The organism is Streptomyces sp. NPDC039424 (genome assembly GCF_055639495.1).
Genome location: NZ_JBVKAI010000003.1, coordinates 196,071 through 253,344 on the forward strand (window position 1 = coordinate 196,071; position 57,274 = coordinate 253,344).

Annotated in this window: 52 protein-coding genes, 1 pseudogene and 1 riboswitch (1 of these 54 running past the window's edge); of the genes and pseudogenes, 34 read left to right on the forward strand and 19 right to left on the reverse strand. The window is 71.1% G+C overall.

The genetic code is table 11. The annotated features are described in order from the left end of the window. From ACZ7L0_RS09125 to nadA, 3 genes and pseudogenes are all read right to left on the reverse strand, one after another. A pseudogene (locus ACZ7L0_RS09125) lies at positions 1–2,462 on the reverse strand (tetratricopeptide repeat protein); the annotation flags it as partial. Between the two features lie 85 nt (positions 2,463–2,547). Further along, positions 2,548–3,969 carry an alpha/beta hydrolase gene (locus tag ACZ7L0_RS09130; protein WP_471241785.1) on the reverse strand — a complete coding sequence of 474 codons (1,422 nt, stop codon included), beginning with the start codon at positions 3,967–3,969 and terminating at the stop codon, positions 2,548–2,550. A gap of 105 nt (positions 3,970–4,074) precedes the next feature. Continuing rightward, a complete protein-coding gene (nadA, locus tag ACZ7L0_RS09135; protein WP_471241786.1) occupies positions 4,075–5,259 on the reverse strand; it encodes a quinolinate synthase NadA in 1,185 nt (394 codons plus the stop codon). A 265-nt stretch (positions 5,260–5,524) separates the two neighbouring features. Between nadA and ACZ7L0_RS09140 the strand changes: the two genes are divergently transcribed. After that, entirely contained in the window at positions 5,525–5,881 is a 357-nt protein-coding gene (locus ACZ7L0_RS09140) for a HesB/IscA family protein (RefSeq protein WP_269658862.1), read from the forward strand. A gap of 111 nt (positions 5,882–5,992) precedes the next feature. Here ACZ7L0_RS09140 and ACZ7L0_RS09145 read toward each other — a convergent pair whose 3' ends face one another. Together ACZ7L0_RS09145 and ACZ7L0_RS09150 are read right to left on the reverse strand one after the other, a co-directional pair. Further along, the gene (locus tag ACZ7L0_RS09145; RefSeq protein WP_471241787.1) at positions 5,993–7,771 is read right to left on the reverse strand and encodes a hypothetical protein; all 1,779 of its coding nucleotides are present in this window, start codon (positions 7,769–7,771) and stop codon (positions 5,993–5,995) included. A gap of 116 nt (positions 7,772–7,887) precedes the next feature. Next, positions 7,888–8,097 carry a hypothetical protein gene (locus tag ACZ7L0_RS09150; RefSeq protein ID WP_471241788.1) on the reverse strand — a complete coding sequence of 70 codons (210 nt, stop codon included), beginning with the start codon at positions 8,095–8,097 and terminating at the stop codon, positions 7,888–7,890. A 128-nt stretch (positions 8,098–8,225) separates the two neighbouring features. On the opposite strand from ACZ7L0_RS09150, the gene ACZ7L0_RS09155 reads away from it, so the two are divergent. Continuing rightward, positions 8,226–9,200 carry a carbohydrate kinase family protein gene (locus ACZ7L0_RS09155; protein ID WP_471241789.1) on the forward strand — a complete coding sequence of 325 codons (975 nt, stop codon included), beginning with the start codon at positions 8,226–8,228 and terminating at the stop codon, positions 9,198–9,200. A 9-nt stretch (positions 9,201–9,209) separates the two neighbouring features. Here the strand turns inward: ACZ7L0_RS09155 and ACZ7L0_RS09160 are convergent, their stop codons facing one another. Next, entirely contained in the window at positions 9,210–10,589 is a 1,380-nt protein-coding gene (locus ACZ7L0_RS09160; protein ID WP_471241790.1) for an aminotransferase class V-fold PLP-dependent enzyme, read from the reverse strand. A gap of 289 nt (positions 10,590–10,878) precedes the next feature. Here ACZ7L0_RS09160 and ctaC point away from each other — a divergent pair, with 289 nt between their 5' ends. From ctaC to ACZ7L0_RS09180, 4 genes are all read left to right on the forward strand, one after another. Beyond that, a complete protein-coding gene (ctaC, locus tag ACZ7L0_RS09165; protein ID WP_471241791.1) occupies positions 10,879–11,838 on the forward strand; it encodes an aa3-type cytochrome oxidase subunit II in 960 nt (319 codons plus the stop codon). Next, on the forward strand, positions 11,835–13,568 hold the full coding sequence (gene ctaD / locus ACZ7L0_RS09170) for an aa3-type cytochrome oxidase subunit I (protein WP_471241792.1): 1,734 nt from the start codon (positions 11,835–11,837) through the stop codon (positions 13,566–13,568). Before ctaC ends, ctaD begins: the two co-directional genes overlap by 4 nt. Next, positions 13,565–13,963: a cytochrome c oxidase subunit 4 gene (locus ACZ7L0_RS09175; RefSeq protein ID WP_361132450.1), complete on the forward strand. Its 399-nt coding sequence runs from the start codon at positions 13,565–13,567 to the stop codon at positions 13,961–13,963. Before ctaD ends, ACZ7L0_RS09175 begins: the two co-directional genes overlap by 4 nt. Positions 13,964–14,109: 146 nt before the next feature. Continuing rightward, positions 14,110–15,369, forward strand: a complete 1,260-nt coding sequence (locus tag ACZ7L0_RS09180) for a L,D-transpeptidase (RefSeq protein ID WP_471241793.1) — start codon at positions 14,110–14,112, stop codon at positions 15,367–15,369. A 26-nt stretch (positions 15,370–15,395) separates the two neighbouring features. On the opposite strand, the gene ACZ7L0_RS09185 is transcribed toward ACZ7L0_RS09180, so the two are convergent. Continuing rightward, positions 15,396–15,797 carry a response regulator gene (locus tag ACZ7L0_RS09185; RefSeq protein WP_471241794.1) on the reverse strand — a complete coding sequence of 134 codons (402 nt, stop codon included), beginning with the start codon at positions 15,795–15,797 and terminating at the stop codon, positions 15,396–15,398. A gap of 187 nt (positions 15,798–15,984) precedes the next feature. Between ACZ7L0_RS09185 and ctaE the strand changes: the two genes are divergently transcribed. The 7 genes from ctaE (at position 15,985) to ACZ7L0_RS09220 (ending at position 25,446) form a co-directional block, all read left to right on the forward strand. Beyond that, the gene (ctaE, locus tag ACZ7L0_RS09190; RefSeq protein ID WP_471241795.1) at positions 15,985–16,605 is read left to right on the forward strand and encodes an aa3-type cytochrome oxidase subunit III; all 621 of its coding nucleotides are present in this window, start codon (positions 15,985–15,987) and stop codon (positions 16,603–16,605) included. Positions 16,606–16,667: 62 nt separating this feature from the next. Beyond that, positions 16,668–17,480, forward strand: coding sequence for a cytochrome bc1 complex diheme cytochrome c subunit (gene qcrC / locus ACZ7L0_RS09195; protein WP_471241796.1), 813 nt, complete (start codon positions 16,668–16,670; stop codon positions 17,478–17,480). After that, positions 17,477–18,535, forward strand: coding sequence for a cytochrome bc1 complex Rieske iron-sulfur subunit (qcrA, locus tag ACZ7L0_RS09200; RefSeq protein WP_471241797.1), 1,059 nt, complete (start codon positions 17,477–17,479; stop codon positions 18,533–18,535). Before qcrC ends, qcrA begins: the two co-directional genes overlap by 4 nt. After that, on the forward strand, positions 18,532–20,193 hold the full coding sequence (gene qcrB, locus ACZ7L0_RS09205) for a cytochrome bc1 complex cytochrome b subunit (RefSeq protein WP_471241798.1): 1,662 nt from the start codon (positions 18,532–18,534) through the stop codon (positions 20,191–20,193). The genes qcrA and qcrB overlap by 4 nt, the downstream gene beginning before the upstream one ends. A 121-nt stretch (positions 20,194–20,314) precedes the next feature. Further along, positions 20,315–21,379 (forward strand): anthranilate phosphoribosyltransferase, encoded by a 1,065-nt coding sequence (trpD, locus tag ACZ7L0_RS09210; RefSeq protein ID WP_471241799.1) that lies wholly within the window; start codon positions 20,315–20,317, stop codon positions 21,377–21,379. 76 nt (positions 21,380–21,455) lie between these two features. Further along, positions 21,456–21,572: riboswitch (SAM riboswitch) on the forward strand. A 181-nt stretch (positions 21,573–21,753) separates the two neighbouring features. Next, entirely contained in the window at positions 21,754–23,115 is a 1,362-nt protein-coding gene (locus tag ACZ7L0_RS09215; protein WP_471241800.1) for an aminotransferase class V-fold PLP-dependent enzyme, read from the forward strand. Positions 23,116–23,190: 75 nt separating this feature from the next. Next, positions 23,191–25,446 carry a protein kinase domain-containing protein gene (locus ACZ7L0_RS09220; RefSeq protein ID WP_471241801.1) on the forward strand — a complete coding sequence of 752 codons (2,256 nt, stop codon included), beginning with the start codon at positions 23,191–23,193 and terminating at the stop codon, positions 25,444–25,446. Positions 25,447–25,458: 12 nt separating this feature from the next. Here the strand turns inward: ACZ7L0_RS09220 and ACZ7L0_RS09225 are convergent, their stop codons facing one another. Both ACZ7L0_RS09225 and ACZ7L0_RS09230 read right to left on the reverse strand, forming a co-directional pair. After that, positions 25,459–25,740, reverse strand: a complete 282-nt coding sequence (locus ACZ7L0_RS09225) for an Lrp/AsnC family transcriptional regulator (protein ID WP_471241802.1) — start codon at positions 25,738–25,740, stop codon at positions 25,459–25,461. Beyond that, positions 25,737–26,498, reverse strand: a complete 762-nt coding sequence (locus ACZ7L0_RS09230; RefSeq protein ID WP_471241803.1) for a rhomboid family intramembrane serine protease — start codon at positions 26,496–26,498, stop codon at positions 25,737–25,739. Before ACZ7L0_RS09230 ends, ACZ7L0_RS09225 begins: the two co-directional genes overlap by 4 nt. Before the next feature lie 155 nt (positions 26,499–26,653). Here ACZ7L0_RS09230 and ACZ7L0_RS09235 point away from each other — a divergent pair, with 155 nt between their 5' ends. The 5 genes from ACZ7L0_RS09235 (at position 26,654) to ACZ7L0_RS09255 (ending at position 31,993) form a co-directional block, all read left to right on the forward strand. After that, entirely contained in the window at positions 26,654–26,893 is a 240-nt protein-coding gene (locus tag ACZ7L0_RS09235) for a hypothetical protein (RefSeq protein WP_389140449.1), read from the forward strand. Positions 26,894–26,925: 32 nt separating this feature from the next. Further along, positions 26,926–28,269, forward strand: a complete 1,344-nt coding sequence (locus ACZ7L0_RS09240; RefSeq protein WP_471241804.1) for an NYN domain-containing protein — start codon at positions 26,926–26,928, stop codon at positions 28,267–28,269. A 212-nt stretch (positions 28,270–28,481) separates the two neighbouring features. After that, the gene (locus ACZ7L0_RS09245; protein ID WP_471241805.1) at positions 28,482–29,513 is read left to right on the forward strand and encodes a C40 family peptidase; all 1,032 of its coding nucleotides are present in this window, start codon (positions 28,482–28,484) and stop codon (positions 29,511–29,513) included. 245 nt (positions 29,514–29,758) lie between these two features. Then, positions 29,759–30,772, forward strand: a complete 1,014-nt coding sequence (locus ACZ7L0_RS09250; RefSeq protein WP_471241806.1) for a C40 family peptidase — start codon at positions 29,759–29,761, stop codon at positions 30,770–30,772. A gap of 30 nt (positions 30,773–30,802) precedes the next feature. After that, a complete protein-coding gene (locus tag ACZ7L0_RS09255) occupies positions 30,803–31,993 on the forward strand; it encodes a hypothetical protein (protein WP_471241807.1) in 1,191 nt (396 codons plus the stop codon). Here ACZ7L0_RS09255 and ACZ7L0_RS09260 read toward each other — a convergent pair. Further along, positions 31,981–32,511, reverse strand: coding sequence for a PadR family transcriptional regulator (locus tag ACZ7L0_RS09260; protein WP_471241808.1), 531 nt, complete (start codon positions 32,509–32,511; stop codon positions 31,981–31,983). The genes ACZ7L0_RS09255 and ACZ7L0_RS09260 overlap by 13 nt on opposite strands. Positions 32,512–32,617: 106 nt before the next feature. On the opposite strand from ACZ7L0_RS09260, the gene ACZ7L0_RS09265 reads away from it, so the two are divergent. After that, the gene (locus ACZ7L0_RS09265) at positions 32,618–33,982 is read left to right on the forward strand and encodes an MATE family efflux transporter (RefSeq protein ID WP_471241809.1); all 1,365 of its coding nucleotides are present in this window, start codon (positions 32,618–32,620) and stop codon (positions 33,980–33,982) included. On the opposite strand, the gene ACZ7L0_RS09270 is transcribed toward ACZ7L0_RS09265, so the two are convergent. Beyond that, the gene (locus ACZ7L0_RS09270; protein ID WP_471241810.1) at positions 33,912–35,147 is read right to left on the reverse strand and encodes a glycosyltransferase 87 family protein; all 1,236 of its coding nucleotides are present in this window, start codon (positions 35,145–35,147) and stop codon (positions 33,912–33,914) included. The genes ACZ7L0_RS09265 and ACZ7L0_RS09270 overlap by 71 nt on opposite strands. Before the next feature lie 118 nt (positions 35,148–35,265). Here ACZ7L0_RS09270 and ACZ7L0_RS09275 point away from each other — a divergent pair, with 118 nt between their 5' ends. Both ACZ7L0_RS09275 and ACZ7L0_RS09280 read left to right on the forward strand, forming a co-directional pair. Beyond that, complete coding sequence (locus tag ACZ7L0_RS09275) at positions 35,266–36,408, forward strand: glycosyltransferase family 4 protein (RefSeq protein WP_471241811.1); 1,143 nt, start codon at positions 35,266–35,268, stop codon at positions 36,406–36,408. A gap of 59 nt (positions 36,409–36,467) precedes the next feature. Further along, positions 36,468–38,090 (forward strand): GMC oxidoreductase, encoded by a 1,623-nt coding sequence (locus tag ACZ7L0_RS09280; RefSeq protein WP_471242199.1) that lies wholly within the window; start codon positions 36,468–36,470, stop codon positions 38,088–38,090. Between the two features lie 34 nt (positions 38,091–38,124). Here ACZ7L0_RS09280 and ACZ7L0_RS09285 read toward each other — a convergent pair whose 3' ends face one another. After that, positions 38,125–39,921 carry an AMP-dependent synthetase/ligase gene (locus tag ACZ7L0_RS09285; RefSeq protein ID WP_471241812.1) on the reverse strand — a complete coding sequence of 599 codons (1,797 nt, stop codon included), beginning with the start codon at positions 39,919–39,921 and terminating at the stop codon, positions 38,125–38,127. A 339-nt stretch (positions 39,922–40,260) separates the two neighbouring features. Between ACZ7L0_RS09285 and ACZ7L0_RS09290 the strand changes: the two genes are divergently transcribed. The 6 genes from ACZ7L0_RS09290 (at position 40,261) to ACZ7L0_RS09315 (ending at position 45,368) form a co-directional block, all read left to right on the forward strand. Beyond that, positions 40,261–41,016, forward strand: a complete 756-nt coding sequence (locus ACZ7L0_RS09290) for a metallophosphoesterase family protein (protein WP_471242200.1) — start codon at positions 40,261–40,263, stop codon at positions 41,014–41,016. 143 nt (positions 41,017–41,159) lie between these two features. Further along, positions 41,160–41,612, forward strand: coding sequence for an SRPBCC family protein (locus ACZ7L0_RS09295; RefSeq protein WP_471241813.1), 453 nt, complete (start codon positions 41,160–41,162; stop codon positions 41,610–41,612). A gap of 75 nt (positions 41,613–41,687) precedes the next feature. After that, positions 41,688–42,857, forward strand: coding sequence for an ArsA family ATPase (locus tag ACZ7L0_RS09300; protein WP_471241814.1), 1,170 nt, complete (start codon positions 41,688–41,690; stop codon positions 42,855–42,857). A gap of 122 nt (positions 42,858–42,979) precedes the next feature. Next, positions 42,980–43,498: a DUF5304 domain-containing protein gene (locus ACZ7L0_RS09305; RefSeq protein WP_471241815.1), complete on the forward strand. Its 519-nt coding sequence runs from the start codon at positions 42,980–42,982 to the stop codon at positions 43,496–43,498. 67 nt (positions 43,499–43,565) lie between these two features. Further along, on the forward strand, positions 43,566–44,519 hold the full coding sequence (locus ACZ7L0_RS09310; RefSeq protein ID WP_471241816.1) for an ROK family glucokinase: 954 nt from the start codon (positions 43,566–43,568) through the stop codon (positions 44,517–44,519). 90 nt (positions 44,520–44,609) lie between these two features. Further along, a complete protein-coding gene (locus ACZ7L0_RS09315) occupies positions 44,610–45,368 on the forward strand; it encodes an endonuclease/exonuclease/phosphatase family protein (RefSeq protein ID WP_471241817.1) in 759 nt (252 codons plus the stop codon). 9 nt (positions 45,369–45,377) lie between these two features. Here the strand turns inward: ACZ7L0_RS09315 and ACZ7L0_RS09320 are convergent, their stop codons facing one another. Beyond that, entirely contained in the window at positions 45,378–45,953 is a 576-nt protein-coding gene (locus ACZ7L0_RS09320) for a hypothetical protein (protein WP_471241818.1), read from the reverse strand. Then, a complete protein-coding gene (locus ACZ7L0_RS09325; protein WP_471241819.1) occupies positions 45,946–46,725 on the reverse strand; it encodes an alpha/beta hydrolase in 780 nt (259 codons plus the stop codon). Before ACZ7L0_RS09325 ends, ACZ7L0_RS09320 begins: the two co-directional genes overlap by 8 nt. A 149-nt stretch (positions 46,726–46,874) precedes the next feature. Between ACZ7L0_RS09325 and ACZ7L0_RS09330 the strand changes: the two genes are divergently transcribed. The 4 genes from ACZ7L0_RS09330 to ACZ7L0_RS09345 all read left to right on the forward strand — a co-directional run bounded on the left by ACZ7L0_RS09330 (position 46,875) and on the right by ACZ7L0_RS09345 (position 50,680). After that, complete coding sequence (locus ACZ7L0_RS09330) at positions 46,875–47,609, forward strand: lysophospholipid acyltransferase family protein (RefSeq protein WP_471241820.1); 735 nt, start codon at positions 46,875–46,877, stop codon at positions 47,607–47,609. Between the two features lie 34 nt (positions 47,610–47,643). Then, positions 47,644–48,867: a MacS family sensor histidine kinase gene (gene macS / locus ACZ7L0_RS09335; RefSeq protein ID WP_471241821.1), complete on the forward strand. Its 1,224-nt coding sequence runs from the start codon at positions 47,644–47,646 to the stop codon at positions 48,865–48,867. Next, positions 48,864–49,541, forward strand: a complete 678-nt coding sequence (locus tag ACZ7L0_RS09340; RefSeq protein ID WP_471241822.1) for a response regulator — start codon at positions 48,864–48,866, stop codon at positions 49,539–49,541. Before macS ends, ACZ7L0_RS09340 begins: the two co-directional genes overlap by 4 nt. A 110-nt stretch (positions 49,542–49,651) precedes the next feature. After that, complete coding sequence (locus ACZ7L0_RS09345; RefSeq protein ID WP_471241823.1) at positions 49,652–50,680, forward strand: 6-phosphofructokinase; 1,029 nt, start codon at positions 49,652–49,654, stop codon at positions 50,678–50,680. Between the two features lie 29 nt (positions 50,681–50,709). On the opposite strand, the gene ACZ7L0_RS09350 is transcribed toward ACZ7L0_RS09345, so the two are convergent. Then, positions 50,710–52,614 carry an anthranilate synthase family protein gene (locus tag ACZ7L0_RS09350; protein WP_471241824.1) on the reverse strand — a complete coding sequence of 635 codons (1,905 nt, stop codon included), beginning with the start codon at positions 52,612–52,614 and terminating at the stop codon, positions 50,710–50,712. Between the two features lie 126 nt (positions 52,615–52,740). Beyond that, positions 52,741–52,797 (reverse strand): trp operon leader peptide, encoded by a 57-nt coding sequence (locus ACZ7L0_RS09355; protein WP_101392327.1) that lies wholly within the window; start codon positions 52,795–52,797, stop codon positions 52,741–52,743. 105 nt (positions 52,798–52,902) lie between these two features. Here ACZ7L0_RS09355 and ACZ7L0_RS09360 point away from each other — a divergent pair, with 105 nt between their 5' ends. Further along, a complete protein-coding gene (locus ACZ7L0_RS09360) occupies positions 52,903–54,255 on the forward strand; it encodes a class II 3-deoxy-7-phosphoheptulonate synthase (RefSeq protein WP_471241825.1) in 1,353 nt (450 codons plus the stop codon). 154 nt (positions 54,256–54,409) lie between these two features. Then, positions 54,410–54,643, forward strand: coding sequence for a (2Fe-2S)-binding protein (locus tag ACZ7L0_RS09365; protein ID WP_471241826.1), 234 nt, complete (start codon positions 54,410–54,412; stop codon positions 54,641–54,643). Between the two features lie 10 nt (positions 54,644–54,653). On the opposite strand, the gene bfr is transcribed toward ACZ7L0_RS09365, so the two are convergent. Further along, a complete protein-coding gene (gene bfr, locus ACZ7L0_RS09370; protein ID WP_471241827.1) occupies positions 54,654–55,133 on the reverse strand; it encodes a bacterioferritin in 480 nt (159 codons plus the stop codon). A gap of 153 nt (positions 55,134–55,286) precedes the next feature. Here bfr and ACZ7L0_RS09375 point away from each other — a divergent pair, with 153 nt between their 5' ends. After that, on the forward strand, positions 55,287–55,928 hold the full coding sequence (locus tag ACZ7L0_RS09375) for a sulfite oxidase-like oxidoreductase (RefSeq protein WP_471241828.1): 642 nt from the start codon (positions 55,287–55,289) through the stop codon (positions 55,926–55,928). 101 nt (positions 55,929–56,029) lie between these two features. Here ACZ7L0_RS09375 and ACZ7L0_RS09380 read toward each other — a convergent pair whose 3' ends face one another. Together ACZ7L0_RS09380 and pknB are read right to left on the reverse strand one after the other, a co-directional pair. After that, positions 56,030–56,932, reverse strand: a complete 903-nt coding sequence (locus ACZ7L0_RS09380; RefSeq protein ID WP_471241829.1) for a deoxyribonuclease IV — start codon at positions 56,930–56,932, stop codon at positions 56,030–56,032. Between the two features lie 45 nt (positions 56,933–56,977). Next, positions 56,978–57,274, reverse strand: partial view of a Stk1 family PASTA domain-containing Ser/Thr kinase gene (gene pknB / locus ACZ7L0_RS09385; RefSeq protein WP_471241830.1) — the end only. It continues 1,668 nt past the right edge of the window; the window shows 297 of its 1,965 coding nt (coding positions 1,669–1,965); its start codon lies beyond the right edge, outside the window — the gene reads right to left on this strand; the stop codon is at positions 56,978–56,980.

The following is a 57,274-nucleotide window of genomic DNA, read 5'->3' on the forward strand; positions in this document are numbered from 1 at the left end:
GGGTTGGCGAGGTTGTTGAGGGAGGTGGCGAGGGCGGGCAGGTAGGCGGCGGGGTTGGTGTGGGCGAGGTCGGTGTAGATGCGGACGGCTTCGTGGGCGGGTTCGAGTGCGGCTTGGCGTTCTCCGGTCTCAGCCAGGCGGACGGCGAGGTTGTTGAGCGCCATAGCGAGGTTGGGGAGGTATGCATCGGGCATGGCATCGGCCAGCCCGGAGTAGATCTCCATTGCCTCGCGTGAAGGTTCGACGGCAGCCTCCCGCTCCCCCCGCTCGGCCAGAGCGACTGCGAAGCCATAGAGCGCCTTCGCAAGATGCGGCAGAGCACTGTCCCGGTCCCAAGCCACAAGTTCACGCAGGGTGTCGATACCCGGCCCCGGCCCCCCGGTCCACACCGCATGAGTCGCCAGCCACTTCCGCACGTACGGATCGACCGCCCCCCAATCCCCGACCCGTGCCTGCCTCCTGAGCAGCCCCACGACCGCCCGCAGCACCGCCTCCCCGGCAGCGGCACCCCCGGGCCCCTCGCGCCCCCTCAGGTACGACACGAACTCCCGGTGATACAGCCGGTACACGGCCTGCGAGTTCTCGCTGTCCTCGACGATGTACCTCCCGTATGCGGACAGCACCCAGTCCACATCCCCCTCGTCATAGGTGACGCTGCCCTCGCCGGACCCGAGCGCCGAAGCCACCGCCTCCCACACCCCACCCGCAGGCATGCCCCGTCCCGCCGCCCACGCCAGGGCGGTCAGCAAATCGCGAGCCGCCCCCGGGAGTTCGGTGCCGTCCTCTCGTACGCGCGTCGGCCCCGACCGCAGATCCTCCTCGAAAGCGGCCTCCACCGAGTCCGGCAGCCGGGCGAGCAGGTCATCGCTCTCCACGACAACGTCCTCACCCTGGCTGCGAATCTCCGCGATCAGGAACCCCGTAACCAGCCGCGCGAAGAGAAACCCCCCGCCCTCCTCCCGCGCCCGGCCCGCCAGGGCCCCGGCGATCTCCGCGACCGCGTCCTCCGCTCCCAGCCCCGCCGCCTCGCACCGCCTGCGCACGTACCCGGTGATGTCCGCCCGCGTGTCCGGCTCACGCTCCAGGTCCACGGCGGTGACGCCCGCTCCGACGTGGCGAACCAGAGCGGCTGACAATGTCTCGCCCTCCGCCAGCTTGCTCCGGAAGGGCCGCTCCCGTGAGCCGACCAGCACGGGAACCATGCGACTCAGAGGGAAGACGAGCTCCTCCACCACGCCCTGCGTGTGCTCGGCCGGCACCTCGTCCAGCCCGTCCAGAACGATCACCGGAGGCGCGGTCAGCTCACGCAGCTCGGCTCGGAAGGCGTCGGCGTTCCTCGGCTCCCGCAGGCCCAGTTGCTCCGCCAGTTCGACCGCCGCCTGCGTGGCGTTGAGCCCCCGAAGATGCACGGCGGCGAACGAACGAGGCTCCCGTACCCCCGGATCCGGGTCGCCCTCCCGCAGCGAGCCCTGCCGTACGGCCTCCTCCCGCTGCACCGGGTCCGCGAGCGTCGCGATACGGCCCAGCACAGCCGACTTCCCGCAGCCGGCCGGTCCGGTCACGAGGAACAGCCCGGGGCTCCCCGCGTCCATCCACTCCACGATCCGTCCGAGCACACGCCGCCGCCCGGTGAAGAACCAGCCCTCCTCCCGGTGCCCGACCCCGCGCGCCGCGAGCACCAGGTGCTCCACGAGGGCGGGCGGGGCGCCGGGTACGGCCCTGGGATTGGGGTAGGCAGGGCGTTCGCCGCCCACTGTGACCTGCTCCGGCTGCTGACCCGGCTCGTCCCACCGCGTGCGTACGGCGGCCAGCAGGTCGACCCCGGTGACGAGTTCGTTGTGCGTGCTCCACGCCGAGAGGTACTCGCCTGTCAGCGGGCCGTCGGCCAGGACGTCGGCCACCGCCTTGAGGAGAGGGCCATAGCCCTCCGAGAGCTCCTTCTTCCGGCAACTCGCCATCGCACCGAGCCACTTCGAGCGGCCGGGCGGCAACGAGGTGCCCTCCAGGTGTTCCAGCGCGACCCGGACGCTCTGGCTCATCCCGGCGCCGGAATGGCAGGCGTCCACGAAGAGCAGGATCTGGTCGGCACCGGACGCCATGGCCGTCGTGACGAGTTGCTCGGCCGTGACGCCGTGCTCACGGAGCCGCATCGTCCGCTCGAACTGGTCTCCGGTGAGCTTCAGATCGCTCAGGACCAGACGGAGGTCCTCCCCGTCGAGCACGCCATGCCCGGACCAGAGGATCAGCGCCGGCCCGTTCCCGCCCTCACGGCGCCAGTGCTCCCGCCACTCCTCCTTCTCCCTCCTGAAGGTTGCGAGGTCGGGAGGATTGTCGGCGTCGGCCCCGATCACCCGTACCGCGAAGCCCAGTTCCCGCAGTCGCCCGGCGATCTCCGCCATCTGGGCCCGCGCTCCCTCCAGCCGGGGGAACTCGTGCTCGTCGGCGTACGACTCGCAGACCACGCACAACGCCGTCGCTCTCGGTGCGGGGCCTTCCGCCGAGCCCTCCTCGGCAGCCCCCGCAGTACCCCCAGTACCCCCAGCCACTTCAGGAGTCCCTCTCCACCACCAGGACCAGCGCTGTCACCGTCGTAGCGTCCGCGCTTCGCGTACCCACCCGCACCCGGTGCGCACCCGCCGCCAGCCCGGTCAGCACCGCCGCGTACCGTCCGCCGCCCAGGTTCCGCATGGCCCGCGTCGTACCGCCCTCCACGCACACGGTGACCGCCAGTTCCTCGTGCCCGGGCACGTCCCCCGGCACCGTGACCGCGACCTCGCACGCCTCGCCCTCGACGACCATGTCCGGAATGCTGACGCCCAGCGGGGCCGCACCGGCCGCCTCGTCCGGGCCCCGGTGCACCGGCGGCGCACCCGCGAGCCAGCCCCACAGCGCCCAGCGCACGGCTTCGTTGTTCTGCAGGGAGCCGTGCTGCTCCCACGGTGTGTACGCGGCCCCGCCCGGCCCCACATGGGCGCTGGACAGCCGGGGCACCCGCCCGTCGCCGCCCTCGTCGGCGCCGCCGATGGTGAGGAGTCCCGTCAGCACGCCCTCGCCGTCGAGGCGCGCGGTGGTCGGGGTCGGCTGCAGCACTCCGCTCACCGGCCGGAACTCCACCCCGTACGCGGCCCCGGTGAGCGACTCCCGCAGCACCGCGTGGAACAGTCCGGCATCCTTCAGCAGCGCCTCGTCGACCCCGGGAAGGCCGGTCACCTCGCGGGCGTAGCGAAGGTCGCCGTGCCCGGGGACGCCCTCCAGACAGGCGTAGTCCGGCGTCAGCTGATGCAGGGACGGCAGACTGCGCGCGAACCGGGTGAGATCGAGCCGGAACGGACCGAGACCTGGCCGCAAGCCGTTGACCAGGCACAGGAGCGCGTCGAGCGAGCCTCGGTAGGGCGTTCCCAGCGTGATGACCCGGCGCGTGACCTCCGCGCCGCCGCACCACTCGACGTAGTGCCGGGTGACGAGCCCGCCCATGGAGTGGCACACGAACACGACCTTGGCCCCCGCACGCTCCGGCGCCGAGGCGCGCCAGCGGCCCAGCTCCTCGTCCACCCGCCGGGCCAGCCGCTCGGCGTTGTAACGGCAGGACAGCCGCCAGTCGTACGCGAAGTCGACCAGGTTCACCGGAGTGGCCGGGTCCTCGCCCGGCAGTCGCCGCCGCAGCGTGAAGTTCCGCTCCAGCCAGTCCAGCAGCCCGCTGTAGCCGTCGACCAGGGATGCCACACCGGGCAGGGCGTGCAGGTCGGACATCAGCCCGACGGGACGCACCCCGTCACCCGGGTGCCCGTCGCCCACGTGCGGGGGAAGGGCGAGACGCGTGAGGGATTTCCCGAGTGTCCTGATACCGCGTAACAGGGCCCGGCCCGAGAGCCCCCACACCTCGTTCCCGTCGGCGTCCGCCAAGCGGCTCCCCATGATCCCCGGAACCACGACCACCAGGTCGCCGACCGGGCCACGCTGTGTTGCCATTCCGCCCCCGTGCGTGCGCGTGCCGTAAGGAGACCAGGCTAGTGACGCACGGTACGAAAAGATGCCCCTTCCGTACAGAAAGGGGCATCCGAGCGGCGCCGGTGCCTACGGCAGCGCCAGCATCCGCTCCAGGGCCAGCTTCGCGAAGGCTTCCGTCTCCTTGTCGACCTCGATGCGGTTGACCAGGTTGCCCTCGGCCAGGGACTCCAGGGTCCAGACCAGGTGGGGGAGGTCGATGCGGTTCATGGTCGAGCAGAAGCAGACCGTCTTGTCGAGGAAGACGATCTCCTTGCCCTCCGGCGCGAAACGGTTCGCCAGGCGGCGGACCAGGTTCAGCTCCGTGCCGATGGCCCACTTGGAGCCGGCCGGTGCGGCCTCCAGGGCCTTGATGATGTACTCCGTCGAGCCGACGTAGTCGGCCGCGGCCACCACCTCGTGCTTGCACTCGGGGTGGACCAGGACGTTCACGCCGGGGATGCGGGCGCGGACGTCGTTCACCGAGTCGAGGCTGAAGCGGCCGTGGACGGAGCAGTGGCCGCGCCACAGGATCATCTTGGCGGCGCGCAGCTCGTCCGCAGTCAGGCCGCCGTTGGGCTTGTGCGGGTTGTAGACCACGCAGTCGTCCAGGGACATGCCCATGTCGCGGACGGCGGTGTTGCGGCCGAGGTGCTGGTCGGGCAGGAACAGGACCTTGTCGCCCTGCTCGAAGGCCCAGTCCAGGGCGCGCTTGGCGTTCGACGACGTGCAGATGGTGCCGCCGTGCTTGCCGGTGAACGCCTTGATGTCCGCGGAGGAGTTCATGTACGAGACGGGGACCACCTGCTCGGCTATCCCGGCCTCGGTCAGCACGTCCCAGCACTCGGCGACCTGCTCGGCGGTGGCCATGTCGGCCATGGAGCAGCCGGCGGCGAGGTCCGGCAGGACGACCTTCTGGTCGTCGGACGTCAGGATGTCCGCCGACTCGGCCATGAAGTGCACACCGCAGAAGACGATGTACTCGGCCTCCGGGCGCGCGGCCGCGTCCCGGGCCAGCTTGAAGGAGTCGCCCGTGACGTCGGCGAACTGGATGACCTCGTCGCGCTGGTAGTGGTGGCCGAGCACGAAGACCTTGCCGCCGAGCTTCTCCTTGGCCGCGCGGGCGCGCTCGACCAGGTCGGGGTCGGAGGGCGAGGGCAGGTCGCCGGGGCACTCGACGCCGCGCTCGCTCTTCGGGTCGGCCTCACGGCCGAGGAGCAGCAGGGCGAGGGGAGTCGGCTGTACGTCGAGCTCCGGGGTCTGGGCGGTGGTCACGACACGCACCCTTTCTACTTTTCGTCGAACTGACGCTATCTATCATAGCTTGCTTCACGTCACTTTGACGATGGTCATTGCGTCGATGTGACGTGAATCCCGATGGGGCCGTCCACAGGCTGCTGTCCGCTCCGCCGGGCGTGTGCGAGCATGAAGGAAGAGGAAGAAAACGCGAAAACGCGAATGCCCGGCCCGGAATGAATCCGCGGACCCGCCGGTTGCACTCGTCGGCAAGCAGTCTCCGTACAACCCGGGAGAGATGTAGATGTCCGTATCGGACGAGACCAGCACCGTCACCGACGGCATCGTTCTGACCGACGCCGCCGCGTCGAAGGTCAGGGCACTGCTCGACCAGGAAGGCCGCGACGACCTCGCGCTGCGTGTCGCCGTCCAGCCCGGCGGCTGCTCCGGCCTGCGTTACCAGCTCTTCTTCGACGAGCGCTCGCTCGACGGCGACGTCGAGAAGGACTTCGACGGGGTCAAGGTCGTCACCGACCGCATGAGCGCCCCGTACCTGGGCGGCGCCACCATCGACTTCGTGGACACGATCGAGAAGCAGGGCTTCACGATCGACAACCCGAACGCGACGGGTTCCTGCGCCTGCGGCGACTCCTTCAGCTGACTCCGGCTGAATTCCGGCCGAGCGCCACGAAGGCGGCGGCCCCCTCCGACGGGGGCCGCCGCCTTCGCTCGTTCCCGGGCCTCGGACGGGCCTCGGACGGACCTCGGGCTCCTAGCGCGTCTGCGTGGACGACTTCGGCAGACGGGCGCCCGGGCGCTCCTTCGCGATCCTCTGGCCGTCCGAGCCGACCACCTTGCGGTCGCCGAGCGGCTCGTCGAGGTGGACGGTCCGGTGGTAGACCTTGGCGATCAGCACGCAGATCTTGTTCGTCCAGGGCGTCTCGGTCACCGTGACCGTCACCTTGCCGGAGTCCTCGGTCGCCGACGCCTTGTAGTCGGCGCACACCCCGCCCTCGAAGGCGACGGTCAGGCTGTTGCCCGCCGTGCTGTAGCCCGTCACCTCCACGGACTGCTCGGCCGGTGACGCCGACGGCGAGCTCGACGACGCCAGGTACTTCGGGTCGACGGCCGGATAGGTCACCGTGAAGTCGTCGGAGCCCGCCTCCCGCACCTGGAACAGCCAGGACGGCACCAGCGCCTGCCGGCCCCCGACGGAGTGCGCGGCCAGCCCGAACACCGCCTTCTCGATGGTGAGCGTCTCGCGCGTCGGCGCGGTGGACGCGGACGTCGACGCCGACGTGCCGCACGGCTGTTCGAGCCGGTCCTTCTTCGGTACGGGACTCGCGCAGCCGCCGATACCCATGCGGTGGTCGGTCGCGGGCGTCGCGTTCAGCAGGCCGAGCGTCTTCTGCGCGCTCAGGACGGGATACGTGTCGCCCTTCACCGGCGCCTTCAGCTCACCGTGCCCGCCGACCACCTCGCCCTGCTTGCCGACGGTGAGGCCCGTCGTCCAGCCGTACGTGGGCAGCCCGCCCACCACCGGGTCGGCGTTCACCACCCGCTGGGCACCCATGATCTGGCTCGCGTCCACCTTGGCGCCGTCCTGGCCCAGCGCCTTCAGCACCGGCGCCGCCGCCTTCTTCGCGGCGGCCTCGCTCACCCGCTCGGTGACCGGGGCGCCGGGGTCCTGCGTGCAGACGGTGATCTTCTGGCAGTTGTCGGTGCCGGGCGCGTACCGGCTGTAGCTCCAGGTCCCCGGTGCCTCCTTGTTCACCTGCAGAGTCGGCCCCGACCCGTCCTTCCCGGACCCGACCCGCCAGCTCCGCCCCTCGGCCACCGGCGTCCCGTCGATGCCGAGCGCCTTGGCCAGGCGGGCCACCTCGTCCTTGGTGACCTCACCGTCCGCCCGGTACACCGGCGCCGAGCCGGGACCGCCGGGCAGGCTGCCCTCGGCCTTGTAGGTGACGCCGTACGGGTTGGGCTCACCGGGCGCGATCCCGCCGGTGTTCGCATAACCGTCCAGCGCGAGCGGCGGGGGAGTGCCGCCACCGGACGCCGCGGGGCCCGCGCCCTCGCTCGAACCGCTGTTCGTGCTCGCCGCGAGGTACGCCCCACCGCCACCGACCAGCAGCACGGCGGCGGCCACGGACGCGATGACCGCGGGGGAGCGGCGGCGCGCCGGCCCTTCGTCCTCCGCCTCGCCACTCCGGGGGACCTCGGTGTCCTCGACGTCCGGGGTCTCGCCGGCGGCGGCGTCCGCCCGGGGAGCGTCGGCCTCGGCTTCAGCCTTGGCATCGGCTTCAGCCTCGGCCTCGGGTTCGACCTCGGGGGCCTCACCGCCGTCACCGGCGGGCTCGCTCTCGGCCGCGGTGGCCTCCACGGGCGCCGCCGCTTCGGGCGTGCTGTCCGGCTCCGCAGCGGCCTCGGGCGCGCCCTCCGGCTCCGTAGCCGCCTCGGGCGCGACCTCGGGCTCCGGAACCTCCTTCTCCGCCGAGGCTCCCCCGGCGGTGCCCGCGTCCGCGTCGTCGTTCTCGGGTCGCTCGGTGTTCACCGCATCGCTCCTTGCTGGGTCGTATCCCGCATCCCCTCCGCGGGGGACGGCGATGGGACGCGGCAGGTGAGCGAGCGGTTCCCTCGGCCGGACCGGACTCGAACGGACCGGATGAATCAGTCGCCGTAGTCGGACATCGCGTCCAGCAGCCGCGCCGAGGTCGCGGGGACGCTCACGCCGTGGATGAGCGACGGGGGCACCGGAAGGGAGGAGTCCCGGTCCGGCACCGCCCAGTGCGGAGCCATCCGGGCGCAGTCACCGCGCAGGGACGCAAGGTCGCCGTCGGTGTCGGCCGGGAGAGGGGCGTGCACCTTGAGGTTCGTCATACCGAAACCGTAAGCACGCCGACGTCGGCCGATAAAGATCTACTATCGGGTAGTTTTGCCGCTCCTGAGACCGGCACGGACCAGGTAGCGTGAACTGTCAAGCCGCCTCCCCCAGGAGAACACTCGCCGTGCGCATCGCAGTCACCGGCTCCATCGCCACCGACCACCTCATGACCTTCCCCGGCCGCTTCGCCGACCAGCTGGTCGCGGACCAGCTGCACACGGTCTCCCTGTCCTTCCTGGTCGACAACCTCGACGTACGCCGCGGCGGCGTCGGCGCGAACATCGCCTTCGGCATGGGCCAGCTCGGCACCCGGCCCGTCCTCGTCGGCGCCGCGGGCTTCGACTTCGACGAGTACCGCGCCTGGCTGGAGCGGCACGGCGTGGACACCGAGTCGGTGCGCATCTCCGAGACCCTGCACACCGCCCGCTTCGTGTGCACCACCGACACCGACCACAACCAGATCGGCTCCTTCTACACCGGCGCGATGAGCGAGGCCCGGCAGATCGAGCTGAAGACCGTCGCCGACCGCGTCGGCGGCCTCGACCTGGTGCTGATCGGCGCCGACGACCCGGAGGCGATGCTCCGCCACACCGAGGAGTGCCGCACGCGGAACATCCCGTTCGCCGCCGACTTCTCCCAGCAGATCGCCCGGATGGGGGGCGAGGAGATCCGGATACTGCTGGACGGGGCGACGTACCTCTTCTCCAACGAGTACGAGAAGGGCCTCATCGAGTCCAAGACGGGCTGGAGCGACGAGGAGATCCTCGGCAAGGTCGGCCACCGGGTCACCACCCTCGGCTCGCGCGGGGTGCGCATCGAGCGGGCCGGTGAGGACCCGATCGAGGTCGGCTGCCCGCAGGAGGAGCGCAAGGCCGAGCCCACCGGCGTCGGCGACGCCTTCCGGGCCGGCTTCCTCTCCGGCCTTGCCTGGGGCGTCTCCCTGGAGCGCGCCGCCCAGGTCGGCTGCATGCTCGCCACCCTGGTCATCGAGACGGTCGGCACCCAGGAGTACCAGCTGCGCCGCGCCCACTTCATGGACCGCTTCACCAAGGCCTACGGCGAGGAGGCCGCCGCCGAGGTCAAGCAGCACCTCGCCTGAGCCACGGAGCTACGAAACCCGGCGGACCACATACGCCGAGCCGTGGTCCGCCGGTTCCTCGCCCACGTACTCCTGACCCCGCATCTCGCACCACGCCGGGATGTCCAGGCGCGCCGCCTCGTCGTCCGCCAGGACCCGGACCGTGCCGCCCACCGGTACGTTCCCGATGACCTTCGCCAGCTCGATGACCGGGATCGGGCAGCGCTTGCCGAGCGAGTCGACGACCACCTCGTCCGGCCGCACCACCGCCGCCGCGGGCACCGGTGCGCCCAGCTTCTCCCGCACTCCCGCCACCACGTCCGGCAGCACCGACAGGAACCGCTCGACGTCCTCCTCGGCCGTCCCCGGCGGCAGCGACACCCGCACGTTGCCCTCGCTCAGCACCCCCATTGCCTTCAGCACATGGCTGGGCGTCAGTGTGCTGCTCGTGCAGGACGACCCGGACGAGACGGAGAAACCGGCCCGGTCCAGCTCGTGCAGGAGGGTCTCTCCGTCGACGTAGAGACAGGAGAAGGTGACGATCCCGGGCAGTCGCCGCTCCGGATCGCCGACCACCTCCACGTCCGGCACCGACCGCGCCACCCGCGCCCGGATCCGCTCCGTCAGCTCCCGCAGCCGTAGCGCCTCCCGGTCCGCCTCGGCCCGTACCGCCCGCAGCGAGGCCGCCGCGGCCACCATCGCCGGGATGTTCTCGAAGCCGGGCGACCGCCCCGACTCCCGCTCGTCCACCGGCCCCCGCGCCGCGAACCGCACGCCCTTGCGGACGACGAGCAGCCCGGCACCCGCCGGCCCGCCCCACTTGTGGGCGCTCGCCGTCAGCAGCGACCAGTCGCCCTCGACCCGGCCCCAGCCCAGCGACTGCGCCGCGTCCACCAGCAGCGGCACACCGGCCTCCCGGCAGACCGCGGCCACCTCCGCCACCGGCTGCTCGGTCCCCACCTCGTGGTTGGCCGACTGGAGGCAGGCCAGCGCGGTCTCGGGCCGCAGCGCCTCCTCGTACGACCCCGCCGCCACCCGGCCCGCCCGGTCCACGGCGACCTGTGTGACCGTGCCGCCGTCCGCCTCGTGCGCGTCGGCGGAATGGAGTACCGAAGAGTGTTCGACCGCGGACACGATCAGGTGGCGTCCGACCCGCCGGCGCCCCGCCAGCGCCCCCGCGATCCCCGCATGCACCGCCCGCGTACCGGAGGAGGTGAACACCAGCTCGTCCGCCCGGCACCCCACCGCCTCGGCCATCGCCTCCCGCGCCGCGTCCAACAGCAGCCGGGCCCGCCGCCCTTCTCTGTACAGACGCGCGGGATCGGCCCACCCCTCGTCGAGGGAGGCCTGCAGGGCCTGCCGGGCAACGGGATGGAGAGGAGCGGAGGAAGCGGCATCGAAGTAGGACACACGGCAACGCTAAGCGCCCTGAAGGGGCGCGGGGAACCGCCCGAGAAACCACGACGGATCCGCGATCGCACACAACCGAACTCCCCGAGCCACCAGGCGCCCCCCACCTCCCAACCCCCCTTCGGAGTGACCCGCCGCGCGAATGGCACCCTCCCCGCGAGCCGCCGGTAGGCGTCCAGTAGGGTTTGGTCCGCATAAACATCAAACCCCTGCCCGACGCAGGGCGGCGACCGACCAGCGAGAAGGCCGCAGCCAACCAGCGCGGGCGAGACTCTCGGGAAGGCGCTACGTGAGTCCCAACGGCTCCGACCGCTCGCCGCGGCGCCCGATGCGGCGGAAGCTGCTGCAGGCAATGACCGCGGGCCTGGTCCTGGCGACCGCAACCGGTTGCACATACAAGGACTTCCCCCGCCTTGGTATGCCCACCCCGACCACGGAAGAGGCTCCGCGGATCCTCTCCCTGTGGCAGGGCTCCTGGGCTGCCGCGCTCGCCGTCGGCGTGCTGGTGTGGGGCCTGATCCTGTGGAGCGCCATGTTCCACCGGCGCAGCCGCACCAAGGTCGAGGTACCTCCGCAGACCCGGTACAACATGCCCATCGAGGCGCTGTACACGGTGGTCCCGATCATCATCATCTCGGTGCTGTTCTACTTCACGGCACGGGACGAGTCGAAGCTCCTGGACCTCTCCAAGAAGCCCGATGTCACGGTCAACGTGGTCGGCTTCCAGTGGAGCTGGGGCTTCAACTACATCGAGAACGTCCCCGGTTCCACCGGTGACGCCAAGACGAACGCGAACCTGGACGCCATTCCGAACCGGTTCAAGGACGCCTTCCCGGCGAACGCCGGCGGTGTCTACGACGTCGGTACGCCGGGCACGCGGAACCCGCAGACCGGCAACCCCGGTCCGACGCTGTGGCTGCCCAAGGGCAAGACGGTCCGCTTCGTCCTCACCTCGCGTGACGTCATCCACTCCTTCTGGGTGCTGCCGTTCCTGATGAAGCAGGACGTCATCCCGGGCCACACCAACGCCTTCCAGGTGACTCCCAACCAGGAGGGCACCTTCAGGGGCAAGTGCGCCGAGCTCTGCGGCGTCGACCACTCCCGGATGCTGTTCAACGTGAAGGTCGTCTCCCCGGAGCGCTACGAGCAGCACCTCAAGGACCTCGTCAAGAAGGGGCAGACCGGTTACATTCCCGCCGGCATCGCGCAGACGAGCCACGAGAAGAACCGGGAGACGAACAACCTGTGAGCATCCTCAACGAACCCCAGGGTGCCGCGGCGGCTGACTCTTACGAGAACGAGCTGCCGGTCAGGCGCAAGCAGCCCGGCAACGTCGTGGTGAAGTGGCTGACGACCACCGACCACAAGACGATCGGGACGCTCTACCTCGTGACGTCGTTCGCCTTCTTCCTGATCGGCGGCGTCATGGCTCTGCTCATGCGCGCCGAGCTCGCCCGGCCGGGCGAGCAGATCATCTCGAACGAGCAGTTCAACCAGGCGTTCACGATGCACGGCACGATCATGCTGCTGATGTTCGCGACGCCGCTGTTCGCCGGCTTCACGAACTGGATCATGCCGCTGCAGATCGGCGCGCCGGACGTGGCCTTCCCGCGGCTGAACATGTTCGCCTACTGGCTGTACCTGTTCGGCTCGCTGATCGCGGTGGCCGGCTTCCTCACCCCGCAGGGTGCGGCCGACTTCGGCTGGTTCGCCTACGCCCCGCTGTCGGACGCGATCCGCAGCCCCGGCATCGGCGCCGACATGTGGATCATGGGTCTGGCCTTCTCCGGCTTCGGCACCATCCTCGGCTCGGTCAACTTCATCACCACGATCATCTGCATGCGCGCACCGGGCATGACCATGTTCCGCATGCCGATCTTCACCTGGAACGTGCTGCTGACCGGTGTCCTGGTCCTGCTGGCCTTCCCGGTGCTGGCCGCCGCGCTGTTCGCCCTGGAGGCGGACCGCAAGTTCGGCGCCCATGTCTTCGACGCCGCCAACGGCGGATCACTCCTGTGGCAGCACCTCTTCTGGTTCTTCGGCCATCCAGAGGTGTACATCATCGCCCTGCCGTTCTTCGGCATCATCAGCGAAGTGATCCCGGTCTTCTCCCGGAAGCCGATGTTCGGCTACATGGGTCTGATCGCCGCGACGATCTCGATCGCCGGTCTGTCCGTGACGGTGTGGGCGCACCACATGTACGTCACCGGTGGCGTGCTGCTGCCGTTCTTCTCCTTCATGACCTTCCTGATCGCGGTCCCGACCGGGGTGAAGTTCTTCAACTGGATCGGCACCATGTGGAAGGGCAGCCTGTCCTTCGAGACCCCGATGCTGTGGGCCACCGGCTTCCTGATCACCTTCACGTTCGGTGGTCTGACCGGTGTCATCCTGGCCTCGCCGCCGATGGACTTCCACGTCTCGGACTCGTACTTCGTGGTGGCGCACTTCCACTACGTCGTCTTCGGCACCGTCGTCTTCGCGATGTTCTCCGGCTTCCACTTCTGGTGGCCGAAGTTCACCGGCAAGATGCTCGACGAGCGCCTCGGCAAGATCACCTTCTGGACGCTGTTCGTCGGCTTCCACGGCACCTTCCTGGTCCAGCACTGGCTGGGTGCCGAGGGCATGCCGCGCCGTTACGCGGACTACCTGGCCGCCGACGGCTTCACCGCCCTGAACACGATCTCGACGATCAGCTCGTTCGTGCTCGGCCTGTCGATACTGCCGTTCCTCTACAACGTGTGGAAGACGGCCAAGTACGGCAAGCCGGTCGGCGTCGACGACCCGTGGGGCTACGGCCGTTCGCTCGAATGGGCGACGTCCTGCCCGCCGCCGCGGCACAACTTCCTCACCCTGCCGCGGATCCGCAGTGAATCCCCGGCGTTCGACCTGCACCACCCCGAGATCGCCGCACTCGAGCAGCTGGAGCACGCCGGTCACGGCAGCAGCGCCATCGCGGGCAGCAAGGAGGCCGGCAAGTGAAGATCCAGGGCCGGATGTTCATCTGGCTGAGCTTCTTCGTCCTGATCATGGCCGTCGTGTACGGCGTGTGGTCGAAGGAGCCGGCCGGTACCACGGCGCTCTTCCTGGCCTTCGGCCTGTGCATCATGATCGGCTTCTACCTGGGCTTCACCGCCCGGAGGGTCGACGCGGGTGCGCAGGACGACAAGGAGGCCGACGTCGCGGACGACGCGGGCGAGCTGGGCTTCTTCAGCCCGCACAGCTGGCAGCCGCTCGCCCTCGGTGTCGGTGGCGCGCTGGCCTTCCTCGGTGTCGCGGTCGGCTGGTGGCTGCTGTACTTCTCGGCGCCGATCATCATGATCGGCCTGTTCGGCTGGGTCTTCGAGTACTACCACGGTGAGAACCGCACCCAGTAGTACACACACGCTGTAGCACGCGCCGAGCGCACCGGGAGCCCGGACACTCCGTCAGGAGGTCCGGGCTCCCGCCGTTGGCGTACGACGCCTCCCTCGTCCGAGTGACCCAGCGCGCTCTGGTTGACGAAGCTCTCTAGCGTGAGCACATGAGCACCTCTCCGCGCACCCGCACCGTCGTCAGCTGCGCCCTGCTGGTGGCCGCCCTCGGCGCGGGCGTCACCGCCTGCAGTTCGTCCGGCAACCCCCTGGCGGACAAGCCGTACGACGCGGCGGACCAGATCACCTTCAGCGGCCCCACGGACGCACGCAAGAAGGCCGACCCGGACAAGCCCCTCGAAGTCGCCGCACAGGGCGACGGGCGCATCACGGACGTCACCGCCGTGGACGCCACGGGACGCTATGTGGCGGGCGAACTCTCCGCCGACGGCAGCCGCTGGCACAGCACCTCTCCGCTGGCCGCCGGCGCCCACTACACGGTGCGGATCAGCACGGAGGACGATCACGGCGCCCCCGGCCGCAAGACCCTCACCTTCGACACCGGCAAGCCCACCGCCAAGAAGCGCCTGGACGTCACCTTCGGGCCGGACGCGGGCACGTACGGGGTCGGCCAGCCCATCACGGCGAAACTGAACCAGGCGGTCAAGGACAAGGCGCAGCGGGCCGTCGTCGAACGCGCCCTCAAGGTCGACTCCACCTCGGCCGTGGACGGCTCCTGGTACTGGGTGAGCGACAAGGAGCTGCACTACCGCCCCAAGGACTACTGGCCCGCGCACGCCACCCTCCAGGTGCACAGCAACCTGGACGGCATCAAGATCAGCGACCGCCTCTGGGGCGGTACGGCCAAGCCCCTGACGCTCACCATCGGCGACCGGATCGAGGCGGTCACGGACGCGTCATCGCACCACATGACGGTCTACCGGAACGGTGAGGTGATCAACGAGATCCCCGTCACCACCGGCAAACCCGGCTTCGAGACCCGCAACGGCGTCAAGGTCGTCCTGGAGAAGCAGTACTTCGTACGCATGCGCGGTACCACCGTCGGCATCGCCGAAGGCAGTTCGGACTCCTACGACCTCCCGGTCTACTACGCCACCCGCGTCACCTGGTCCGGCGAGTACGTCCACGCCGCCCCCTGGTCCGTCGGCTCCCAGGGCTACGAGAACGTCAGCCACGGCTGCACCGGCATGAACACGTCCAACGCCGAGTGGTTCTTCGACACGTTCCACCCGGGCGACCTCGTCAAGGTCGTCAACTCCAACGGCGACCTGATGGAGCCCTTCGGCAACGGCTTCGGCGACTGGAACGTCGACTGGGCGAAATGGCGCACCGGCAGCGCCCTGACCAACGGCAAGCCGGCGGGTCCGGCACCTCAGGACGCGCTGAGGCTGCAGCCGACGGCGGTGTGAGGCCTGTCCGTGGGCGCCCCGAGCTGTCAGGCGCCCACCAGCTTCCTCCCGCGCAGCAGAGCGGCCAGCGCCGCCGCGAACTCGACGGGGTCGACCGGCAGGGTCACCGCCGCGTCGGCCCGGCTCCACGTGGCCAGCCAGGCGTCCTGGGGCCGTCCCATGAGCACGAGCACCGGCGGGCAGTTGAAGACCTCGTCCTTGATCTGCCGGCAGAGCCCCATGCCCCCCATGGGCACGGCCTCGCCGTCCAGCACGCAGACGTCGATCCCGCCCTTGTCCAGCTCCCTGAGGACGGCGTCGGGGGTCGCGCACTCCACGAACTCCACCACGGGGGCGTCCGGAGCCGGCCGGCGTCCGGTGGCGAGCCGGACCTGCTCGCGGGTGTTGGAGTCGTCGCTGTAGACCAGCACCGTGGCGGTCGGCTGCATTGTTCCTCCGATACACAGGGACGTACGCCGTCGTACGAACAGGACCGATGCGCCGGATGCTACCCCCTGGAGCACCCCCTCAACACTGGTTGGAACAGCCCTTCGATGGGCCATACGGGCACTCCACACGCTGCGAACACTCCGAACGGCACCCCCGGGAGTGAGGGCCAGATAAGGGACCGACATAATGTCGGTCGTGGCGACAGCAACGACAGTAGAAACCGGGCACGCGCACCCGTCGGTCAACCGGCCGAACCTCACCAGCGTCGGAACCATCATCTGGCTGAGCTCCGAGCTGATGTTCTTCGCGGCCCTCTTCGCGATGTACTTCACCCTGCGATCGGTGACGGGTCCCGATCACTGGAAGGAAATGGCGCACGCGCTGAACCTTCCGTTCTCGGCGACGAACACCACGATCCTGGTGCTCTCCTCGCTCACCTGCCAGCTCGGCGTGTTCGCGGCCGAGCGCGGTGACGTGAAGAAGCTCCGGGGCTGGTTCATCGTCACCTTCGTGATGGGTGCGATCTTCATCGGCGGCCAGATCTTCGAGTACACCGAGCTGGTGAAGAAGGACGGGCTCTCGCTCTCCTCCGATCCGTACGGTTCGGTGTTCTACCTGACCACCGGTTTCCACGGCTTGCACGTGACCGGCGGTCTCATCGCCTTCCTGCTGGTCCTCGGCCGCACCTACGCGGCGAAGAGGTTCACGCACGAGCAGGCGACCGCCGCGATCGTCGTGTCCTACTACTGGCACTTCGTCGACGTCGTCTGGATCGGCCTCTTCGCCACGATCTATTTGATCAAGTAGCCGGGACCGCTCCCGCACATCCAGAAGCATCGACGCAGAAGATCCTGACACCGGGGTAATCCGTGAAAAAGCTCTCCGCACGACGACGCCATCCGCTGGCGGCGGTCGTCGTCCTACTCCTCGCGCTGGCGGCCACTGGGGGGCTGTACGCCGCGTTCGCGCCCGCGAGCAAGGCGCAGGCCGATGACACCTCCCAGTCCCTGACCATCGAGGAGGGCAAGAAGCTCTACTCGGTCGGCTGCGCCAGCTGCCACGGCACCGGTGGCCAGGGCACCTCCGACGGGCCGAGCCTGGTGGGCGTGGGCGCCGCGGCCGTCGACTTCCAGGTCGGCACCGGCCGTATGCCGGCCGCCACCTCCGAGGGCGCGCAGGTCCCGCGCAAGAAGACCATCTACACCCAGGCCCAGATCGACCAGCTGGCCGCGTTCATCTCCTCGCTGGGTGCCGGTCCGAGCGTGCCGACCAAGTCGCAGTACGACCCGAGCGACGGGGACATCGCCGAGGGTGGTGAGCTGTTCCGCACCAACTGCGCGCAGTGCCACAACTTCACCGGCAAGGGTGGTGCGCTCACCAAGGGCAAGTACGCCCCGTCCCTGGAGGGCGTCGACCCCAAGCACATCTACGAGGCCATGCAGACCGGCCCGCAGAACATGCCGTCCTTCCCCGACACCACGATGACGGAGAAGAACAAGAAGGACATCATCGCGTACCTGAACGCGGTCAACAGCGATGAGACGGAGAACCCCGGCGGTCTGGAGCTGGGCGGCCTCGGGCCGGTCAGCGAGGGTCTGTTCGCGTGGATCTTCGGACTGGGCGCACTGATCGCGGTCGCCGTCTGGGTCGCCGCTCGGACCGCAAAGGCCAAGAAGTCATGAGTAGCCAAGACATTCCAGAAGAGAACCTGCCTGCCGAGCAGGACACCACGCACGGCGCCGTGGGCGTGGCGGACGAGAAGAACCCGTTCGCCGACCCGGGGCTGCCCCCGCACGAGCACCGGATCCAGGACATCGACGAGCGGGCCGCCAAGCGGTCCGAGCGTGTGGTCGCCCTGCTGTTCACGGTGTCGATGCTGGCCACCATCGGCTTCATCGCCTCCTACGTGGCGATCCCGCACGACAAGTCGATCTTCGTCTTCCCGATCGGGCACATCAACGCGCTGAACTTCGCGCTGGGCCTGACCCTGGGCACGGCGCTGTTCTGCATCGGCGCGGGCGCGGTCCACTGGGCCCGCACCCTGATGTCCGACGTGGAGGTCGCCGACGAGCGTCACCCGATCTCGGCCTCGCCCGAGGTCCGTGCGAAGGTCCACGCGGACTTCAAGCTGGGTGCCAAGGAGTCGGCGATCGGCCGCCGCAAGCTGATCCGCAACACGATGCTCGGCGCGCTGACGCTGGTGCCGCTCTCCGGCGTCGTGCTGCTGCGCGACCTCGGCCCGCTGCCCGGTACCTCGCTGCGCCACACGCTGTGGGCCAAGGGCAAGCTGCTCGTCAACATGAACACCGACGAGCCGCTGCGTCCCGAGGACGTCCAGGTCGGCTCGCTCACCTTCGCCAAGCCCCAGGGCCTGGAGGAGACCGACGAGGAGTTCCAGAACGAGATCGCCAAGGCGGCCCTGATGATCATCCGGCTCCAGCCGGACAACATCAAGGACAAGCGCGAGCTCGAGTGGTCGCACGAGGGCATCGTCGCGTACTCGAAGATCTGCACCCACGTCGGTTGCCCGATCTCGCTGTACGAGCAGCAGACGCACCACGTACTGTGCCCGTGCCACCAGTCCACCTTCGACCTCTCCGACGGTGCCCGAGTGATCTTCGGCCCCGCCGGTCACGCCCTGCCCCAGCTCCGCATCGGCGTGAACGACGAGGGTTACCTCCAGGCGCTCGGCGACTTCGAGGAGCCCGTCGGTCCTGCATTCTGGGAGCGTGGATGAGTACTGCACCGAACGAATCGCACGGCTCGGCCGCTGACGCGGCGGGCCGCACCCGCGGGAAGGCACCGGCCGGCGAGCGCGTCGCCGACTGGGCCGACGGCCGGCTCGGGATCTACTCCCTGGCCAAGGCCAACATGCGCAAGATTTTCCCCGACCACTGGTCGTTCATGTTGGGCGAAGTCTGCCTGTACAGCTTCCTCATCATCATCCTCACGGGTGTGTACCTGACGCTGTTCTTCCACCCGTCGATGAACGAGGTGGAGTACCACGGCAGCTACGTCCCGCTGCAGGGCCAGCTGATGTCCGAGGCGTTCAACTCGACCCTGCACATCTCCTTCGACGTGCGCGGTGGTCTGCTCATCCGGCAGATCCACCACTGGGCCGCGCTGATCTTCCTCGCCGGCATGTTCGTGCACATGATGCGCGTGTTCTTCACCGGCGCGTTCCGCAAGCCGCGTGAGATCAACTGGCTGTTCGGCTTCCTGCTGTTCGTCCTGGGCATGTTCACCGGCTTCACCGGTTACTCGCTCCCGGACGACCTGCTCTCCGGCACCGGTGTCCGCTTCACCGAGGGCGCGATCCTGTCCATGCCGATCGTCGGCACGTACATCTCGTACTTCCTCTTCGGCGGTGAGTTCCCCGGCCACGACTTCGTCGCCCGGTTCTACTCGATCCACATCCTGCTGCTGCCGGGCATCATGCTCGGCCTGGTGGTGGGCCACCTGATCCTGGTCTTCTACCACAAGCACACGCAGTTCGCGGGCCCCGGAAAGACCAACGAGAACGTCGTCGGCATGCCGCTGCTGCCGGTGTACATGGCCAAGGCCGGAGGCTTCTTCTTCCTGGTCTTCGGTGTGATCGCGGGCATCGCCGCGGTGACCCAGATCAACCCGATCTGGGCCATGGGCCCCTACCGGCCCGACCAGGTGTCCACCGGCGCCCAGCCCGACTGGTACATGGGCTTCGCCGAGGGTCTGGTCCGCTACATGCCGGGCTGGGAGATCAACTTCTGGGGCCACACGCTCGTCCTGGGCGTGTTCATCCCGCTGGTGCTCTTCGGTCTCGTGCTGGCGGCGATCGCGCTCTACCCCTTCATCGAGTCCTGGGTCACCGGCGACAAGAGCGAGCACCACATCCTGGACCGCCCGCGCAACGCCCCGACGCGTACCGCGTTCGGCGCCGCCTGGGTCACCGTGTACATGGTCGGCCTGGTGGGCGGTGGCAACGACCTGTTCGCCACCCACTTCCAGCTGTCCATCAACGCCGTCACCTGGTTCGTCCGGATCTTCTTCTTCGCCGGACCGGTCATCGCGTTCATCGTCACCAAGCGGATCTGCCTCGGCCTGCAGCGCCGGGACCGGGAGAAGGTGCTGCACGGTCGCGAGACCGGCATCATCAAGCGCCTGCCGCACGGTGAGTTCATCGAGATCCACGAGCCGCTCAGCCAGGAGCAGCTGCACACGCTCACGGCCCACCACCAGTACAAGCCGGCCGAGATCGGCCCGACGGTCGACGAGAACGGTGTCGAGCGCAAGGTGAAGGGCACGGAGAAGCTGCGCGCCAAGCTCAGCGGCGCCTACTACGGCGAGGAATCCCAGATCCCGAAGCCGACCGTCGAGGAGTACAAGGAGATCACGAGCGGCCACGGCCACCACTGATCGCTGCGCACGCCACGCCACGGCAAGGGCCCCGTCCGGTGTTCGGACGGGGCCCTTCGCCGTGCCCGGGGCTGGATAGGGTGGAGTCAGCTTGTACGTGTCTACGACCCAGGAGCGGCTGATGAGCGCTGTGACCCCCGCTGGAGGCGACACCGCGGCGGGCCGTTCCTGGCCCGCCCTGCTGAACGGACTGCTGGCCGGCCGGGACCTGGCCGCCGACGACACCGCCTGGGCGATGGACCTGATCATGCGCGGCGAGGCGACCGATGCGCAGATCGCCGGGTTCGTGGTGGCACTGCGGGCCAAGGGCGAGACCGTCGCGGAGATCAACGGGCTCGTCCGCACGATGTACGAGCACGCGAACGTGATCGAGGTGCCCGGGCGGACCGTCGACATCGTCGGTACGGGCGGCGACGGCGCGAAGACCGTCAACATCTCCACCATGTCCTCGATCGTCGTCGCCGGCACCGGCGCGAAGGTCGTCAAGCACGGCAACCGGGCCGCGTCCTCCGCGTCCGGGGCGTCCGACGTCCTGGAGAAGCTGGGCGTCAATCTGGAGCTGCCGCTGAAGCGCGTTCCGGAGGTCGCCGAGGAGGCCGGGATCACCTTCTGCTTCGCGGTGAAGTTCCATCCGGCGCTGCGTCACGCGGGCGCCGCGCGCGGCCAGTTGGGCATCCGCACGGTCTTCAACGCCCTCGGCCCGCTGACCAACCCCGCCCGGGTGCGGGCCCAGGCGGTGGGGGTCGCGGACCCGCGCATGGCGCCGATCGTCGCGGGTGTCTTCGCCGAGCGCGGCAACTCCTCCCTGGTCTTCCGCGGCGACGACGGCCTCGACGAGCTGACGACCACCGCCACCTCCCGGGTGTGGATCGTCCGGGACGGCAAGGTCACCGAGGAGACCTTCGACCCGCGCGACGTCGGCCTCGAACTGGTCCCCGTGGAGGCCCTGCGGGGCGCCGACGCGTCGTACAACGCGGAGGTCGCGCGCAAACTCCTCGACGGCGAGACGGGCCCGGTACGGGACGCCGTCCTGCTGAACTCGGCGGCGGCCCTGGTCGCCCTGGAGCCGACCGACGCGCCCCTGGCCGAGCAGATCCGCGCCGGGATGCGGAAGGCGGCCGAGTCCATCGACTCGGGCGCGGCCAAGCGGACCCTCGAGCGCTGGGTGGCCGCCAGCAACGCGTAGCGGCTTCCGGAGGGGCGGTCCCGCGATGCGGACACGGGTTGCGGGACCGCGATCAGTTCACGTACGTTCCTTTCCAGGTCATGAGCGACAGTCATGAGGCCCCGGCCGACTGTCCGGCAACCCTCCGTCCGTGGCGGGGTGCCCCGGGTGAAGACCGGGCCGTAGGCAGCGAGGTCTACGGCAAGCGCGGACCCCTCGCACTCTCTCGAGTGGATACAGCCAGGGGTCCTGGTCGTTCGAGGGAGCCTTCCGTGAGCAAGCGAATGCGATAGGGCCGCAGAGCCCCGCCTCCGCATCCCCCTTTTCACCTTCACCGCGCTTGAGCCGTGCCCGCTCGCGTGGAGAATCCGCCTGCCTCGTACGGGAGTTCCGTCATGTCCGTGTCCACCGTTGCCGCCGACCAGTCCGTCTGTGCCCCGCTGCCCGTTCTGGGCCGGGACGTCACCGTCCCGCTCGTCACGGGCGGCGAGGTCACCTACGCCGCGCTCGACTACGCGGCCAGCGCCCCCGCGCTCCAGCGGGTCTGGGACGACGTGGCCGCGTACGCCCCGTACTACGGCAGCGTCCACCGGGGCGCCGGCTACCTCTCCCAGCTGTCCACCGACCTCTTCGAGAACGCCCGGAAGACCGTCGCGGAGTTCCTCGACTGCCGCGCGGCCGACCAGGTGGTCTTCACCCGGTCCACCACCGACTCCCTGAACCTGCTCGCCGCCGCGCTGCCCGCCGACTGCCAGGTCTTCGTCTTCGAGACCGAGCACCACGCCTCGCTGCTGCCCTGGAAGGACGCACGGGTCACCTACCTCGACGCCCCGCGCACCCCGCGGCAGGCGGTCGAGACGCTGGAGCGGGCCCTCGCCGACCGCGACCCCTACGGCCCGGCCCTGGTCTGCGTCACCGGCGCCTCGAACGTCACCGGCGAGCTGTGGCCCGTCCGCGAACTGGCCGCCGCCGCCCACGCGCACGGCGCCCGGATCGTGCTGGACGCCGCCCAGCTGGCCCCGCACCACCCGGTCTCCGTCCGCGACCTCGACGTCGACTGGGTGGCCTTCTCCGGCCACAAGCTGTACGCCCCCTTCGGCTCCGGCGTCCTGGCCGGCCGTGCCGACTGGCTGCGCGCGGCCGAGCCGTACCTCGCGGGCGGCGGCGCCAGCCGCAAGGTCACCCGGCGCGCGGACGGGGGAGTGGACGTCGAGTGGCACGACACCGCCGCCCGCCACGAGGCCGGTTCGCCCAACGTCATCGGCGCCTACTCCATCGCCGCCGCCTGCAAGGCCCTCACCGAGGCCGGGTTCGACACCCTGGTCGCCCGTGAGCGGTACCTGATCGAGAAGGTGCGGGCGGGACTCGCCGAGGTCCCGGAGGTCAGGGTCCTCTCCCTCTTCGGTGACGACGCCCCCCGCGTCGGGGTGCTCTCCTTCGTCGTCGAGGGCTGGAACAGCTCCCACTTCGCCGCCGCCCTGTCCGCCGAGTACGGCATCGGCGTCCGCGACGGCCTGTTCTGCGCCCACCCGCTGGTCCGCACCCTGCTCGGCAGCGACCCGCAGACCCAGGGCGAGTGCGGCGCCCCCGAGGCCGCGCCCGGCGAGAAGTCGCTCAACGCCATCCGGGTCAGCTTCGGGGCGGGGACGCCGGACGAGCACGTGGAGCGGTTCGTCGACGCGGTGCGGGAACTGGTCCGGGACGGCGCCAAGTGGCGGTACCGGACCGAGGACGGGCGCTGCGTGCCCGCCGTCTGATCCCGTACTGATCCCCGGCACCACCGCCGTATACGCTCCCCTCGGGCAGCCGGACGCTGGACGGGGGGACACGGGGTGGAGGCGCTGCGCGCGGCGGATCCGCGGCGGATCGGACCCTACGAGGTCCTGGGCAGACTGGGCGCGGGCGGCATGGGCGAGGTGTACCTCGCCGAGTCGCGGACGCGGCTGCGGCTCGCGGTGAAGGTGGTGCGGGCCGAGCACGCCCAGGACCACACCTTCCGGGCGCGGTTCCGCCACGAGGTGCGGGCCGCGCGGACCGTCGGCGGCGTGGGCACCTACACCGCGCGGGTCGTCGACGCCGACACGGAGGCCGAACGGCCTTGGATGGCCACGGAGTTCGTCGACGGGCCGAACCTGCGGGACGCGGTGCTGGACGGCGGCGCGCTGCCCGAGCCGGCCGTGGGGGTCCTCGCGGGCGCGCTGGGCGAGGCGCTGGCGGCGATCCACGCCAAGGGCATGGTCCACCGCGACCTGAAGCCCTCCAACATCCTGCTGGCGCCGGACGGGCCCCGGGTCATCGACTTCGGGATCGTACGGGCCCTGGAGGCGACCGCCCTGACCCGGACCGGCGCGGTCGTCGGCTCGGTCGGCTATGTCTCGCCCGAGCAGATCCGCAACGGCGGCCAGGTGGGGCCGCCGAGCGACGTCTTCTCGCTGGGCGCGGTGCTCGCGTACGCGGCGGCGGGCCGCGAACCCTTCGGCGAGGGCCAGGACTCGGTGATCCTGCTGCGCATCCTGACCCGCGACTTCGACCTGTCCGGGGTGCCGGCCGGGATACGGCCCCTGGTGGAGGCCTGTCTGCGGGAGGACCCGCTGGAGCGGCCGACACCGGCCGAGGTGGTGACCGCGGCCTGCCACACGGCGCGGTCGCTGCGAACCAGCGTGCGTCCGGGCTGGTACGGCACCCCGCCCACCGGCGACGAGGGACGCTGGGTCCCCGAACGGCGCCCGGGGGATCCGGCCAGCGGCGTGGAGTACGCCGCCCCCTTGACCGGGAGCGGTGCCACGCCGGGTCCCCCACCGACCAGCACGGATACCACCGGCCCGTGGCCCGCCACGCCCGACCCCGCGGGGGCTGACGCCTCCGGTGTTTCCGGGGGCGATCTGGTCGGCGCCGCCCCTACGGTGTCCGGTCCCCGTCCTGCCGGTGCCGTCGCTCCGGGGCGGCGGCGGGTGTTGCGGGTCGCGGTGGGGAGTGCGGTGGCCGTCGCGGGGGCGGGGGTCGGGGAGTGGCTGTGGCAGCGGGCCTCGCGGGACGGGGGCGGGGGCTCGGGGAGGCGGGGGGTCTCACCGACGGCGACTCCGGCGGGCGCGGGGGACACCGCCGAGCCCGCCGTGCTGCGCTGGCAGTACGACGTCGGCACCATCGGCGGGCTGAACGGCCCCTGTGCCGCCCCGTCCCCGGACGGGTCCGTGGTCTACGTCGGCGCCTCCAACGGCACCCTGCACGCCGTCTCCCGCACCGGCGCCAAGCGCTGGAAGGTGAAGCTCGGCGACGACGTCTCGACGCCGGTGGCGACCCGGGAAGCGGTCTTCTGCGTGGCGTGGGACCACGACCACGAGCTGCGCCGGCTGCACGCCGTGGACCTCTCCGGCACCCCGAAGTGGAGCCGGACCCTCGGCGAGCACGGCTACGGCAACCCCGTCCGGCTCGGCGAGGACGTGCTCGTCGCCCTGGGCGACGCGGACACGGGCGGGCTCGGGCGGATCGCCGCCGACGGCAGCACGCGCTGGACGGCGACCACGCCCGCGGGCCCCAACGGCTTACCGCTCGTCGCGGACGGCGTGGTCTACACGGGCTCCTTCGGCGACCGGCTGGTCGCCCTGGACGCGGGGGACGGCTCCCGGAAGTGGGCGGTCCCGGCCGGTATCGACATCGACAGCCCGGTGCTGGCCGGCACCACCCTGATCGCGGCCACCGCCGGGTCCCGCAGCGGCTTCCGGGCACGGGACGGCAAGCGGCTGTGGACGAAGAAGGCCGCCAGCGACGGGCCCCTGGTCCCCGCGGGCCGGTCCCTGGCGGTCGCCACCGAGGCGGGCCGGGTGTACGCGGTGCGGGCCGCCGACGGGGCCACCGTGTGGTCGTACGACCTGGCCGTGGGCGGACACCCCTGGGCGACGGCGTCCGGCACCACCGTCTACGTGCGCGGCGACGACCGGGTCTGGGCGCTCGGCCTGGACGGCCGAAAACGCTGGAGCGCCTTTCTCGGCCACGCCCCCGGCGAGGACCAGCACACCCCGCTGGTGGCCGGCCGCCGGCTCTATCTCCCCTCGGCCACCGGCATCGCGGCGATCGACCTGGGCGTCTGAGGGCGCGGAACGCTAGTTGTCCAGCCCGATGGCGAACGCGGCCTCCAGGTCGTGCTGGGAGTAGGTACGGAACGCCACGTGCGTGTCGGTGGCCTCCACGCCGGGGATCTTGCTGATCCGGCCGGGGATGATCTCGGCCAGATCCTCGTGCTGCCGCACCCGGACCATGGCGATCAGATCGTAGGTACCGGTGACCGAGAAGACCTCGCTGACGCTGTCCAGCGCGGCGATCGCCTCCGCGATCTCGGGGATCCGGTCCACGCTGGTCTTGATGAGCACGATCGCGGTGATCACGGCTGTTTCTCTCCCTCGGGGGCCGGAGCTGGGGCGGCCTCAACTCTAGTGGGCCGCCCCGATCCGGCAGGCCGCCCGAAGCGCAGCCACGCGAAGACGAAGCCCAGGCCGAAGCCGACCAGGTGGGCCAGGTAGGCCACGCCCGGGCCGTGCGGGGCGCGGCCCGCCGCCAGCCACTGGAGGGCGGCCCAGAAGGGCAGGACGACCCAGGCGGGGAAGCGCAGGGGGAGGAAGAACAGGAAGGGGAGGAGACTGGTGACACGGGCGCCGGGGAACAGGTAGAGGAACGCGCCGAGGACCGCCGAGATCGCCCCGGAGGCCCCGACCAGGGACTGCTCGGAGGCGGCGTTGGCGGCGGCGTAGCCGAGCAGCGCCAGGTAGCCGCAGCCGACGTAGAAGAGGGTGAACTGCACGCGGCCCATCCGTTCCTCGGTCATCGCCCCGAAGACGTAGAGGAAGAGCATGTTGCCCAGCAGATGCACCCAGCTGCCGTGCACGAACAGCGCCGTGGCCGGGGTGAGGGCCGTCCGGGCCGGCCCGTCGAACAGCTCCGCCGGGATCACGCCCCAGCGCCGGAAGTAGGCCCGCTGCGCGGCGAGCAGCTCGTCGCCGGAGCCGTACGCCGCACTGAGCCCGGCCGCCGGGCCGAGCACGAAGAGCAGGCAGCACAGGCCGAGCAGGGCGTACGTCACCGGCGCCGAGGAGTCCCGGACCGTCCTGAAGGTCCTGCCGGCCACCGCGCCCCAGTTGCTGATCATGAACACAGAGCATGACGTAACGGGACGCAACCGAACAGACCGCCTCGCCGCCGTGGACACACGGGCGGCGAGGACCCGCCAGGCCGTAGGGTTACGAGCCACACGCGTCGCGTAGACGATGCGTCACGGACACTAGAAGGAAGCGAACAGTCACGATGCCGGTTCCCCTGCCGACCGCCGAGACCCGGTGGCGCTGCACCCTCTGTGGCAACCTCACCCGCTTCGACGTGACCCGCTCGTCGAAGGTCGTCGAGTACGTCCACCTCGACCTCGCCGGTGAGCCCAAGGTGGAGGAGCGCGAGGTGGTCAGTGAGACCATCGAGTCGGTGCGCTGCCGCTGGTGCAACGCGGTGGACCAGGTGGAACTCGTGGACAGGCCGGGCGCCGACTCCTGAAGGAGCGACGCACTTGTAGTGGGGTGTGACGGATGGTGGAGACCACGGGCGGGGGGCCGGGCGACGGCACCGCCGAGGTGCTTGACCGTCCGCTGCCCGACGGGGTGCGCCGACGGGTCGTGCAGATCGTCTCGGACGGCTTCGGCGGGCTGACGGTCGCCGAACTGCCCGCACAGCTCAGGCAGTACGCCCGGTTCGCCCCCAATCGCCGTGCCAAGTTCGCCGGCAACGCCATGGCGGCGGCGCTGGAGACCGATCCGGTGTTCCGCCAGCGCATCGGAGAGAAGCTCAGAGAGGCCCAGCCGGAGCTCTCCGGCGCCCTCGACTCCGGCTCGCCGCCCCCGGCCGCGGATCCGCTCGACGTGGCGGCCGCGGCCTACGTACTGCGCCCCACGGGCTGGGTGAAGCTGGTGGCCGCGGCCGGCGAGGAGGCCCAGCGGGCGGACGCCGAGCGGGCCGGCGAGGAGAGCCGCGCCGAGCTGGAGCGGCTGCGCGAGGAGCTCGACCGGGCCCGTGAACAGACCCGGGCCGAGACCGAGCGGCTGCGCGTCGAGCTGGACGCCGCCAAGAAGGAAGCGGAATCGCTGCACCGCAAGCTCCGTGCCGCCCTCAGTGACGTCAAGCGCGGTGAGGCGGCGCTGCGCAAGGTGCAGGGCGAGATCGAGGCCGTGCGTACCGAGGGGCACGCCCAGCTGTCCGCGGCGGAGAGCGAGACCCGGCGGCTCAAGGCGCGCCTGGGTGAGGCCGAGTCCGCGCTGGAGGCCACCCGCCGGGCCGCCCGCGAGGGACGCAGCGTCGAGGACATGCGGGTGCGGCTGCTGCTCGACACCATGCTGGAGGCGGCCCAAGGGCTGCGCCGGGAGCTGGCGTTGCCCCCCGTGTCGGTGCGGCCGGCGGAGACCGTGGATGCGGTCGAACCGGGACGAATGACCCCGAAGGACATCGCAGCCCGGGCCCTGTCCGAGCACGACCCCGCCATCCTGGACCAGCTTCTCGCCCTGCCCCAGGCGCACTTGGTGGTCGACGGCTACAACGTCACCAAGACCGGCTATCCGCAGATGCCGCTGGAGAAGCAGCGCCTCAGGCTGCTCGGCCAGCTCTCCCAGCTCGCCGCGCAGACCGGCGCCGAGGTGACGTGCGTCTTCGACGGGGCCGAACTGGCCGCGCCGGTGCTGCTGGCGCCGCCGAGGGGTGTACGCGTGCTGTTCTCCAAGCCGGGTGTCACGGCGGACGAGCTCATTCGCCAGCTGGTGCGCGCGGAGCCGCCCGGCCGCCCGGTCATCGTCGCCTCGACCGACCGCGAGGTGGCCGACGGGGTCGCACGCGCGGGCGCGCGTCCGGTCGCTTCTGCGGTACTTCTCAAGCGACTGTCCTGAAAGCACCAACGTACGGGTTTAATGCCCGAATTGGCGGAACTGTCACGCAACGTAGCGTCAAGCGCGCATCACCGCATGTGAGTTCTGTGCAAAGAATGCATTGCGTGACGAGGTTTTTTAGTGTGAGGATTTGATCTGATCACAAGAGGGTCACTAGGGTCTGGGCTCGAACCTCCTAGCGGGTGATCACTCACGAGAAGGAGTTCGCCTCCGTGGCGTCCCATCGTCGACCCAAGCAGCCCAGTCGCACGCGTGTCACCGTGCTGACCACCGCAGCCGCCGCCGCTGTCGCGCTCAGCGCGAACGCCGCCAACGCCGCGCCCAGCGAGAAGCTGAGCAAGAGCGAGGTGAAGGCCAAGGTCGACAAGCTCTACGAGGAAGCGGAGCAGGCCACCGAGAAGTACAACGGGGCCAAGGAGAAGCAGCAGAAGCTGCAGAAGGAAATCTCCACGATCCAGGACAATGTCGCCCGCGGCCAGGAGGAGCTCAACAAGCTGCGCGACGGCCTGGGTTCGATGGCCACCGCCCAGTACCGCACCGGCGGGATAGACCCCTCCGTCCAGCTCTTCCTCTCGTCCGACCCGGACGACTACCTGGACAAGGCCTCCACGCTCGACCAGTTGAGCAGCCAGCAGGTCGAGTCCCTGAAGAAGATTCAGGACAAACAGCGCGAACTCGCCCAGGAGCGGTCCGAGGCCACCGAGAAGCTCAAGGACCTCGCCTCCACCCGCACCGAGCTGGGCAAGAAGAAGAAGGAAGTCCAGGGCAAGCTCGCCGAGGCGCAGAAGCTGCTCAACACCCTGACGGCCAAGGAGAAGGCGGACCTCGCCGCCAAGCAGGAGCGCGCCAACCGCTCCTCCACCGAGCGTGTGGACCTCGGCGACGACAGCTCCGCCTCCGGCCGGGCCGCCGCGGCCTTCTCCGCCGCCCAGAGCAAGATCGGCTCGCCCTACGTCTACGGCGCCTCCGGCCCGTCCTCCTTCGACTGCTCGGGCCTGACCTCCTGGGCCTACGCCCAGGCCGGCGTCTCCATCCCGCGCACCTCCGAGGCCCAGGCCAACGCCGGCACCCACCTCTCGATGAGCCAGCTCCAGGTCGGCGACCTCGTCATCTTCTACGGCGACTACCACCACGTCGGCCTCTACGCCGGCAACGGCCAGGTGCTGCACGCCCCGCACACCGGCGCCGTGGTGCGCTACGAGTCGATCAACAACATGCCGTTCCAGTTCGGCGTGCGCATCTGACGCTCTGGAACACCCCGCCGTACCGTCCGAACGGGCGAATCGCGGCGGCCGGAACCTACTCCACGCCCCGCCGGTGACCTGCGTCAGCGGCGGGGCGCCGGGTTTGTGTGCCCGCCGAGGTCTTTTGGCCGGTGCGTGTCCGCGCGGCTACTGTCTGGCGCGTTTCCCCGGCCGCCGGGGCGGAACCCCCGCCCCGGCCTCCGGGAGACGGTCCGTGTCCGCCAGCGGAAGGAGCGCGGTTTCCCGTGGGGTCCCATCGCCGCCTTGCACCGTCCGGGTTCGACCGGGGCGCCAGTGCCGCCCTGTGCGTGCTGTCCACCGCGGCCGCCGCGCTCGGCGCCGCCCCGGCGAGCGCCGTACCGCACGCCGACACCCCTGCCGAGGTCGAACGGCTCTACCGGGAGGCCGAGCGGGCGACCGAGGCGTACAACCTGGCCGACGAGCGCGCCGACGGGCTGCGCGCGCAGGTCATCGACGCCCAGGACCGGATCGCCCGGCAGCAGCAGCGCGTCAACTCCCTGCGTGAGGAGCTCGGTCCGCTGGCCGGCGCCCAGTACCGCTCCGGCGGCATCGCCCCGGCCGCCGCCCTGCTCTTCGCCGACGACCCGGACGACTACCTCGACAAGGCCGCGACCCTCGACCGGATCGACGACCGCCAGGCCGGCCGGCTCCGGCAACTCCGGTCGGTGCTGCGCGAACTCGCCCAGGAGCGGTCCGAGGCGTCCGGGAAGCTCGCCGAGCTGGAGAGGAGCCGCAAGGACGTCGTCTCCCACAAGGGAACCGTGGAGGAGAAGCTCGCCAAAGCCCGGAAGCTGCTCAACTCCCTGCCGCCCGCCGAGCGCGCCGCCTACGAGCGTGCCTCCCGCTCCGGCCGCCCCGCGGTCCCCGGCCTCGCCGACATGATCCCCCCGGACCCGCGTGCCGCCGCGGCCGTCGCCGCCGCCCGCTCCGCCCTGGGCCGCCCCTACATCTGGGGCGCCAACGGGCCTTCCGCCTTCGACTGTTCGGGCCTGATGCAGTGGTCGTACGCGCACGCCGGGATCCAGCTGCCGCGCACCTCGCAGGAACAGCGGTACGCCGGCCGGCCGATCCCGCTGTCCCAGGTCCGGCCTGGTGACCTGGTCCTCTACCACTCCGACGGCAGTCATGTCGCCATCTACGCGGGCAACGGCCGGGTGATCCACGCGCCCCACCCCGGTGCGCCGGTGCGCTACGACGCGATCGGGATGATGCCGGTCGCCTCCGTCACCCGGCCCTGACTCGTCCCCGGCGAGCCGTACGATCGGAAAGTGGCTGGCTGTAGACGGGCGTGGCGCTCCTCCGTGGTGGGGCTCTGTCTGCTGCTCGCCTCCCTGACCGGGTGCGCCGGGCAGTCCGGGACCGACTCGGCCAAGGCCGAGGTGCAGCGTGTGCTCGACCGCCGGGCGGCGGCGCTGCTGGGGCACGACGAGACGGCGTACGGCGCCACGGGCAGCCGCGCCCAGTACGAGCAGCTGCGCGCGGTGCCGCTGGCGTCCTGGGCCTACCGGGTGACCGGCCTGCACCGCGGCGGCGCCACCGCCACCGCCGACGCCGAACTGCGCTACCGGGTCCGGGGCTACGACAAGGCGCCCGTCACCGCCGACCGCACGCTCACGCTCAGGCGGACCGCCGACGGGCAGTGGTACGTCGCCTCCGACCGGCCCGCCGAGAAGGCCGGGCAGCAACTGTGGGACCAGGGCACGGTGGCGGCCGTGCGGGGCGAGCACAGCCTGGTGCTCGGGGTCGGGCAGTCCGGCGACGCGCTGCGCGGCTACACGCGGCTCGCCGACCGCGCGGTGCCGGCCGTGTCGCGGGAGTGGGGCACGGGCTGGTCGCGGCGGGTCGTGGTGCTCGTACCGAAGTCCCTGGAGGGCATGGCGGGACTGCTCGGCTCGCCCGCCTCCTCCTACCGGGGCATCGCCGCGGTCACCACCGGCGAGGCCGGAGGCCCGGGGCGGACGCCCGCCGACCGGGTCATCGTCAACCCGGAGGCGTACGCCGTCCTCGGGGACGTGGGCAAACAGGTCGTGCTCACCCACGAGACCACCCATGTGGCCACCCGCGCCCACACCGGCGCCGCCACCCCGCTGTGGCTCTCCGAGGGGTACGCCGACTGGATCGGCTACCTCGGTACGGGCCGTACGCCCGAGGAGGCCGCCCCGGAGCTGGCGCGGTCGGTCCAGCAGGGCCGTGTCCCGGCGCAGCTGCCCGCCGACAAGGACTTCGGGTTCAGCACCGACGCCGTCGACCTCGCCCGGGCGTACGAGGGCGGCTGGCTGGCCTGCCGGATGATCGCCGACCGCTGGGGAGAGGTCCGGCTCGGCGAGTTCTACCGGGCCGTCGGCGCGCACGACAAGCGGGCGGGCGCGGTCGAGGACGCCATGAAACGGGTGCTCGGCACGGCGCCGGGGGAGTTCACCCGGCAGTGGCAGGACTATCTCAGGACTCAACTCGGCTGAGACAGCAGGCCGATGGCCTCGCGCAGCCATCCGCGCTCCGCCTCGCCGGTGGCCCGGGCGACCCGCAGCATGCCCTGCCGGAACAGGTCCTCGGTCTCCTCCGCCCGTACGGGCCGCCCGTCCCGGTAGAAGAAGCTCGCCGGGGTCTCCAGGAAGTCGAGCCGCCGGCGGAGCACGGCGGCCTGTTCAGCCCGGTCCGGCAGGTGCCTGAGGAAGGCCAGGACCGTGTTGAAGCGCACCTGGTCGGAGATCTCCGTCCGCTTGGGGTGCCTGAGCCGCTCCAGCAGCTCCGCGCGGCCCGCCTCGGTGAGGGACAGCACCCGGCGCGGGGCGGCGCTCGTCCCGTCCTCCGTGCGCTGGTCGAGCAGGCCCGCGGTGACCAGCCGGTTGATCGCCGGGTAGAGGGCGCCGTCGCTGACCGGGCGGACATGGCCGGTCAGCGCAGCGATGCGTTCCTTCAGTTCGTAGCCGTGCAACGGCTCCCCGGCCAGGAAGCCCAGGATCGACAGCTCCAGCACGCGGATCCCCTCCTTGCGGACATGGTCCTCCGATGCTACCTCTTTTCGAGCTACCTCGATTAGATGTAGCCGGGCAGCCGCGCATCACGCGTATCAAGGGGACCGCATGGACGCACACGCTCATCGCAGGCAGCTGATCTCACTCGCCCACCCCGTCTACCTCTCGCTCCTCGCCTCCGTCGCCGCCGGGATCATCAACACCGTCTGGGTCTCCAGGCTCGGCGGCGCCGCCGTGGCCGCCGTCGCCGTGGCGACCAACACCGAGAACGTGCTGCTCGGCGTCGCCCTGGTCTTCGCCTCCGGCACGACCGTGCTGGTGGCGCACGCCCGGGGGGCCCGCGACCCGGCCGCCGTACGGGCCGCGGTGCGCGGCGGCGGGGCGCTGTGGGCGCTGGTGACCCCGCTGGTCGTCGGCGGCGGGTTCCTGCTGCGCGAGCCGCTGGCCCGGCTGGTGCTCGGCGGCGACGGGGGCACCGCCGAGCACCTCGCCACCGCCTACTTCGCGATCTCGCTGCCGGGCATGGCCGTCTTCTTCGCCCAGCAGCTCGTCGACGGCATCCTCAAGGGCGCCGGCGACACCAGGACCCCGATGCGGCTCGCCCTGCTGGCCAACGGGTTGATCCTGGTGTGCGACCCCGTCCTGATCCATCTGTACGGCGTCCGGGGCGCCGCCGCCTCCACCGTGCTGTGCCGGTGCGCGGCCCTCGCGGTGGGCCTCGGCGCCCTGCGCCGGAACGCGCTGCTGCGGACGGCGGCGCGGGTGCGCCCCGCCGGGCGTGGGGGAGTGCCCGCCGCCCTGCGGCGGACGCTGGCCACCGGGCTGCCGATGTCCGCCGACTTCACCGTGCGGCAGGGCGGCGCGCTGGTGCTGGTGGCGATCGTGGCCCGGCTCGGGGTGACCGCCGTGGCCGCCTACTCGATCGCCTACAAGGTGATGTACGTGGCCACCATGGCCTTCTACGCCGTGCGCCAGGCCGCCTCCATCCACACCGCGCACACCCGGGGCGCCGGTACGGACGCACGGCGGGACATCGGGCGGCAGGCCGTGCTGGTGTCCGGGGCGCTGGGGCTCGCGGCGGCCGTGCTGCTGGGCGCCGCCGCGCCCTGGATCATGGCCGCGTTCGGCGCCGGACCCGGCGTCGCCCACGAGGGCGTGCTCTTCCTGCGCTGCGTCGGGCCCTACCTGCTGCTGATGTCCGGCTTCATCGCGCTCGGCGGGGTCTTCGAGGGGAGCGGGCAGGCCCCGGCCCTGCTGCGGGTGACCCTGCTGGGCACGGCCGTCCAACTGCCGCTCGCGCTCGGCCTGTCGGGGCTCGGCCTGCCCGGGGTGTGCCTGGCGCTGGCGCTCGCGATGGCGGTGCAGTGCGCGGTCGTCGCGGCGCTGTTCGCGCGGGCCGGGATCAGGAGGACACCGGGGTCTGGGTCGAGGGGGCGCTCTGGCTCGGGAGCGCGGGCAGCGGGGCCGGGATGACCGTGGAGCGCCACAGCCGGCGGGCCGCGCTGATCGAGGCGGCGACCAGCAGGCCGTTGCGCAGGAACAGCAGGCCGGTGCCGTACCAGTCCCCGGCGACGACGTGCTGGAAGCCGATCGGGAACTCCAGGACCGTGACGAAGGACGCCGCCAGCACCAGCAGGGCGGGCACCCCCATCCGGCCGGCCCGGAAGCACAGGCAGACGGCGGCCAGACCGATCAGCCACACCAGGTACTGCGGGCTGATCACCCGGCTCGTCACCGTGAACATCAGCACCGCCGTGAAGGCGGCGTCCGCGAGTGTGTGGGGCCTGAAGCGCGTCGCGGTCAGCCGCCACAGCAGCAGCCAGCCGAAGCAGACGCCGGTGAGTGTCAGGGCGGCGGTGCTCACGGTGCCGACGTACGGGCCGAGGAACTCCACCGAGCCGTAGTTCAGCAGCACCTCGCCGTGCCAGCCGTAGTGCCGCGCCACCTGGAAGACCAGGGCGCCCAGCGACTCGACCTCGGTGCCCCGGTCGCGCTGGAAGGTGAGGAAGGCGAAGGCGCCGGGCATGGCGACCGAGAACAGCATGGCCAGCCCGGCCGCGGTCACCGCCGCCGCTCTCCACGCCCGCCGCCGCACGGCCCCCACCAGCAGCAGCGCCGGCCACACCTTGAGCATCGCCCCGAAACCGGCCAGCGCCCCCATCACCCGGGGGTGCCGGGAGCCCGCGAGGAGCGCGGCCACCGCGACGGCGGTCACCATCACGTCGTAGCGGGCGTACGCCGTCGGGCCGAGCAGTGGAACGCCCGCCACCCACACCCAGGTGCCGCGCGGCGACCTGCCGGGGCGCCGGCCGGTGTACAGCAGCAGGGCCAGCACGGCCAGGTCGGCGAGGAAGGCCAGGACGAAGAATGCGTGGGTGTAGCCGAGGAAGGGCAGGGCGGCGGGGGAGAGGATCGCCAGCGCGGCGGCGGGCGGGTACTGCCAGGTCACGTCGTCCAGCGGGAAGGTGCCGGTGCGCAGCACCTCGTACCAGCCCCGGTAGATCACGGACACGTCGCTGGTGACGTCGACGCCCGGGAAGGCCAGCACCCGCAGGACGAAGAGCAGCACCAGCAGCCGGGTCGCGGCCCAGGCCGCGAGCGGCCATGCCAGGGACCACCTGACGCCCTTGGTCTCCACGCGATCCCCTGCCGTTCGATTTTGCATGAGGGAACATGATGGCCTGCCCGCCTGTGAGCGTGCCACAGACTCGGCCGCCCCCAGGCGCTCAGCGGCCCATTCGGTAGGGTCGGCGGCGATGCACAAGACCCTGATCGTCACCAACGACTTCCCGCCCCGGCCGGGCGGCATCCAGGCGTTCCTGCACAACATGGCACTGCGCCTCGACCCGGACCGGCTGGTCGTCTACGCCTCCACCTGGAAGCGGAGCCGGGAGGGCGCCCGGGCCACGGACGCCTTCGACGCCGAGCAGCCCTTCACCGTCGTACGCGACCGTACGACCATGCTGCTGCCGACCCCGCAGGCCACCCGGCGGGCGGTCGGGCTGCTCAGGGAACACGGGTGCGCCTCGGTGTGGTTCGGGGCGGCGGCGCCGCTCGGGCTGATGGCGCCGGCCCTCAGGAAGGCGGGCGCCCGGCGGATCGTGGCCACCACCCACGGGCACGAGGCCGGCTGGGCACAGCTGCCCGCCGCGCGGCAGCTGCTGCGCCGGATCGGGGAGTCGACGGACACGATCACCTACCTCGGCGAGTACACGCGCTCGCGGATCGCCACCGCGCTCACCCCCGAGGCGGCCGGGCGCATGGTGCAGCTGCCGCCCGGGGTGGACGAGAAGACCTTCCATCCCGAGTCGGGCGGAGCGGAGGTGCGGGCGCGGCTCGGGCTGAGCGAGCGGCCGGTGGTGGTGTGCGTCTCCCGGCTGGTGCCGCGCAAGGGTCAGGACACGCTGATCCGGGCCATGCCCCGGATCCTTGCGGCCGAGCCGGACGCGGTGCTGCTGATCGTCGGTGGCGGCCCCTACGAGAAGGACCTGCGCCGTCTCGCCCACGAGACCGGCGTCGCGGACTCCGTGCGCTTCACCGGCGCCGTGCCCTGGTCGGAGCTGCCCGCGCACTACGGCGCCGGGGACGTCTTCGCCATGCCGTGCCGGACCAGGCGGGGCGGCCTGGACGTCGAGGGACTCGGCATCGTCTACCTGGAGGCCTCCGCCACCGGCCTGCCCGTGGTCGCCGGCGACTCCGGCGGCGCGCCCGACGCGGTCCTCGACGGGGAGACCGGCTGGGTCGTCCGGGGCGCTTCCCCGGCCGAGGCCGCCGAGCGGATCACCGCCCTCCTCGGCGACCCCGAACTGCGCCGCCGGATGGGGGAGCGGGGGCGGCAGTGGGTGGAGGAGAAGTGGCGCTGGGACCTCCTGGCGGAGAAGCTGAAAACGCTGCTCTGACAAAAGCCCTAGGCGGAGGGACATAATCCGCCGATGCTGCGCGCATGACAGCCAAACTGATGCAGCATCAGCTGACGAGACGTCACATACTTGGTATGGCCGCCCTGCAGACGGCGGCCACCCTCGGCTTCACCCGTGTCGGCCTTCAGTCGGCCCGCGCGGCCGAGCCCGCCGCGGTCGAGTCCGCCCCCGCCATCGTGATCGGCTCCGGCTACGGCGGCGCGGTCGCCGCCCTCCGCCTCGGCCAGGCCGGCATCCGTACCGTCGTCCTGGAGATGGGCCGGCTGTGGAACACCGCCGGCTCCGACGGCAAGGTGTTCTGCTCCACCAGCGCCCCGGACCAGCGGTCCATGTGGTTCCGCACCCGCACCGAGGCGCCGCTGGCCACCTTCCTGTGGCTGGACCTGGTCAACAAGGACATCAGCCCCTACCCGGGAGTGCTCGACCGCGTGCACTACGACGCCATGTCGGTCTTCGTCGGCCGGGGCGTCGGCGGCGGCTCGCTGGTCAACGGCGGGATGGCGGTCACCCCGCTCCAGTCGTACTTCGCCGAGCAGTTCCCGACCGTGGACGCGAGCGAGATGTACGGCACCTACTTCCCGCGCGCCCGCGCCATGCTCGGCGTCAACAGCGTCGACCCCGCCTGGTTCGAGGCGACGCAGTGGTACCGGTTCGCCCGCACCTCCCGCAAGGCCGCCGCCAACACCGGCCTGAAGACCACCTTCGTACCGAACGTCTACGACTTCGGCTACATGCAGCGCGAGGCGGCCGGCACCGCCACGAAGTCCGCGCTCGCCGGGGAGGTCATCTACGGCAACAACCAGGGCAAGCGCAGCCTGGACAAGACCTACCTGGCCGCCGCGCTCGGCACCGGCAACGTCACCATCCACACGCTGGAGAAGGTGACGTCCGTCAGCCGGGCGGGCGACGGGAGTTACGTCCTGACCGCCGACCGGATCGACAACACCGGCAAGGTGGTGGAGAGCAAGCAGTACGGCTGCACGTACCTCTTCCTCGGCGGCGGCAGCCTCGGCACCACCGAACTCCTCGTCCGCGCCCGGGACACCGGCACCCTGCCCGACCTCGACGCGAACGTCGGCGCCGGCTGGGGAACCAACGGCAACACCATGCTCGGCCGCGCCAACCACATGTGGGACACGGTCGGCGCCGACCAGGCCACCATGCCGGTGCTGGGCATCGACGACTGGGCCAACGCCGACAACCCGGTCTTCGCCGAGATCGCCCCGCTGCCGATGGGCTTCGAGCACTGGATCAGCCTGTACCTCGCGATCACCAAGAACCCGCAGCGGGCCAGGTTCACCTACGACGCCTCGTCGGGGTCGGTGAAACTCGGCTGGACGGCGGCCCAGAGCGCCGTCTCGGTCGCCATGGCCAAGAAGCTGTTCGACCGGATCAACTCGGCCAACGCCACCATCTACCGGTACGACCTGTTCGGCTCCGGCAGCAAGGTCTTCGCCGACGACTTCACCTACCACCCCCTGGGCGGCTGCGTGCTGGGCAAGGCGACCGACAACTACGGGCGGGTGAAGGGATATCCGAGGCTGTACGTCACCGACGGCTCGCTCGTCCCCGGCTCGATCGGCGTCAACCCGTTCGTGACGATCACCGCCCTCGCCGAACGCACGATGGCGCGGGTCCTCGCCGAGGACACCGCGCCATGAGCCTTAGGCGTGTCCGACCTGGCGCCGGAGGTGACTACTTCGCGTAGATCGCCTCGATCTCGGCCGTGTAGTCCTTCGCCACCACGCCCCGCTTCAGCTTCAGGGACGGCGTCAGGTGGCCCGACTCCTCCGTGAACTGGGAGGGCAGAATGCGGAACTTCCGCACCGATTCCGCCTTCGACACCGCGGCGTTGCCGTCGTCGACCGCCGCCTGGATCGCCGCGAGCAGATCCGGGTCCTCGCAGAGCGACGCCGCGGTGGAACCCGCCGGCTTGCCGTGCTCGGCGCACCAACGGCCCAGGAACTCCTCGTCGATGGTGACCAGCGCGCCCACGAACGGCCGCCCGTCGCCCACCACCATGCACTCCGCGACCAGCGCGTGCGCCCGGATGCGGTCCTCTATCACCGCAGGGGCGACGTTCTTGCCGCCCGCGGTGACGATGATCTCCTTCTTACGGCCGGTGATCTTGAGGTAGCCGTCCTCGTCGAGGGTGCCGATGTCACCGGTGTGGAACCAGCCGTCCGCCAGCGCCTCGGCGGTCGCGCCCTCGTTGTTCCAGTAGCCCTTGAACAGGTGCTCGCCGTGCAGCAGCACCTCGCCGTCGTCGGCGATGCGGACCACCGAGCCCGGCAGCGGCTGGCCGACCGTGCCGATCTTCTGCCGGTCCCAGGGGTTGAAGGCGGTGGCCGCGCAGGACTCGGTCAGACCGTAGCCCTCCAGCACCGTGAAGCCGATGCCCCGGAAGAAGTGGCCCAGCCGCTCGCCCAGCGGGGCGCCGCCGGAGATGGCGTACTCGCCGCGCCCGCCGAGCACCGCGCGCAGCTTGCTGTAGACCAGCTTGTCGAAGACCTTGTGCTTGATCTTCAGGCCCATGGACGGGCCCGACGGCGTGTCCAGCGCCTTGCTGTACGCGATCGCCGTGTCGGCCGCCTTGTCGAAGATCGCGCCCTTGCCGTCCGCCTGCGCCTTGGCCCGCGCGGTGTTGTAGACCTTCTCGAACACCCGCGGTACGCCGAGGATCAGCGTCGGTCGGAACGCGGCCAGCTCGTCGGTGAGGTTCTTGATGTCCGGGACGTTGCCCAGCTTGATCGGCGCCATCATCGGGGCGATCTGCACCAGGCGCCCGAAGACATGTGCGAGCGGCAGGAACAGCAGGACGGAACACTCGCCGGTGCGGAACAGCGGGCGCAGCCGCTCCACCACGTTCCCGCACTCCGCGAAGAAGCTGCGGTGGGTGAGGACACAGCCCTTGGGCCGGCCCGTGGTACCCGAGGTGTAGACGATGGTCGCGGCGTCGTCGGCCTTCGCCAGCGAGCTGCGCTCCTCGACCGTGGCGTCGGTGACGTCCTGCCCCAGCCGGCCCAGCTCCTCCACGCCTCCGGCGTCGATCTGCCAGACGTGCTTGAGCGCGGGCAGCGTCTCGCGCACCGACTCCACGGCGGCGGCGTGGCCCGCCAGCTCCACGACGCAGGCGGTGGCGCCCGAGTCGGCGAGGATCCACTGCACCTGCTCCGCCGAGCTGGTCTCGTACACCGGCACCGTGATCGCGCCCGCGCTCCAGATGGCGAAGTCGAGCAGCGTCCACTCGTACCGGGTACGGGACATCAGGCCCACCCGGTCACCCGGCTGGACGCCGGAGGCGATCAGGCCCTTGGCGGCGGCCCGTACCTCGGCCAGGAACGCCGTGGCCGTCACGTCCTGCCACACGCCGCCCACCTTGCGGGCGATGACGGCGACGTCGGGATGCTGCGCGGCGTTTCTGCGGACGATGTCGGTCAGATTTCCGTCCGCAGGGACCTCGTACAAAGCCGGAAGGCTGAACTCGCGCAAGACTGCTGCTCCTCATAGGGCGCCGGCGCCACGACGTTGTGTGATGCGACGGTGTGGTCCAAGGCTCGGGGAAGTACTCGGGAATTCAGATGTTGAAATCCAGAGCACGACTGGACTGCCCGGACGTTACCCGCCGGTATGGCTTCTTCGACAGGGGGGCCCGACGAGATGTTCGCTGCGTCACACGGCTTGATATTCCATGGCGCAGAGTAGTCCACGCCCTAACTGACTAGCCAGTAACCGCAAGCCCGGTCGCCACTGTTCACAACTGCACCGCGCCGCCTACCCTTGATCGCCATGGCACCCACACCGGCCGACGACAAGAGGACCCGCGTGCACGTGGTCAGCGACGTGCACGGCAACGCCCGCGACCTGGCAAGAGCCGGGGAGGGCGCCGACGCGCTGATCTGTCTGGGTGACCTGGTGCTCTTCCTCGACTACGCCGACCACTCGCGCGGGATCTTCCCCGACCTCTTCGGCAAGGAGAACGCCGACCGCATCGTCGAACTGCGTACCGCCCGCCGCTTCGAGGAGGCGCGGGAGTTCGGGGCCCGGCTGTGGGCGGGCATCGGCGCCGACCGGGCCGCCGCCATCGAGAAGGCGGTACGCAGGCAGTACGCCGAGATGTTCGCCGCGTTCCCGACCCCGACGTACGCCACATACGGAAACGTCGACATGCCGACATTGTGGCCGGAGTACGCCGGGCCGGGCACGACGGTGCTGGACGGCGAGCGCGTGGAGATCGGCGGCCGGGTCTTCGGCTTCGTCGGCGGCGGGCTGCGCACCGCGATGCGGACGCCGTACGAGATCAGCGACGAGGAATACGCGGCGAAGATCGAGGCGGTCGGCGAGGTCGACGTGCTGTGCACACACATCCCGCCCGAGGTGCCGGAGCTGGTGTACGACACGGTCGCGCGCCGCTTCGAACGGGGCAGCCGTGCCCTGCTGGACGCGATCCGCCGCACCAGACCGCGCTATGCGCTCTTCGGCCACGTCCACCAGCCGCTGGCCCGGCGGATGCGGATCGGGGCGACCGAGTGCGTGAACGTCGGGCACTTCGCCGGGACCGGCAAGCCGTGGGCGCTGGAATGGTGAGGGGCCGGGGGGTACGGGGTGAAGTCGGCTGGTGGCGGGCGCGGTAGCCTTCCGCTGCACACCCGTGCGCACGACGAGGCACGTACGACGTCCGCGCACGACGATCACCCGACTACCGGCCCGCATCTGGAGGAGCCACGGCGATGGCGGAACACACCAGCTCGAGCATCACGATCGAGGCGGCACCGGCCGACGTCATGGGGGTGATCTCCGACTTCGCCCGCTACCCGGACTGGACCGGCGAGGTGAAGGAGGCGGAGGTCCTGGAGACCGACGCCCAGGGCCGCGCCGAGCAGGTGCGTCTCGTCATGGACGCGGGCGCCATCAAGGACGACCAGACCCTCGCCTACACCTGGACCGGCGAGAACGAGGTCTCCTGGACCCTGGTGAAGTCCCAGATGCTCCGCTCCCTCGACGGCTCGTACATCCTCAAGCCCACGGCCGCCGGCACCACCGAGGTCACCTACCTGCTGACGGTCGACGTCAAGATCCCCATGCTCGGCATGATCAAGCGCAAGGCGGAGAAGGTCATCATCGACCGGGCGCTGGCGGGCCTGAAGAAGCGGGTCGAGCAGGACAGCCCGTCCGGCGATTGAGAACGGGGCCCCGACGGCGCCGCACGCCCTGAGCACGGCCGAGCCGCAGGCCCGGCACCGGTAGCGTGCACCTTTATGCGCACCATCCTGATCACGGGCCCCGGCGGCTGCGGCCGTACCACCGTCGCCGCGGCCACCGCGCTGCGGGCGGCGGGCGACGGCGTCGACACCCTCGTGCTGAGCGCCGACCGCACGGACACCCTCGGCGCGGCCCTGGGCACGGCGACGGGACCGGTCCCGGTCGAGGTCGCCCCCCGCCTCACCGCCTGGCGTCCGGACGCCACCGAGCGTTTCCGGGACGACCTCACCGCCTTCCAGGGCCGCGCGGCGAACGTCCTCGACCTGCTCGGCGCCGCCCGCCTCGACGCCGAGGAGGTCACCCCGCTGCCCGGCGCCGAGGAGCTGTCCTTCCTGCGCGCCCTGCGGGACGCCGCCCTCTCCGAGCGGTACCGACTCCTCGTCGTCGACCTCCCGCCCGCCCCCCAGGCCCTCGCCCTCCTCTCCCTGCCGGAGGAACTGCGCCGCTACCTGCGCCGCCTCCTGCCGCCCGAACGCCAGGCGGCCCGCGCCCTGCGCCCGGTCCTCGGCCGGCTCGCCGGGGTCCCCATGCCCGCCGAGTGGCTGTACGAGACGGCCGCCCGCTGGGACCTCGAACTCGCGGCGGTGGAAGCCGTGGTCGCCGACCGCCACACCGCCGTACACCTGGTCGCCGAGCCCGGACCGGCCGCCGCCGACGCCGTACGCACCGCCCGCCTCGGCCTCGCCCTGCGCGGCCTGCGCACCGAGGCCCTGATCGCCAACCGCGTCCTGCCGGAGACCGCGCACGACCCGTGGCTCGCCGGACTGGCCGCCCAGCAGGGCAAGGCCCTGGCCGAGTGGCGCGCCTCCTACGACGTCCACGCGGTGCCCCACCTCGGCCGCGACCCGCACGGCGGGGACGACCTCGCGGCGCTCGGCGTGCCCGGCGTCAACCCGGCGCCCGCCCCGGTCGAGTGGCCCGTCACCGACCGGATCGCCGCGGACGGCGTGCTCGTCTGGCACATCCCGCTGCCCGACGCGATACGGGACGAACTCGACCTCGTCCGGCGCGGCGACGAACTCGTGATCACGGTCGGCCCGTTCCGCCGGATCGTTCCGCTCCCGTCCGCCCTGCGCCGCTGCACCGTCGCGGGCGCCGCCCTGCGCGAGGGCGAGCTGCGCATCCGCTTCGCCCCGGATCCGGACCTGTGGCCGAGCGGGCGGTGACTCCCGCTCGCCCCGCGCCGGAGCGGTGGACGAGTCACCGCCCCGGCCGGTCCCCGGGGCGGTGAAACGGGCACGCCCGTTCGGGTAACGTCGTAAGGGCGAACCGTAGTCAGGAGCCCGCCATGAGCGAAGAGCGCCCCACGCCCGACGCCCCCGAACCTGAGGCGTTCGATCAGGCACGGGCGACCGACGCCGACGCCTGGTCCACGGCCTGTGCCGAGGACCTCGCGGCGGAGAAGGCCCGCCGCCGCGCCGAACACGGCCCGCCGCCGGGCTCCGCCGCCGAGGAACTGCGCAAGCTGGTCGACGCCGTCGCCGACAAGATCGACAAGCTGTCCGGCACCGGATCCCCGCTGCTCGGCGCGGTCGCCGGACCCGCCGCCCAGCAGGTGGTCCGGCAGGTCGTGCAGCAGGCCAAGGCGGCCGTCGAACCGGTCATAGAACGCAACCCCGACGTCTTCGACCACCTCGCCGCGGCCGGCGGCGAACTGCTGGCCGCCTACCGCTCGGCCGTCCAGGCCCAGGAACACCGCTGGACGTCCCGCCCGGACGGTCCGAAGGACACCCCGGGCACCGACTGGAACGACCGGGACGACCGGGGCGAGGGAACCGGCCCCGGGCAACGCATCGACTTGGACTGAGAGCCCCCGTGAGAACCCCCTCGGGTACGGTTGGCGGTAGCGGGGCTCGACCGGAACTGAGGGATTCATGGGACTCACCATCGGCGTCGACATCGGCGGCACGAAGATCGCGGCCGGCGTGGTCGATGAGGAAGGCAACATCCTCTCGACCTTCAAGGTGCCGACCCCGGGTACGCCCGAGGGCATCGTGGACGCCATCGCCTCCGCGGTGGAGGGCGCCCGCGCCGGGCACGAGATCGTCGGCGTGGGCATCGGTGCGGCCGGTTACGTCAACCGGCAGCGCTCCACGGTCTACTTCGCGCCCAACATCGACTGGCGCCAGGAACCGCTGAAGGAAAAGGTCGAGGCTCGCGTGGGCCTCCCGGTCGTCGTCGAGAACGACGCCAACGCCGCCGCGTGGGGCGAGTACAAGTTCGGCGCCGGCAAGGGCCACCGCAACGTCATCTGCATCACGCTCGGCACCGGCCTCGGCGGCGGCATCATCATCGGCAACAAGCTGCGCCGCGGCCACTTCGGTGTGGCCGCCGAGTTCGGCCACATCCGGATGGTCCCGGACGGCCTGCTGTGCGGCTGCGGCTCGCAGGGCTGCTGGGAGCAGTACGCCTCAGGCCGCGCCCTGGTCAGATACGCCAAGCAGCGCGCCAACGCCACCCCCGAGAACGCCGAGATCCTGCTCGGCCTCGGTGACGGCACCCCCGACGGCATCGAGGGCAAGCACATCTCCATGGCCGCCCGCCAGGGCGACCCGGTCGCCGTCGACTCCTACCGCGAGCTGGCCCGCTGGGCCGGCGCCGGTCTCGCCGACCTGGCCTCCCTCTTCGACCCCTCCGCGTTCATCGTCGGCGGCGGCCTCTCCGACGAGGGCGAACTGGTGCTCGACCCCATCCGCAAGTCCTACAAGCGGTGGCTGGTCGGCGGCAACTGGCGCCCGGTCGCCGACGTGATCGCCGCACAGCTCGGCAACAAGGCGGGCCTCGTCGGCGCGGCCGACCTGGCCCGGGAGCCCGACCCGATCATGTGACGAGCCCCGTGCACGACGCGCCCGCCGCTCCCCCCGGGGACGGCGGGCGTCGCCGTGCTCGCGGGTCCCCCCGGCGTTATCTTGAGGCCCATGCCGACCCCGCCCCCGCCGCTTCCCAACTCCCGCACCGAGCCCGACGGTTCCGCCGTCATCCGGGTCCTGAGCTACAACATCCGCTCGATGCGCGACGACACCGACGCCCTCGCCCGGGTGATCACCGCCTGCGCCCCCGACCTGGTCCTGGTCCAGGAAGCCCCCCGCTTCTTCCGCTGGCGCAAGAAGCTGGACCGCCTCGCGGCGGCCTCCGGGCAGGTGATCCTCTCCGGGGGCGCGACGGCCGCGGGCCCGGCGATCCTGTGCACGCTCCGGGCCACCGTCGAGCACACCGAGGACGTCCTGCTCCCGCTCACCCCCGGACTGCACCGGCGCGGCTTCGCCACCGCCGTCGTACGGTTCGGCGGCGCCCGCCTAGGCGTCCTGAGCTGTCACCTCAGCCTGCAGAAGGACGAGCGGTACGAGCAGGGCGGCATGCTCCTCGACCGGCTCGCCGCAATGGGCGTGGACCACGCGGTCGCGGGCGGCGACCTCAACGAGCGCCCCGACGGCCCCACCTTCCGGCGGCTCGCCGACGCCCTCCAGGACTGCCGGGACACCGCGCCCTGGGGCGGCGAGCACACCTGGACGCGCGACCACCCCCACCGGCGCATCGACGCGATCTTCGCCACCAAGGGTGTCCGGGTCCTGGGCTGCGGGGTGCCCCTGGACCACCCCGGAGTCACCGAGACAGATCTGAGGGCGGCCACGGACCACCTTCCGGTCCTGGCCGCCCTCAGAATCCCGGCACCGTGAACGCGTCGCTCAGACGACGGCACCCCGCCCCGGGTCGTCGTCCCCCTCCTCGTCCGTCCGCATCCGCACCACCAGCGCGGTGAAACCGCCCAGGAAGCCGCCGATGCCGGCGGTCGCCAGCCACCAGGTCATCTCCCAGCCGAACAGCACGGCGAGCACGAGCAGGATCGGGCCGCCGATCACGCCCAGCCAGGCGAACCTGGCGGTCGTGTCGGCGGCGGGCAGCGGGGGCGGCTCGGGCGGCACGAAGTGGCCCTCGTCGTCCTCGTCGAAGTCCTCCTCGGACGCCTCGGGCGCGCTGTAGTCGCGCGGCCCGACACCGGGCGCGAAGGCGACGGAGCTGCCCAGCGGCCGGGCGGGCGGCGGCTGCTGTTGTTGTTGCTGTTGCTGCCCGCGGTCGTCGTCGTTCGGTTCCGTTTCCAGCAGGGCGAGGTCCTCGACCGGCTTGAACGGCTTGGTGCCCGGCGGGTCCGGCGGCTCCTCGCCGTATCCGGCGACGATCGCCGCCCAGGCGGCCTCCTCGTCGAAGGGCACGCCCTTCTCGTCCGGCTCGCGGTCCTCGCGGTCGGAGTCGTGCTCAGCCAACTGCGGCCGTCCCTTCCTTGCCGACACTGGGTGCGAGCCGGCCGATGAAGGCGAGGCTCTCCTCGAAGATCCGGTCCGCATCGTGGTCCAACGTCGCCACGTGGTAACTCTGTTCCAGCACGACCTCCGTTACGTCCGTCGACGACACCCGGCTCAGCACCCGGGCCGAATCGGCCGCCGGCACCACATGGTCGCGCGCGCTGCGCAGAACCAGCAGCGGCTGGGTGACCTGAGGCAGCTCGCCGTCCAGCGTCCGGAAGAAGACCCGCAGGGAATGGGCCGCGTGCAGCGGCACCCGGTCGTAACCCAGCTCCGCCGCGCCCTCCTTGGCGATGTCGCTGGCGATGCCCTTCGTCGTACGGACCAGGTGCCGGGCCACCGGAAGGGCGTACGCGGACAGACCGTGCACCTTGTTCGCCGGGTTGACGACCACGACGCCCCGCAGGGCGTCCCCGTGCTTCGCGGCCAGCCGCAGCGCCAGCGCCCCGCCCATCGACAGCCCCGCCACGAACACCCGCGCACAGCGCTCGCGCAGCAGGCGCAGCTCGCGGTCCACCTCCGCGTACCAGTCCTGCCAGCCGGTGACCTGCATGTCCTCCCAGCTCGTGCCGTGCCCGGGCAGCAGCGGCAGCGACACGGTCAGACCGTGGGCGGCGTGGTGCTCCGCCCAGGGACGCAGCGACTGGGGCGAGCCGGTGAACCCGTGACAGAGGAGGACACCCGTCTGACCTCCCTCGTGGCGGTAGGGCTCGGCTCCGGGGAGAACCGGCACGTCGGTCTCCTGTTCATGAGAGGGGCGCGAAACGACTCCAGGTGCTGCTTCACCGTACGCGACCGCACTGACACCGACCAGGGCCGTCGGCGCCTTTGACGGCGGAGCGGGTTATGGTCTGATCGACGGAAACAGGAGGCACTCGGTTGTTGTACGGCACGATGAAGGTCGCCATCGGGGGACCGCTGAAGGTCGCCTTCAGGCCCTGGGTGGAAGGCCTGGAGAACGTCCCGGCCGAGGGTGCCGCCATTCTGGCGAGCAACCACCTGTCGTTCTCGGACTCGTTCTTCCTGCCCGCGGTCCTCGACCGCAAGGTCACCTTCATCGCGAAGGCCGAGTACTTCACCACGCCCGGAGTGAAGGGGCGGCTCACCGCGGCCTTCTTCAAGGGCGTCGGCCAGCTCCCGGTGGACCGCTCCGGCGCCCGGGGCGCGGGCGAGGCGGCGATCAAGAGCGGCATCGAGGTGCTGGAGCGCGGTGAGCTGTTCGGCATCTACCCCGAGGGCACCCGCTCGCCCGACGGCCGCCTGTACCGGGGCAAGCCCGGCGGCCTGGCCCGCGTGGCCCTCGCCACCGGCGCGCCGGTCATCCCCGTCGCGATGATCGACACCGAGAAGATCCAGCCGCCCGGGAAGGTCGTCCCGAAGCTGATGCGGCCCGGCATCCGCATCGGCAAGCCCCTGGACTTCAGCCGCTACCACGGCATGGAGCACGACCGCTTCGTGCTGCGCGCGGTGACCGACGAGGTCATGTACGAGATCATGAAGCTCTCCGGCCAGGAGTACGTCGACATCTACGCCACCGCGGCCAAGCGCCGGATCGCGGAGGCGGCGAAGGCGTCCAAGGAGGCCGGGAAGGCCGAGAAGAAGAAGGCCGAGTCCTAAACGGGGAGTCGGGGGAGTCGGGGGCGAGGGGGACATGGCCAAGCGCGAGCGGGTCATGCGGATGTCGGTCGAGCTGCCGCTGTGGCGTGCGCTCACCGGCTACCGCGTGCTGACGATGCTGTACGCCATCGGCCTGTGCGCCACCGCGTACGACGAGTTCGTCCGTCCCTGGGTCGCGATCGCCTACTACGGCGTCCTGGTCGTCTGGACCCTCGCCACCCTGCCCCGGGTGGCGAACGCGGCGAGCTGTACCAAGCGCTTCCTCGCCGCCGACCTGACGATCGCGCTCACCGGCATCCTCCTCACCCCGCTCGCCGACGCCCACCAGCGGATCGCCGAGGGCGGGCCGACGCTGCCGTCGATATGGACCGCCGGATCGGTGCTGGCCTTCGCCATCAAGGGCGGCTGGCGCTGGGCGGCCCTGGCCTCCACGCTGGTCGCGGTCGCCAACCTGGCGGAGCGCGGCCGTCCGGCCCGGGACACCGTGCACAACGTGATCCTCGTCTGGGTCGCCGCCATCGCCATCGGCTATGTGGTCGAGGTCGCCCGCGCCTCCGAGCGCACCCTCGCCCGCGCCCTGGAGATCGAGGCCGCCACCCGGGAGCGGGAGCGGCTCGCCCGGGACATCCACGACAGCGTGCTGCAGGTGCTGGCCATGGTGCAGCGGCGCGGCGCGGTGATCGGCGGCGAGGCGGCCGAGCTCGGCCGGATGGCGGGGGAGCAGGAGGTGGCGCTGCGCACGCTGGTCTCCGGCGGCCTGGTGCCCGTCCCGCGGGCCTCGGAGGACCCGGCCGAGGGCGCGGTCGTACGGGCGGTGGAGGAACCGGACGACACCGGTCCGGTCGATCTGCGCTCGCTGCTCACCCCGTTCGCCGGAGCCCGGGTCAGCCTCGCCGAACCCGGCGCCCCGGTGCCCCTGCCGCCGGGTGCGGCGCGGGAGCTGGCGGCGGCCGTCGGCGCGGCCCTGGACAATGTCCGACGGCACGCGGGCGAGGGCGCCCGGGCCTGGATCCTGGTCGAGGACGAGCCGGACGAGGTCGTCGTGACCGTACGGGACGACGGGCCCGGCATCCCGCGGGGGCGGCTCGCCCAGGCCGAGGGCGAGGGGCGGCTCGGGGTGGCCCTGTCCATCCGCGGGCGGCTGCGCGACCTGGGCGGCAGCGCCGAGCTGATCTCGACCCCGGGCCAGGGCACGGAAGTCGAACTGAAGGTACCGAAGGACCCGAGGGTCTCCCGGGGGAAGGCGGAGAAGCGATGACGGAGCGGCGGGACCCGATCAAGGTCATGGTGGTCGACGACCACCCGATGTGGCGCGACGCGGTCGCCCGGGACCTGGGCGAGTCCGGCTTCGAGGTGGTCGCCACCGCCGGGGACGGCGAGCAGGCGGTGCGCCGCGCGAAGGCCGCCGCGCCCGACGTCCTCGTCCTGGACCTCAACCTGCCCGCCAAGCCGGGCGTCCAGGTCTGCAAGGAACTGGTGGCCGCCAACCCGGCGCTGCGCGTGCTGGTGCTGTCGGCGAGCGGCGAGCACGCCGATGTCCTGGAGGCCGTGAAGTCCGGCGCGACCGGCTATCTGCTGAAGTCGGCGTCCACGGAGGAACTGGTGGACGCGGTGCGCAGGACGGCGGTCGGCGACCCGGTGTTCACGCCCGGCCTCGCCGGTCTGGTCCTCGGCGAGTACCGCCGGCTCGCCTCGGAACCCGCGCCCGCCCCGGACACCGACGAGCCGAACGCGCCCCGGCTCACCGAGCGGGAGACCGAGGTGCTGCGGCTGGTCGCCAAGGGCCTGAGCTACAAGCAGATCGCCGAACGCCTGGTCATCTCCCACCGCACGGTGCAGAACCACGTCCAGAACACCCTCGGCAAGCTCCAGTTGCACAACCGCGTCGAGCTGGTGCGCTACGCCATAGAACGCGGACTTGACGACGAGTAAAGCGAACTCCCGACAGTTCACCGGAATTGCCCTTCCCGCCTCTCCCTGTGTGACGTGAATCACCACTACCGTGACTCTCCGTCAGGCAACCGCTGCGAAGGGACATTTCCATGCGGGTCGGAGTACTGACCGGAGGCGGCGACTGCCCCGGGCTCAACGCCGTCATCCGGGGCGTCGTGCGCAAGGGCGTGCAGGAGTACGGCTACGACTTCGTCGGCTTCCGGGACGGCTGGCGGGGACCTCTAGAAGGCGACACACTGCGCCTCGACATCCCCGCGGTGCGCGGCATCCTGCCCCGCGGCGGCACGATCCTCGGCTCCTCGCGGACCAACCCCCTCAAGCAGGAGGACGGCGTCCGCCGGATCAAGGACAACCTCGCCAAGCAGGAGGTCGACGCGCTGATCGCGATCGGCGGCGAGGACACCCTGGGCGTCGCCGCACGACTGTCCGACGAGTACGGCGTGCCGTGCGTGGGAGTGCCGAAGACCATCGACAACGACCTCTCCGCCACCGACTACACCTTCGGCTTCGACACCGCGGTCGGCATCGCCACCGAGGCCATCGACCGGCTGCACACCACCGCCGAGTCCCATATGCGGGTCCTGGTCTGCGAGGTGATGGGCCGTCACGCCGGCTGGATCGCCCTCCACTCCGGGCTCGCGGGCGGCGCCAACGTCATCCTCATCCCCGAGCAGCGCTTCGACCTCGACCAGGTGTGCGCCTGGATCACCTCCCGCTTCAAGGCCTCGTACGCGCCGATCGTCGTGGTCGCCGAGGGTGCCATGCCGAAGGACGGCGAGATGGTGCTCAAGGACGGGTCGCTCGACTCCTTCGGCCACGTCCGCCTGTCCGGCGTCGGCGAGTGGCTGGCCAAGGAGATCGAGAAGCGCACCGGCAAGGAGGCCCGCACCACCGTGCTGGGGCACATCCAGCGCGGCGGCACCCCCAGCGCCTTCGACCGCTGGCTCGCCACCCGCTTCGGTCTGCACGCCATCGACTGCGTCCGGGAGGGCGACTTCGGCAAGATGGTCGCCCTGCGCGGCACCGACATCGTCCGGGTCCCGATCTCCGAGGCGACGGCGAAGCTGAAGACGGTGGACCCCGAGCTCTACACGGAGGTCGGGGTCTTCTTCGGCTGAATCCGTACGGCCTCCCGACGCCGCCGCGGCTACCGCGGCGGCGTCGTTCGCGTACCGGAGGGGACGCTCGTGTCCCGCAGACGGCCCACCAGCTCCCGCACGATCGCGTCGCCGTTCAGCGTCAGGACCGACTCCGGGTGGAACTGGACCCCCGCGAGCCCCGGCCCGCGCAGCGCGTGCACCTCCCCGTTCCCGGCCCGGCTCACCTCGATCCCGTGCGCGGTCAGCTCCCGCGCCCCGTCGTCGTCGCAGCGGGCCACGAAGCTGTTGTAGAAGCCGACGGTCTCGCTCCGCCCGAACAGGTCGACCGCGGTCTGCGCCCCCTGGTACGGCACCTCCTTCCGCACGATCTTCAGCCCCAGCTCGGCGGCGATCAGCTCGTGCCCGAGGCAGACCCCGAGGACGCCGTGCCGGTGGTCCCGGATCACCTCGGCGGTCAGCTCGCGCAGGAACCGCATCTTGGGGTCGTCCAGGTCGGAGGGGTCGCCGGGCCCGGGGCCGAGCACGACCGGCCCCTCGTGCGCGAGCACCGCCGCCCGCAGCCCCGGCTCGTCGTAGCGCCGGACGGACACCGCCAGGCCGGACGACCGCAGCACGTGCGCCAGCATCGCCGTGAAGGTGTCCTCCCCGTCGACCACCAGGGCGTGCCCGGTGAGCTCCTCGGACCGCTCCCGCATCCGCAGCCAGAAGGGGGCCAGCGCGGCCCGGCGCCCGTCGAGCGCGGCCCGCACCCGGGGATCGTCGGCGAGACGGGGGCGGGCGTGCTCCTGCCGGGGCCGGGAGGGACGTACGCCCAGGGCCGCCAGCACGCCCGCCGCCTTCGCGTGCGTCTCGGCGACCTCTCCCGCCGGGTCCGATCCGCGCACCAGCGTGGCGCCGACCGGCACCCGCAGCCTCCCGGCCGCGTCGATGTCGGCGGTCCGGATGAGGATGGGGGAGTCGAGGGTCTGGGCCCCGGCTCCTTCCCGCCCGCCACCCGCGTGCCGGCCCAGCAGTGCCAGCGCGCCCGCGTAGTAGCCGCGCCCGCCGACCTCGTGCCGCTCGATGACCCGGCAGGCGTTCTGCACGGGGGAGCCGGTGACAGTGGCGGCGAACATGGTCTCCCGCAGGACCTCCCGCACGTCCAGCGACGACCGGCCGCGCAGCTCGTACTCCGTGTGCGCGAGGTGCGCCATCTCCTTCAGCCGGGGGCCGACCACCACCCCGCCCATGTCGCCGACGGTGCACATCATCTTGAGCTCCTCGTCGACTACCATCGACAGCTCCTCGATCTCCTTGCCGTCGGCGAGGAAGTCGAGCAGGTGTTCGGGGGTCGGGCCGCCGTCCGGGTAGCGGTACGTCCCGCTGATCGGGTTCATCACGACCGTTCCACCGGACATCCGGACATGCACCTCGGGGCTGGCGCCGACCAGCGTGCGGTCGCCGGTGTGCACCACGAAGGTCCAGTACGCGCCCCGCTCACCCTCCAGCAGGCGCCGGAAGAGCGCGAGGGCGTCACCTCTGGAGAACCCCGGGATCCGCCCCTCGTACGTCCGCCGGATCACGAAGTTGGCGCCCTCGCCGCGCCCGATCTCCTCGCGCAGCACCCGCCCGACGATCTCGCCGTACTCCTGGTCGTCGACGTCGAAGCCGCCGCCCTCCACCCGCACACGATGGGAGGGCAGCGCCGCCAGCGCTTCGGCGAGCGGGATCTCGTACGACTCCTCCGGCGTCAGCACCGCCAGCGGTGTGCCGTCGTCGCGGACGTCGAAGCCGCGCTCGCGGATCTGGCGGAAGGGGACGAGCGCGAGGCCCTCGTCGGGCAGGTCGGCCAGGCGGTCGCAGGTGATGACCTGGCCGACGAGGACTTCCACCGTGTTCTCGTCGCGGCCGGGCGTGCGCCGGCGCAGCAGGGCGAAGGGGCGGGGGTCGGCTAGGAGCCGTGCCAGGTCCATGGGGTCCTCTTCCGTCGTTTTCCGTCGACGTGCGTCGAGTCACGTCGATGCCGGTTGAGGAACGACCCCGGGAAACACCGAAGGCCGCCCCTCGGGCGGCCTTCGCGAAGTCTTGCGTACGCGCAGTCAGTGGGCCGCCGGATGAGCGGTCCACCACCAGTTCTGGTTCGAGTGCGCGAACATGCCAGGGACCCTACCGCACCACGCGCCCGTCCGTACGGTGATCGCCCCGTCTCACCTGTCGAACCGGGGGAAAATCCCCCGACACGACCCCGTAGTGTTTACGGGGTGACCGTGAACGCTAAGACCAGCGCGAGCGCTGGCAACACCTGGCGAAACCTGCCCGCGGCGCAGCAGCCCGAGTACCCCGACGCCGAGGCTCTGCGCGCAGTGATCGCGGACCTCGAGTCGTATCCGCCGCTCGTCTTCGCGGGCGAGTGCGACCAGCTGCGCGCCCGGATGGCGGCCGTCGCCAAGGGAGAGGCGTTCCTCCTCCAGGGCGGCGACTGCGCCGAGGCCTTCGACGCGGTGTCCGCCGACCACATCCGCAACAAGCTCAAGACCCTGCTCCAGATGGGCGCCGTGCTGACGTACGCCGCGTCCGTGCCCGTGGTGAAGGTGGGCCGGATCGCCGGCCAGTACTCCAAGCCGCGCTCCAAGCCGACCGAGACCCGCGACGGGGTGACGCTGCCGACCTACCGGGGCGACTCCGTCAACGGCTTCGACTTCACCGAAGAGGCCCGGATCCCGGACCCGGAGCGGCTGAAGCGGATGTACCAGGCGTCCGCCTCGACGCTGAACCTGGTGCGCGCCTTCACCACCGGCGGCTACGCCGACCTGCGCCAGGTGCACGCCTGGAACCAGGACTTCGTGCGGTCCTCCCCGTCCGGCCAGCGCTACGAGCAGCTCGCCCGCGAGATCGACAACGCGCTGCACTTCATGCACGCCTGCGGGGCCGACCCGGAGGAGTTCAAGACCGTCGAGTTCTACGCCTCGCACGAGGCGCTGCTGCTCGACTACGAGTCGGCGCTCACCCGGGTCGACTCGCGCACGGGGCAGCTGTACGACGTCTCCGCGCACATGGTGTGGATCGGCGAGCGCACCCGGCAGCTGGACCACGCGCACATCGAGTTCGCCTCGAAGATCCGCAACCCGATCGGCATCAAGCTCGGCCCGACCACGTCGGCGGAGGAGGCGCTGCAGTACATCGAGCGCCTCGACCCCGACCGGGAGCCGGGCCGTCTCACCTTCATCGTCCGCATGGGCGCCGACAAGATCCGCGACCGGCTTCCGCAGCTCGTGGAGAAGGTCACGGCGTCCGGCGCCACGGTGGCCTGGGTGACCGACCCGATGCACGGCAACACCTTCGAGGCGGCCTCCGGGCACAAGACCCGCCGCTTCGACGACGTGCTCGACGAGGTCAAGGGCTTCTTCGAGGTGCACAAGGAGCTGGGCACCCACCCGGGCGGTATCCATGTCGAGCTCACCGGTGACGACGTCACCGAGTGCGTGGGCGGCGGCGACGAGATCTTCGTCGACGACCTGCACCAGCGCTACGAGACGGCCTGCGACCCCCGGCTGAACCGCAGCCAGTCGCTGGACCTGGCGTTCCTCGTCGCGGAGATGTACCGCGACCAGTGACGCCGTGACGTGATGGGGCGCGGATCACATACGATCCGCGCCCCTTCCACTTTTGCGGGTGGCGAGCCATGGGTAAGGTTAGGTTTGCCTCACCGAACAAACGGGACGGCAGCAATCATCGATCTGGCCATCGCCCCGGTGGGAGGTGAACCGCGTGTTCGTCTGCAGTTGTTTCGGGATCACCGAGCAGCAGGTCGTGCAGCATGCGGAGAACGGCGCCTGTACCCCCCGGCAGATAGCCTCCGCCTGCAAGGCCGGCACGGACTGCGGTTCCTGCGTCCGCCGGATCCAGGCCATCCTCGGCCGTGGCGCGTGCCCCCGCCGCGAGCTGGCGGACCAGGGCAAGCCGGTGCTGTCGGAGCTCTCGGGTATGGACGAGGCCGCCTAGCCCGGGCCGCCTAGCTCTCCGGCTGTTCGATCAGCTGGGCGAGGTACAGCGCCTCACCGAGCTTCTCCAGCAGTTCCAGCTGGGTGTCGAGGTAGTCGATGTGGTGTTCCTCGTCCGCGAGGATCGACTCGAAGATGTTGGCGGACGTGATGTCGCCCTTCTCGCGCATCACCTTGATACCGCGCCTGAGCCGGTCGATCGCCTCCACCTCGACCTGCCGGTCCGCATCGAACATCTCCCTGACCGTCTGGCCCACGCGCACATGGAACAGCCGCTGGTAGTTGGGCAACCCTTCCAGGAACAGGATCCGGTCGGTGAGCACCTCGGCGTGCTTCATCTCGTCGAACGACTCGTGCCGGGTGTACTTCGCGAGCTTCGTCCAGCCGAAGTTCTCCTGCATCTTCGCGTGCAGGAAGTACTGGTTGATCGCGGTGAGCTCGGCGGTGAGCTGCTCGTTGAGGAACTCGATGACCTCGGGATCGCCCTGCATCGCAGCGCTCCTTCCACATGGGGGACGGGGGAGGTTGCGGCGATGATTTCACCGGCGTCAAAGATCGTCCAGTAAGTGCACGCTTAGTGGCAGTTGCCCGGATTGACGCCTGCCTGGTCATGTGCACTGCCCGGGGTCTGTCAGGATGGAGGCATGGGTCAGCCGGTGGAGCGCGAGTCTGGAGAGTCCGGAGAGGTCGTACGGTCCGAGCTTCCGCCGGGGCAGCGACTGCAGCGCGGCTGGCCGGTCACGCACTACGGCCCGGTGCCCAAGTTCCGTCCCGAGCGCTGGGAGTTCCGGGTCTTCGGCGCCACCGCCGACGGCGAGAAGCACTGCTGGACCCACGAGGAGTTCACGGCCCTGCCGTACACCACCGTCGTGGCCGACCTGCACTGCGTCACGAAGTTCAGCATGCTCGGCGCCGAATGGGGCGGCATCCCCGCCCGGACCATCCTGGAGATCGCCCCGCCCTCACCCGATGTCACCCATGTGATGGTCTGGGCGGAATACGGCTTCAGCTCCAACCTCCGCCTGACGGACTTCGCCTCCGAGCGCACCCTCTTCGCCACCCACAAGGACGGCGAGCTCCTCACCGCCGAGCACGGCTTCCCGCTCCGCCTGGTCGTCCCTCACCTCTACGCCTGGAAGGGCCCCAAATGGGTCCGCGGCGTCGAGTACATGACCGCTGACCGCCGCGGCTTCTGGGAAGAGCGCGGCTACCACAACATCGGCGACCCCTGGAAGGAGCAGCGCTACTCCTACCAGGAGGGACCGGGGGACGGGCCGGAGATCTAGGGCCTGCCCGGCGGATCATGCCGCAGACGCGGGGCTTGGCACGCCCCCCAGCGCCGATGAGGCACCGCCCGTTTCCTGCGACCTGACCCGCCGGACAGGCCCTAGCTGTCCCGCAGCTTCTTCAGCCGTTCCACGTCCGCCGTGTGGCCCTCCTTGCCGCCCGGGGTTTCGATGACCAGGGGGACGCCCTCGGTCGCCGGGTGGGTCATCAGGGCGCGGAAGGGGTCCTCGCCGATGTGGCCGACGCCGATGTTCTCGTGGCGGTCCTTGTGGGCGCCGGCCACGTCCTTGGAGTCGTTGGCGTGGATCAGCTTCAGCCGGCCCGGGCCGACCGTGTCCACCAGCAGGTCCAGCGTGCGGTGCATGCCGTCCGGGCCGGTCAGGTCGTGCCCGGCGGCGAAGATGTGGCAGGTGTCCAGGCACACGCCCAGCTTCGGATGGGCGTCCAGGGCCTCGAAGTACGGACCGAAGTCCCAGGTGCGGGAACACAGCGAGGCGCCCTGCCCGGCGGTCGACTCCAGGAGCAGGTACGGATCGTCGTCGTGGGTGAGCTCGTCCAGCAGCGGCAGCAGATGCTCCCGCACCTGCTGCAGCGCCACGGACCGGTCCCGGCCGCCGGTCGCGCTGCCGGTGTGCACCACCACGCCCAGCGCGCCGATCTCCCGCCCCCGCCGCAGCGAGTGCCGCAGCGACTCCACCGACCGCTCCACGGTCGCCTCGGTGTGCGAGCCGAAGTTGATCAGGTACGGCGCGTGCACGTACGCCGGGATCGCCCCCTCGGCGCAGGCCTGACGGAACGCCTCGTCCTGCCGCGGGTTCCCGGCGGGCGTGGCCCACCCGCGGGGGTTGGCGACGAAGACCTGCACGGTCTCGGCCCCCAGGTCGCGGGCGTACGACAACCCCACGGAGTGCAGGCCGCCCGCCACGGGGACGTGACCGCCCACGGGATTGCGGGCGGGGCCGGGGACGGGAGCGGGGGCGAGACCGGAGTGCTGCTGTGTCACCCCTTCAGGGTGTCATGCTCCGGGCGTGCCCCCGGCCGGGCCCCGTCAGCGGATGGTGATCGTGATCGTCGACCCCTTGGGCGCCGTGTCGCCGCCGTCCACCGACTGCTCCTTGACGGTGTCGCCGAACAGGCCGAGCAGCCCGCGGTCCTTGTCGACCTTGAAGCCGCGGTCCTCCAACTGCTGCGTCGCGTCGTCCACGCTGTCGCCCACCACGTCCGGCACCTCGACCATCACCGGGCCCTTGGACAGCGTCAGCGTCACCGTGTCGCCCTCGGCGGCCTGGCTGTCGGCCACCGGGGTCTGCCGGGCGACCTCGCCCTTGTCGTACTCGGAGTTGAC

Coding starts and splice junctions, on each gene's coding strand:
- ACZ7L0_RS09130 (WP_471241785.1), bottom strand. CDS start 3,969: ATGGCAACACAGCGTGGCCCGGTCGGCGACCTGGTGGTCGTGGTTCCG.
- ACZ7L0_RS09140 (WP_269658862.1), top strand. CDS start 5,525: ATGTCCGTATCGGACGAGACCAGCACCGTCACCGACGGCATCGTTCTG.
- ACZ7L0_RS09150 (WP_471241788.1), bottom strand. CDS start 8,097: ATGACGAACCTCAAGGTGCACGCCCCTCTCCCGGCCGACACCGACGGC.
- ACZ7L0_RS09180 (WP_471241793.1), top strand. CDS start 14,110: ATGAGCACCTCTCCGCGCACCCGCACCGTCGTCAGCTGCGCCCTGCTG.
- ACZ7L0_RS09185 (WP_471241794.1), bottom strand. CDS start 15,797: ATGCAGCCGACCGCCACGGTGCTGGTCTACAGCGACGACTCCAACACC.
- ctaE (WP_471241795.1), top strand. CDS start 15,985: ATGTCGGTCGTGGCGACAGCAACGACAGTAGAAACCGGGCACGCGCAC.
- qcrA (WP_471241797.1), top strand. CDS start 17,477: ATGAGTAGCCAAGACATTCCAGAAGAGAACCTGCCTGCCGAGCAGGAC.
- qcrB (WP_471241798.1), top strand. CDS start 18,532: ATGAGTACTGCACCGAACGAATCGCACGGCTCGGCCGCTGACGCGGCG.
- trpD (WP_471241799.1), top strand. CDS start 20,315: ATGAGCGCTGTGACCCCCGCTGGAGGCGACACCGCGGCGGGCCGTTCC.
- ACZ7L0_RS09215 (WP_471241800.1), top strand. CDS start 21,754: ATGTCCGTGTCCACCGTTGCCGCCGACCAGTCCGTCTGTGCCCCGCTG.
- ACZ7L0_RS09230 (WP_471241803.1), bottom strand. CDS start 26,498: ATGATCAGCAACTGGGGCGCGGTGGCCGGCAGGACCTTCAGGACGGTC.
- ACZ7L0_RS09235 (WP_389140449.1), top strand. CDS start 26,654: ATGCCGGTTCCCCTGCCGACCGCCGAGACCCGGTGGCGCTGCACCCTC.
- ACZ7L0_RS09240 (WP_471241804.1), top strand. CDS start 26,926: ATGGTGGAGACCACGGGCGGGGGGCCGGGCGACGGCACCGCCGAGGTG.
- ACZ7L0_RS09265 (WP_471241809.1), top strand. CDS start 32,618: ATGGACGCACACGCTCATCGCAGGCAGCTGATCTCACTCGCCCACCCC.
- ACZ7L0_RS09275 (WP_471241811.1), top strand. CDS start 35,266: ATGCACAAGACCCTGATCGTCACCAACGACTTCCCGCCCCGGCCGGGC.
- ACZ7L0_RS09280 (WP_471242199.1), top strand. CDS start 36,468: ATGCAGCATCAGCTGACGAGACGTCACATACTTGGTATGGCCGCCCTG.
- ACZ7L0_RS09295 (WP_471241813.1), top strand. CDS start 41,160: ATGGCGGAACACACCAGCTCGAGCATCACGATCGAGGCGGCACCGGCC.
- ACZ7L0_RS09300 (WP_471241814.1), top strand. CDS start 41,688: ATGCGCACCATCCTGATCACGGGCCCCGGCGGCTGCGGCCGTACCACC.
- ACZ7L0_RS09305 (WP_471241815.1), top strand. CDS start 42,980: ATGAGCGAAGAGCGCCCCACGCCCGACGCCCCCGAACCTGAGGCGTTC.
- ACZ7L0_RS09310 (WP_471241816.1), top strand. CDS start 43,566: ATGGGACTCACCATCGGCGTCGACATCGGCGGCACGAAGATCGCGGCC.
- ACZ7L0_RS09315 (WP_471241817.1), top strand. CDS start 44,610: ATGCCGACCCCGCCCCCGCCGCTTCCCAACTCCCGCACCGAGCCCGAC.
- macS (WP_471241821.1), top strand. CDS start 47,644: ATGGCCAAGCGCGAGCGGGTCATGCGGATGTCGGTCGAGCTGCCGCTG.
- ACZ7L0_RS09340 (WP_471241822.1), top strand. CDS start 48,864: ATGACGGAGCGGCGGGACCCGATCAAGGTCATGGTGGTCGACGACCAC.
- ACZ7L0_RS09345 (WP_471241823.1), top strand. CDS start 49,652: ATGCGGGTCGGAGTACTGACCGGAGGCGGCGACTGCCCCGGGCTCAAC.
- ACZ7L0_RS09350 (WP_471241824.1), bottom strand. CDS start 52,614: ATGGACCTGGCACGGCTCCTAGCCGACCCCCGCCCCTTCGCCCTGCTG.
- bfr (WP_471241827.1), bottom strand. CDS start 55,133: ATGCAGGGCGATCCCGAGGTCATCGAGTTCCTCAACGAGCAGCTCACC.
- ACZ7L0_RS09375 (WP_471241828.1), top strand. CDS start 55,287: ATGGGTCAGCCGGTGGAGCGCGAGTCTGGAGAGTCCGGAGAGGTCGTA.